Below are 56,885 nucleotides of genomic sequence, written 5' to 3' on the forward strand. Positions count from 1 at the left end.
ACCGCAAGGTGGCGATCGTCGGCGGGCCGACTTGGCTGTGGACCAGCCAGCAGCGGCTTGCCGGATATCGCGAGGCTCTCGCCGGGGCCGGGATCGACCCCGACACCGTGCCGGTTCTGAGCGGCGATTACACCGAGGATTCCGGTTACGCGGCAACGAAGGAGCTGTTCGAGCGCTACGGCCCCGGCGCGCTGACCGGCATCATCTACGCCAACGATCTGATGGCGATCGGCGGGGCCAAGTTTCTCAAGGAGAAGGGCGTCGCCATCCCGCAAGACGTTTCCATCGTCGGTTTCGACGACATCATCTCGGCGAAGTATTTTTCGCCGCCGCTCACCACCGTGGCGCAGCCGGGATTCGAAATGGGGCAGGCGGCCGCGGAGATCCTGCTGCACAAGGTCGGGCTTTTGGACGAGCCGGAGGTGACGGTGTTCCCGACCGAGGTGAAAGTGCGCCAGTCGGTGGCTCAGCTGAAATAACCACAGAGCGAAGCAATATATGGCCGGGGCTGCGATCCCGGTGAAACGTTTCGGATTTAAAGGCAGTTATGACCAAGCTTCACGTTTTCGATATGGACGGCACGATCCTCGAAGGGTCGGCCTGCGTACATCTTTCCGACCATCTCGGCCGGTTGGAAGAGATCAGCGTGATCGAGGAGGGGTGGGGTCGCGGCGAGGTCGGCCATATCGAGTTTTACCAGCTGTGCCAGCCGCTCTGGGTCGATCTGTGCGCCGAGGATATCGCCACGGTGTTCGAGAAATCGCCCTGGCGGAAAAATGTCGAACGGGTGTTCAAGGACATCGCGGAGCGGGGCGAATTCAGCGCCGTGGTGACGCTGTCGCCGCTGTTCTTCGCCGAGATGCTGCTGCAATGGGGGGTGACCTCCGCTCATGGCGCGCCGATCGGGCCGGGCGAGGAGGTGGATCCGGAGCTGGTGCTGACGCCGGACCATAAGGTGCCGATCGTCCGCCGGCTGATGGAGGAGCATGGGGTGGATGAGTTCTCCTGCGTCGCCTATGGCGATTCCTCCTCGGACATTCCGCTGTTTGAAACGTTTTCCAACACAGTGGCCGTCAACGGCTCGGACACGCTCAAGGGCCTGGCGACCAAGCATTACGAGGGCGACGATATCTGGGAGGCCTATCAGCTCGGGCGCAGCCTAATCGGCGGCTAGGCATTTTGCGCCGCGCCCGGACTGCCTTCCGTTCCCCTAAGAGTTTCGAGGACTGAAATGACTGTATTGCATGAGCGTCTCGCCGTTTCCGGAGACCGGATCGACCGGAAGATCGATGTGCTCGGCGTCCATCCGATCGGCGAGTGCCAGGTCAAGCTCTATGGCGCGCTCCATGGCGCACCTGGCGCTGAGGCGATTTCTGCGGAAGAGGCGCGCGATGCGGCCGCGCGTGCGCTGCAGGCTGAGATGTCCGACTGTGCAATCGGGTTCGCGGTGATGCGCAAGGAGGCTGACGGGATCGATGTTTTCGCCGGCGGCTGGAGCGGCGGCGAGGCGTCCTTGATGCAGCGCGCGGTCCGTCTCGGCGAGGCGGTATTGCCGATTAACGCCACGCCGCTGGCGGTCTCCGCCGTGGTAGCGCATGAAATCGAAGCCTTTTTGGCGGCGCTGGAGACCCATGGCGACCGGAGCGATGTGGAGGCGACCTATCTTGCCGATTGGTATGGCGGCGACGGGCCTGTGGTGCCGGAAGCGACGATGCGCACCACGCTGGCGCGTTTCGCGCAAAGCTGGGCGCGCGGCGATATCGACGGGCTGATGGAGGCAATGAGCGCTGCTCCCTCCTACCGGACCTCGGGCGGGGCGCAATTCGATGGGCCGGATGCGGTGCGCGAAGGACTGGCCAAGATCTGCAAGCCGGCGCCGGAAGGCACGCCGCCCCCGAAGCTTCCCGAGGAGATCTACTTCTTCGGCAATAAGAGCCTGTCTTACTGGTCGTTGCCGCTGCCGGGCGCCGATGGCGAGACGGCGGAGGTGCTTGGCCTCGATGTCATCACCTATGACGATGCGGGACGCATCGCGGTGAAGGATGCCTATCGCAAGCTGCGATAGGGGCTAGGTGGCAATACGCTTCGGGCCCGGCCCGGAGCGTCGAGTGAACCGTTTCTCTTTCTGCTGCGGTTCGCAAACATTTCGGTGACATGTTTGGTTGCTAGCCATGAGATAGAGCGTGGTTTGGTTTAAAAATGAAACGATTCGAATTTGATCGATCTTCATATTTTGGCGCTGCCGGCGGCGGGCTGAGCGACGCCGAGGCGTTGAACCTCGCCGAGACGGACGACCTGCCTGCGCTGATGGCGGCCGCGGCGGCCATTCGCGACCGGTCGCAGCCCGAGCTGATCACCTATTCGCCGAAAGTGTTCATTCCGCTGACTCAGCTCTGCCGGGATGTCTGCCATTACTGCACCTTCGCGAAAGTGCCGCGGGACGGGCGCCCGGCCTATATGAGCCCGGACGAGGTGTTGAAGGTCGCGCGGCAAGGCGCGCGCGCCGGATGCCGCGAGGCGCTGTTCACTCTCGGCGAGAAACCGGAGACGCGCTATCGCGCCGCGCGCGAGGCGCTGGATGCGCTCGGCTTCGCGACCACTATCGATTATCTGCATCATGTCGCCGCGTTGGTGCTGAAAGAGACCGGGCTGCTGCCGCATCTCAATCCCGGCACGCTGCAGGAAGACGAGATGGCTTTGCTGCGGCCGGTCTCCGCCTCTATGGGGCTGATGCTGGAGAGCACCTCGAAGCGGCTTTGCGCCCGGGGCGGTCCACATTTCGGCAGTCCGGACAAGGATCCGCAGCGCAGGCTTGAGACCTTGCGCCTGGCAGGCGAGGCGGGGGTGCCGTTCACCACCGGCATTTTGATCGGTATTGGCGAGACAAGGCGGGAGCGGATCGAGTCGCTGCTGGCGATCCGTGAAAGCCACGAGCGCTACGGGCATATCCAAGAGGTGATCGTGCAGAACTTTCTGCCGAAGCCGGATACGCGCATGGCCGCCCATCCGCCGGCGGACCGGGACGATCATCTTTGGACCATCGCGGTGGCTCGCCTGATCCTCGGGGCCGACATCCATCTTCAAGCCCCGCCCAATCTCTCGCCCGAGCATGGGGCGGAGCTGATCCGCGCCGGCATCGACGATTGGGGCGGCGTCTCGCCGGTGACGGCGGATTTCGTGAACCCGGAGGCGCCCTGGCCGCAGATTGAGACCCTTGCCGCGCTGAGCGCGAGTGAGGGTAAGACCCTCGTCCCGCGGCTTGCGGCCTATCCGGATTATGTGGACGCGCCGAGCCGCTGGTTTGCCCCTGCCGTGGCGACGGCGGTGCTGCGCCTGCGCGATGGCCAAGGCTATGCCCGCGACAGCGAATGGTATCCGGGGCTGGATATGCCGGTACCGCAGGTGCGCAAGGGATCGCCGGCCACGGTGCCCGACGATATCGCAGGCATTCTTTCCGATGCGGAGGCGGGCGCGTCTTTGTCCGAAGCGGAGATCGAACGGCTATTCTCGGCCCGCGATGCCGCTTTCCATCTGGTCTGCGAGACCGCGGACCGCATGCGGCAGGAGGCGAATGGCGAGCGCGTCCACTACGTCGTCACGCGCAATATCAACTACACCAATGTCTGCACCTATGGCTGCCGCTTCTGCGCCTTCTCCAAGGGCAAGACCTATGAGGATCTGCGGGGCAAGCCCTACGATCTCGATATGGCGGAGTTCGGCCGCCGGGTCGCGGAGGCCTGGGAGCGCGGCGCCACCGAGGTCTGTCTGCAAGGCGGCATTCATCCCGACTACACCGGCGAGACCTATCTCACGATCCTGCGGACCGCGAAGGCCGCCGCGCCGGGCATCCATGTGCATGCCTTCTCCCCGCTGGAGGTTTGGCAGGGCGCGCGCACGCTTAAGCTTTCGCTTGCCGATTATCTCGGCGCGCTGAAGGACGAAGGCCTCGCCTCGCTGCCGGGGACGGCGGCGGAGATCCTCGATGACGAGGTGCGCAACCAGCTCTGCCCCGACAAGATCACAACGGGCGAATGGTTCGCGGTGATGGAGGCGGCGCACAGTCTCGGGCTGAAGAGCACCGCCACCATCATGTACGGCCATATCGAGCGGCCGGTGCATTGGGCGCGCCATCTGGTGCGGCTCTGCGAGCATCAGAGGCGCTTCGGCGGGTTCACCGAGTTCGTGCCGCTGCCCTTCGTCGCCCATGAGGCGCCGATCTTCATGAAGGGGCTGTCGCGGCGCGGACCGACTTGGCGCGAAGCGGTACTGATGCATGCGGTCGGCCGCATCGCGTTGCATCCCTTCATTGCCCACGTCCAGACCTCGTGGGTGAAGATGGCGCCGGCCGGCACCCGCGCCTGCCTCAATGCGGGCGCCGACGATATGGGCGGCACGCTGATGAACGAAAGCATCACCCGCGCCGCCGGCGCCACGCACGGGCAAGAGTTCTCGCCGCAACAGATGAACGCGCTGATCCGCGAGGCCGGGCGCATTCCCGGTCAGCGGACGACGCTCTATGGCGATGTGGCCGATGAGCGGATCGAGGCGTCGTTCGCGGCGCCCGAGCTTCTGGAGATGGTCAACACACCGCTGCGCCGCCGCGAACGCTCTTTCCGCGTTTGAGACGGCCAGCACTCACTCACTTCGACTTCACAAGGGACTTAAGCTTATGGCTCACGAAAAACAGTTCTATATCGGCGGCACATGGGTGGAGCCGGAAGGCACCGGCACCATCGATGTGATCGATCCGTCCAACGAGCAGGTGCTGACGCAGATCGCCGCCGGCGGTGCGGCCGATGTCGACAAGGCGGTTGCCGCGGCGAAGACGGCGTTTCCCGCCTTCTCGCAGACCACGGTGAAAGAGCGGCGCGACCTGCTCGCCGCGATCCTGGAGGAATACAAGAAGCGCTACAGCGATATCGCAGCGGTGCTTTCCAGCGAGATGGGTGCGCCGAAGGAGCTGGCGCAAACCGCGCAGACCTGGATCGGCCAGGCGCATTTCGAAGAGATCCTGCGGGTGCTCGACAGCTTCGCGTTCGAGTATCAGAAGGGCAATATGCGCGTCGCCAAGGAGCCGATCGGCGTGGTCGGCATGATCACCCCGTGGAACTGGCCGCTCAATCAGGTGGCCTGCAAGGTGGCGCCGGCGCTCGCCGCGGGCTGCACCATGGTGCTGAAGCCGAGCGAGGTCGCGCCTCTGACGGCGCTGATCATGGCCGAGATCATGGATGCGGCCGGCGTTCCGGCGGGCGTGTTCAATCTGGTCAATGGCGACGGCGTCTCCGTCGGTGCGCCGCTCTCGGCCCATCCGGGCGTCGATATGGTCTCGTTCACCGGCTCGACCCGGGCCGGCATTCTGGTGGCCAAGGCCGCCGCCGATACGGTGAAGCGCGTGCATCAGGAGCTTGGCGGCAAGACGCCGAACGTGCTGCTGGAGGATGCCGACTTCGCCGCCGCGGTGCCCCATGGCGTTGCCACCTGCTTCGGCAATAGCGGCCAGACCTGCAACGCGCCGACCCGCATGCTGGTGCCGCGCAGCCGCCAGGCCGAGGTCATCGAGCTGGCCAAGGAGGCCGCGAGCGGCTTCGTCACCGGCGATCCGCAAAGCGAGAATTCCAATCTCGGTCCGATCGCCTATGGGGCGCAGTATGACAAGGTGCAGAACCTGATCGCGGCGGGCGTCGAAGAGGGTGCCACGGTGGTGACGGGCGGTCCGGGCCGTCCCGACGGGCTGGATAAGGGCTATTATGTGCGGCCGACGGTGTTCGCCGATGTGACGCCGGAGATGCGCATCGCTAAGGAAGAGATCTTCGGCCCGGTGCTGTCGATCATGCCGTATGACAGCGAAGAGCAGGCGGTCGAGATGGCCAACGATACCGAGTACGGGCTCGCCGCCTATGTCTCCTCCGAGGATCGCGATAAGGCGGAGCGCGTCGCCCGCCAGCTGCGTGCCGGCACGGTCTTTATCAATTGTCCCGATTTCGATATCGCCGCGCCGTTCGGCGGCTACAAGCAGTCGGGCAATGGCCGCGAATGGGGCGATTTCGGTCTCGAGGAGTTTCTGGAGATCAAAGGCATGGTCGGCTACCGCGCGTAGCCGGGACAAAAGATCGGAGGGGGCCGCGTTCGCCCCCTCCGCTTCGCAAGGAAAGCGCTTCCATGATCACGGTGCTGGGCTCGGTCAATCTGGATCTGGTCGCCACGGCGGACCGGCTTCCGGTGCTCGGCGAGACGGTGACCGGGTCTTCCTTCCTCACGGCCCCGGGCGGCAAGGGTGCCAATCAGGCGCTCGCCGCCCGCCGGGCCGGCGCATCCGTGCGCATGGCCGCGGCTGTGGGTAGGGACGATTTCGCCGCCTCGGCGACGGCGCTGCTGCGCGAGGCGGGCGTCGATATGTCGGCGGTGAGAAGCGTGCCTGCGCCGACCGGCACGGCGCTGATCCTGGTCGACGCCAAGGGCGAGAACATGATCACCGTGATCCCCGGCGCCAATGCCAAGCTTTCGCCGGCGGATGCGGAAAGAACCGTCGCCGCCATGGCGCCGGGCGATCTTCTGATGCTGCAGCTGGAGACGCCGCTCCCGACGGTGGAGGCGGCGCTCGCCGCGGCGCGGCGCAAAGGCGTCACCAGCATCCTCAACGTGGCGCCTTACGTCGCTGACGCCGCGGCCCTCGCGCGCCAGGCCGATATCGTGATTGCGAATCGTCTGGAGTGCTGCGGACTGCTCGGCCGCGAGGACGACGAGGCGTTTGCCCTGGAGGAGGCGCTGCTGGCGCTTCACGGCGAGGTTGGGGTGAGCATCATCGCAACGCTCGGTGCCGACGGCGCTCTGGCGATCAATGAACAAGAAGCGATCCGCGCCGCGAGCCTGGCGGTATCGCCGCTCGATACGGTTGGGGCGGGAGATACGTTTTGCGGCTATTTCGCCGCCGGAATCGACCGCGGGCAGAGCTTTTCCGAAGCGCTTTCGAGGGCGGCATTTGCCGGCGCTCTCGCCTGCCTGAAGCCCGGCGCGCAGACGGCGATTCCGACGGCGGAAGAGGTCGAAAGCCACGCGACGCAGGCGGCGCATTCGTTCTGAAGCCGTGGCATTTGACAAGCCGCCGCGACGCGTAGACAGTCGCACCTATTCCTAGGGGGGTCCCGAGACCGGGGGCTGAGATAGGGCGCGCTGTTCCTGACCCTTAGACCTGATCCGGCTCATACCGGCGGAGGGACAGGAAGCATGGCACGACACATTCAGCACCATATTTGGCGGTCGCCGCCCATTCTGATTCCCACTCTGAGTCGGATCTCATCTTTCTCAGAGGAGGTTCGATATGAATGGGATTGCCGATCCAAACACATTCGATCCGGCGGCACCGGAAACGGTGACCACCGGGCCGGTAACCGGCTCGCGTAAGCTTTACGTCGAGGTTGGCGGAGAGGCGCGCATTCGCGTGCCGGTGCGGGAGATTCCGCTTTCCGACGCCAATGAGCCGCCGGTGCGGGTGTACGATTCCTCCGGCCCCTACACGGAAGAGGGCTGGACGGTCGATCTTGCAAACGGGCTCAAGGGCCAGCGGGAAGACTGGCTCGCAAAACGCAATTTCCCCAGCGTCGCGCCGCGGGAGGTGAAGCCGGAGGATAACGGCTTTGCCGGGGCCAAGCTGGCGGCGGCCTGTCCGGCGGAGCGCGTCGTGCGCCGGGCCGAGCCGGGGCAGATGGCGACGCAATACGAATTCGCCCGGGCCGGCATCGTCACCGAAGAGATGATCTTCGCCGCGCATCGGGAAAATCTCTGTCGTCAGCAGATGCTCGAAGGCGCGGAAGCAGCGCTGGCGCAAGGCGAGAATTACGGCGCGGCGATGCCGCCCTTCATCACGCCGGAATTCGTGCGCGACGAGATCGCGCGCGGCCGCGCCATCATCCCGGCGAATATCAATCACCCGGAGCTGGAGCCGATGATCATCGGCCGGAATTTTTTGGTGAAGATCAACGCCAATATCGGCAACTCCGCCGTCACCTCATCGGTCGCCGAGGAGGTGGAGAAGATGGTGTGGGCGATCCGCTGGGGCGCCGACACGGTGATGGACCTGTCCACGGGGCGGAACATCCACAACATCCGCTCCTGGATGATGCGCAACGCGCCGGTGCCGATCGGCACGGTGCCGATCTATCAGGCGCTGGAGAAGGTGGGCGGCGATCCGCTGGAGCTCGATTGGGAGGTGTTCAAGGATACGCTGATCGAGCAGGCCGAGCAGGGGGTGGATTATTTCACCATCCATGCCGGGGTGCGGCTCGCCTATGTGCCGCTGACCGCCAAGCGCGTGACCGGCATCGTCAGCCGGGGCGGCTCGATCATGGCGCGCTGGTGCCTCGCCGGGCATCGGGAGTCGTTCATCTACGAGCATTTCGACGAGATCTGCGACATCTGCCGCGCCTATGACGTCTCCTTCTCGCTGGGCGACGGGTTGCGGCCGGGCTCTATTGCGGATGCCAACGACGCGGCGCAATTCGCGGAGCTGGAGACCATGGGCGAGCTCACCAAGGTGGCTTGGGAGAAGGGCTGCCAGGTGATGGTCGAAGGGCCGGGCCATGTGCCGATGCACAAGATCAAGGAGGATATGGACAAGCAGCTGGTCGACTGCCACGAGGCGCCGTTCTACACGCTTGGGCCGCTCACCACCGATGTCGCGCCGGGCTACGACCACATCACCTCCGGCATCGGCGCGGCGATGATCGGCTGGTACGGCACCTCGATGCTCTGCTACGTGACGCCGAAGGAACATCTCGGCCTGCCCAACCGGGACGATGTGAAGACCGGAGTGATCACCTATAAGATCGCCGCTCATGCCGCCGATCTCGCCAAGGGACATCCGGCGGCGCAGCTGCGGGACGATGCGATCAGCCGGGCGCGGTTCGACTTCCGCTGGGAGGATCAGTTCAACCTGTCGCTGGATCCCGATACGGCGCGCAGCTTCCACGACGAGACCTTGCCGAAGGACGCCCATAAGGTGGCGCATTTCTGCTCCATGTGCGGGCCGAAATTCTGCTCGATGAAGATCACCCAGGATCTTCGGGCCGAGGCTTTGGCCATGGAGGAGGCTGGGGTCTCCTTCCTTACCGACGAAGAGCGCGAGGCCGGCATGCAGGCGAAGTCGGAAGAGTTTCTCGCCGAGGGCGGCAAGCTCTATGTGGACGCTGCCGAGTAAGCGGTTCGGAGCTTCGAGATTAAGTCGGGGCGGTGGGCTTGGCTCACCGCCTCTTTTTATCGCGCCGGCTTCTTATTGCGTCGGCTTCGTGCCGCTACGACGCTGCGGCGGCAGGCTTGGCCAGGGCCAGGTCGAGAGGAAGGTCCGATCCGTCCCGGCTGGCGCACCAGGTTTCGAGATCTTCCGGCGTATCGAGATCGAGGCCGAGGCCGGGGCGCGCGACGATCTCGACGCCGCGCTCGGTCTCTCCCAGCATTGCGAGATGCTTTTGGAAGCTGTCGGTACCGAATTGGAATCGTGGCGTTTCCGGCCCGTGCCAGAGAAGCGCGTTGGTGCCGTCGCGTTCGCGGTCCGGGGCAATTACGTTGCGGGTTTTTCCGGCCTCGATGAGCGCTTCGAGATCGGGCTTTGCCAGACGCGGCAAGTCGGCGGGCAGGTAAAGGATCGACGATGCGCCATCGCGGAAGGCTTGCGCCGCCGCCTCGGTGAGGGCAATGCTCAGCCCGTCACCTGGGGCTTCGGTTTCGGGTAGGGCGGTGGCGCCGGCACCATGCGCGATCTCGGCGATTTCCGGAGAGCGCGTCACCACGCGGACCTGAGCGGTTGCGGGGAATCCGGTGGCCATGGTCAGGGTGCGGCGGAACAGAGCCTCGGCCAGGGCCTTGCGCTGCGGCGTGGAGAGAACCGGCGACAGCCGGGTCTTGGCCACATCGAAGGGCTTGGCAGGAATGAGGGTGACCAGGCTCATCGAAACAGGTCCATCTCTCTAGGGCGCAAAAGATCCTCGGCTTTGCCTTCGCCTGCGGGAGCGGAAAATCCGCGGATCAGCGCGGCGGGGCGGCCTTCGGCAGCTTGGCCCATAACCAGCGAGGCGGCGGCGGCCAGCTCGTCGGCAATGCCCACCGTGGTGGCTTGCAAGGTCCGGCCGAACATATCCGGCTGTCCGCAAAGATCGGCATGAGCGACAAGACCGCTGGCGCCGATCGCGGTGCCGACGGTGCCGTTCCGCCAGGCGCGGCCGATACTATCATTGATGATCACAGCGACGGCGTGGCCGCATGCCGCGGTAAGGCTCGCGGCGAGGCGTGCGGCGCTGGCATCGGGCTCCTCGGGCAGCAGCAGGACCGATTCCTCCGCGTCCGGCGCGCCGACATTGGAAGCATCGATTCCGGCATTGGCCAGCACCAGGCCGCGCCGGTCTTCGACGACGATCAGGCCGGGACGGAGGCGCACCACCTCGCGGGATTCCCGCAGGATCAGCTCGACCACGCGCGGGTCCTTCTCGGTCTCGGCGGCGAGATGGCGGGCGCGCTCGCTTGGCTCGACGTCGCTCAACTTCACGGTGCGGCCCTCGGCCTTGGAGACGATCTTCTGGGCCAGGACGAGAATATCTCCGGCGCGAGGCGCGATCTCCATGCCGTGAAGCGCCGCCATCAGGATGGCAGTCAGATCGTCTCCGGCTTCGATGCGGCCGATACCGTCGAGCGCGGCGATCTCCAGGCGGCTGGTGGGCTGTTTGGTCATTTGTTTTTCGCCTTACCGGATGCGGGTGAAAAATATGTGGTGATGCGAAAGGCGCGGGCCGCGTCTCGCCGGTGCAGATCGCGCTGACGCCTTGCGATATGTGGGGGCGTTTGAACCGGCGCTCTGGCGCAAGGGCAAGATGCCTTATCGCCCCGCCCGGCTCAATCGACCCCATTCGGCTACACATTCTCAGGCCAATTATGAAACGATTCAATATTCTTCGAATTCTGGATCTGTTCGGTTGGCGGAGCCCGGATTTCCGCGACACGGCGACCGGGTATGCCGGCAAGATGCCCGTGTTCATTTTAAAGGCTGTCTCAAATATTGTTCATTTCATTCAGGGCATTGATGAGTACATCCCTGGATCTTGGTCGCCAAGATCGGGAAACAGTGTGATATGTGGAGCGCCGATAGGCGTTCTGCCGCCATGAATACAGAGGAAAGCTGCATTTTTGGCCGGATGTCTGTCCAGAGGGCGTGAAAATTCGGCAGAAAAAATGGGCAGAGCGCGATTTGTGCCGTGGCGCGCCGCTTTCGGCACTTGTTATTGATATTCAATGCGTTGATCGAAATCCGCGTGCTTGCGCCTGTCACATCAATGCACGGGGCTGCCGGACTTCTCCCCAAACAACTTCATTCATGAGCAGAGACGCCAAGAAATTGGGCAGCGTTGCTGCCAAAACGCTTTGACAAGTGAAACGTTTCAGTCAAGCCTTTTGGTCAAGGCCGAAAGGCTGCGTGCCGCGAAACCGGCATGCGTCGGCGGTCACGGTGCGGCGTGGGTTGCGCCGTTCTGCAGGAGAAGAAGACGTTGGCGGCAGCTGGCGTGAACGGATCGGAGTTTAAGGGAATGTCGACACCATCTTGGTTTCACAACGTCATTCTGAACACGGATAATTATAAGCACTGCCATTACGCGATTTATCCGGAAGGGACGGAATACGTCTCCAGCTATATCGAATCGCGGGGTGGAGCGTTCCCGGCGACGCTGTTCGTCGGTCTTCAGGCGTATCTTCGGGAGTACCTGATGACGCCTGTGAGCTTGGAGCATATCGACGAGGCGGAGGCGCATTGCCGGGAGATCGGGATGCCGTTCAACCGGGAGAACTGGATGGGGGTGCTGAACGATCACGGCGGCTATCTGCCGGTGGAGATCGAGGCGGTGCCGGAGGGCACGGTGGTGCCGACGGGCAATGTGCTGGTTCAGCTGATCAACACCGATCCCAAATATTGGTGGGCGACGAGCTTCTTCGAGACAGCGCTGCTTCGGGCGGTGTGGTACCCGACGACGATCGGCACGATCAGCTGGATGTCGAAGGAGATCATCAAGCAGGCCTTCGCGCAGACCTCAGACCATCCTGAGATCGTCCGCCATATCCTGCACGATTACGGCGCCCGCGGGGTGAGCTCGCAAGAATCCGCCGCGCTGGGCGGTCTGGCGCATCTGGTGAACTTCAACCAGTCGGACACGGTGCCGGGGGTGGTGGCCTCCAAGCGCTACTACAATCACGTGACGCCGGCGCTGTCGGGTCCGAACTCCGAGCATGCCTCGTTCACGGCCTGGGGGCCTGAGAACGAGGCGGCGGTGATGCGGCACATGATCGACATGTACCGGGACTACGGCGTGGTGATCTTGCTGACCGACTCTTACGACCACGAGAACGCGGTGAAGAACATCATCGGCAAGGAGCTGAAGGAGACCATCGAGGCTGGTCCCGGGCTGATCGGGGTGCGGCCCGACTCTGGCGATCCGGTTCAGGTCACCGCCGAGACCACCGAATGGCTGATGGAGGCGTTCGGCTACAGCGTCAACTCCAAGGGCTACAAGGTGCTGCCGGACTTCATCCGCACGGTGCAGGGGGACGGGGTGACCATGTACAGCCTGCGGGACATCTATATCGAGATGGAGCGGCGGGGCCTTGCGGCGGACAATGCGGTGTTCGGCATGGGCAGCGGTCTGCTGCAGCAATGCAATCGCGACACGCTGAACTTCGGGCAGAAGGCCAATGCGGCGAAGGTGAACGGCAGCTGGGTCGACATCTTCAAGAAGCCGACGGGGGCGGCGTTCAAGGCCTCCAAGCGCGGCCGCCTGGCGCTGAAGGCGGAGAACGGCAGCTACGTCACCGTGCCGAAGGACTCCATCGCGCCGGAGGAGAACCTGCTGCAGCCGGTGTTCCGCAACGGCAAGCTGCTCAAGAAATGGGACTTCTCCGAGCTGATCGAGCGCTCCGAGCAGCCCGTCCCGGAAAGCTACTATGCCGAGATCGTCCAACCCATGATCGAGGCCTTCCAGACACAAACCGCTCAATCCGCTTGAGGGGACGCGGGAGATTTGGTCTAGGGCTGTCCCACTGGCTCTAGGCCCTCTCGGGGCGGGCGCCAACCTGCGGTATGCCTCTGCCCTTGCGAGACGCTGGATTTCAAGCTCTGCTTCCCACCAGCGTCTCGCTGCTTTTCGGTCTTCCCCGGCGGAGGGAAGAGTTGCCAAAGAAAAAGCGCCGGCCGAAAGGCCGGCGCCTTTTCTTTTTGCGTTTGAGGTGGGATGTGGCGGGCGCGAATTGCCCCGCCGATTTTGGCCTGGCCTCGCGCGGGTCCTAGCAGAAGGCTTGGATGCCGGTGATGGCGCGGCCGAGGATCAGCCCGTGGATATCGCTGGTCCCCTCATAGGTGTTCACGGTTTCCAGATTGGCGGCGTGGCGCATGACGTGGAACTCGGCGGAGATGCCGTTGCCGCCATGCATGTCGCGGGCGGTGCGGGCAATATCCAGCGCCTTGGCGCAATTGTTGCGCTTCAGCATCGAGATATTCTCCGGCGGCAGGGTGCCTTCGTCGAACATGCGCCCGGCGCGCAGACACGCCTGAAGCCCGAGCGAGATTTCCGTCGACATTCCGGCGAGCTTCATCTGGATCAGCTGATTGGCGGCAAGCGGCCGGCCGAATTGCTGGCGGTCGAGGGTGTAGCCGCGGGAGGCCGCAAAGCAGGCTTCCGCCGCGCCGAGCACGCCCCAGGAAATGCCGTAGCGGGCGCGGTTGAGGCAGCCGAACGGACCTTTCAGGCCGGAGGCCTCGGGCAGCAGATTTTCTTCCGGGACCTCGACCTCGTCGAGCACGATCTCGCCGGTGATGGAAGCGCGGAGCGAGAGCTTCTCGCCGATCTTCGGCGTCTCGAAGCCTTTCATGCCGCGCTCCACGATGAAGCCGCGAATGGCGCCGTCATGGGCTTCGGACTTGGCCCAGACGATGGCGATATCGGCGATCGGCGAATTGGTGATCCACATCTTGGAGCCGGTGAGCTTGTAGCCGCCTTGCGTTTTGGTGGCACGGGTGCGCATGCCGGCGGGGTCGGATCCGGCATCGGGCTCGGTCAGGCCGAAGCAGCCGATCATCTCGCCGGTGGCGAGCTTGGGCAGATATTTCTGACGCTGCGCCTCGGTGCCGTAAGCGTGGATCGGATACATCACCAGGGAGGACTGCACGCTCATCGCCGAGCGGTAGCCGGAATCGACGCGCTCGATCTCGCGGGCGGCAAGGCCGTAAGCGACATAGCCGAGCCCGGCGCCGCCATAGGTTTCGGGGATGGTGCAGCCGAGCAGGCCGAGCTCGCCCATCTCGGACATGATCTCGCGGTCGAAGCGCTCCTCCAGATAGGCCGAGGTCACGCGGGGCAGCAGCTTCTCCTGGGCGTAGCGATAGGCGGTCTCCCGCACCAGGCGCTCGTCCTCGGTGAGCTGGCTTTCGATGTCGAACGGATCTTGCCAATCGAAACGCGGCCGCATGGATTTGACCTTTTCAGTCCCTTCTTCGGAAGAGATCGTCTGGGAGGTTTTCATTATCGCTCCGGTGGTTGAAAGCACTATTGTGGACGCAAAGCGCGGGCCGCTGAAACCGTATTTTTCCGGGGCCGGGTTTGCGCCGTCTCGATGAGATTGCGCTAGCAGGGGCGGCTTCGAATGCGGCCGCTTTGCCACTGCTCTTGCGTTTGCGACACCCTAGCGCGATCGGTGCATTGGGCAAGATTTTTCGCTGGTTTCGCGACCAAAATATCGCAGAAATCGGCGATCTAATCTGAACGCGCCAAGTTCATTTTTCGCCCATGCCGCGCCGCGGTTGGCGCTGACTTGTTCAGTTTTATCCCTGCGCCGGTGTTCATTTCAGACGGTGGCGGCCCGGGCGGGTTTTTGCACGCCGAACCGCAAAATTTCTCCTGGATGGTTTTGAGTCCTATGTCCTATTACTGGCCTCCCGCCACCTGGCCGGATATGTGCCGGGACCTCGTCTTCATTGCGAGGATTGCGGGATGGTTCTTGAAGCGCATGGATCGCGCCGGACGAAATCGCGATCTGCGCAAGCCCTCTTATGGAGAGATGAATGACGCGCCCGCTCGAAGGTCTGAAGGTTCTGGAACTTGCCCGCATTCTGGCGGGGCCTTGGACCGGGCAGCTTCTCGCCGATCTCGGGGCGGACGTGGTCAAGGTGGAAAGTCCGGACGGTGACGACACACGCGGCTGGGGGCCGCCTTTCGTCGAGGCCGCCGATGGGGGCGATCTTTCCGCCGCCTATTTCCATGCCACCAATCGGGGCAAGCGGTCGGTGACCATCGACTTCCGCACGCCGGAAGGCCAGGAGCAGGTGCGCCAGCTGGCGGCCAAGGCCGATATTCTGATCGAGAATTTCAAGCTCGGCGGCTTGCAGAAATACGGGCTCGATGCGCAGAGCCTGCGGGCGCTCAATCCGCGGCTGATCTATTGCTCCATTACCGGCTTCGGTCAGACCGGGCCTTATGCGCACCGGGCGGGCTACGATTATCTGATCCAGGGCATGGGCGGGCTGATGAGCCTGACGGGTACGCCCGACGGCGAGCCGATGAAGGTCGGGGTGGCTTTCGTCGACATCTTCACCGGGCTCTATGCAGCGGTCGGCGTTCTTGCCGCCTTGCGCCGGCGCGACGAGACAGGCGAGGGGGCGACCGTCGATATGTCGCTGCTCGATTGCCAGGTCTCGGTGCTGGCCAACCAGGCGCTGAACTATCTGGTCTCGGGCGATGTGCCGGGGCGGCTCGGCAATGCCCATCCCAATATCGTGCCCTATCAGGTGTTTTCGGTGGCCGACGGCTATCTGATCGTGGCGGTGGGCAATGATGCCCAGTTCCGGCGCTTCTGCGGCGTGATCGGCGCGCCCGAGCTTGCCGAGGATGCAGCCTTTGCCACCAACGCGGCGCGGGTGGAAAATCGCGACCGGCTGGTTCCGTTGCTTGCGCCTTTGGTAAATCGCTTCAATAAGACTGACCTCCTTGCCAAGCTGGAGGCGGAGAAGGTCCCGGCCGGACCGATCAACGATTTGGAAGAGGTGTTCGCCGATCCGCAGGTGATCGCCCGCGGGCTGCGGCTGGATCTCGCCGAGCCCGACGCTGCGGGAGGGAGCATTCCGAGCGTTCGCTCGCCGATCGTCATCGATGGCAAGCCGATGGCGGCGGAGCGGGCGTCGCCGCAGCTCGGCGCCGACACCGAAGCCCTGAAAAAGAACCAAATCTGGTAATCGTCTAGGCGGGGCGGATCGCGCAAGCGGCCCGCCCCTTTGCTTTGTTGCTCAGCTTCCGGCTATCGCCCGCGATAGCGCGCTACAGCCCGTTGCGGCGGGCCATGCCCATGGCGCGGCGCTGGCTGTCGACCCAGCCGCGGGTGATGCGGTCGGTGACGATGGCGATCAGCGCCAGGCCGAGACCGGCCACCATGCCCTTACCGAAATCAGCTTGCGCCAGCGCCTCGTAGACCAGCTGTTCCAGGCCGGTGGTGCCGATCAGCGCGGTGATGCTCAACATGGCGAGACCGAGCAAGACGGTCTGGTTGAACCCCAGCATGATGTCGGGCAGGGCAAGCGGCAGCTCGACTTGCAGCAGCTGTTGCATACGCGAGCAGCCAAGCGCCGCGGCCGCCTCGCGCGCCGTCGGCGAGACATTGCGGATGCCGTGCTCGGTATAGCGGATGGCCGGCACGATAGCGTAGATGGCGATGGCGAGCATGCCGGAGAAATCGCCGACCAGGAAAACCATGATGATGGGGATCAGGAAGACGAAGAGCGGGATGGTCTGAATGGTGTCGTTGATCGGGCGCAGCACCGCCGAGACGCGGTCGTTGATCGCCGCCCAGACGCCCAGCGCCGTGCCGAGCAGGAAGGCGACCAGCACCGCGCCGCTCGCCAGATAGAAGGACAGCATGGTGGCGCCCCAGATGCCGGTGACGAGCACGAAGGCGCAAGCCCCCAGCACGATGGAGGCGACGCGCCAACCGCCGGTCTGCCAGCCGATCACTGCGATGGTGGCGACGAAAGCGGGCCAAGGCAGCTCCGTGGCGCCGAAGAAATAGTACAGACCGAGCAGAGTGACGCCGAGCGCCAGCTGCCAGCCGGCGAAGTAGCGGGCCGCAGCGACAGCTGCGGCGACGAGAGCGAAATAGCCGGCGAAGAAGAGCGGGCCGGGCTCGAACCCCCAGGTGAACGGGTTGACGGTCTCCTTCAGGCCAATCTTCAGCGGCAGCAGCAGTCCGTAGAGGAAGAAGGCCTTGATCGCGTCGGTATAGGCGTAGGTCTGGCTGGTGAACCAGGCCACCGCATCGTCGAGATACTCAGCCGGATGGAAGGTCAGGCTTTTCGGGTAGTCGCCGAGGGCAGGCACGGCGAGGCTCAGCAGATAGGCGCCGACCAGAAGGGCGATGCCGATGGAGAGATGCGGGTAGCGCAACGGAAGCGGCGCCTCGGAGGCGTGATGCGGCGTGCGCACCCGCTTGGCGATGCCGGCGCTGAAGCGGTCCATAATCACCGCGGTAAACACCACGACCAGCCCTGCGAGCACGCAATTGCCGAACTCGGCCTTGCGCATCTCGCTCAGCACCAGCCAGCCGATATCGTTGAAGCCGCCGATCACGGCCGCGATCACCACCATGGAAAGCGCCATCATGATGGTCTGGTTGATGCCGAGCATGATGCTGGGAAGGGCGGAGGGGAGCTCGATCGACCACATCATCTGCAGCGGCGAGCAGCCGGCCATCTGTCCGGATTCGACCAGGCTATTCGGCACCTTTTCGAGGCCGCAATAGACATTCCGCACCATCGGCGGAGTGGCGTAGATGACCGTCGCCACCAGACCCGGCACCGGGCCGAAGCCGAACAGGATCAGCACCGGGATCAGATAGGCGAACATCGGCACGGTCTGCATCAGGTCTAGGCTGACGGTGATCGGATGGGTCAGAGCGCGGACCTTGAAGGCGGCGATGCCGAGGGCGAGGCCGAGCAGGATCGACAGCGGCGTTGCCACGAAGACCAACGCCCAGGTGCTCATGGTCGGCACCCAATAGCCGGTCACGAGGATGTAGAGCAGTGCCAGGGCGCTGGGGATGACGAAACGCCAGCCGCCGGCGAAATGGCCGATCACGAGGACCGCCAAAACGGTGACGATCCAAGGGGTGCCGGCGAGGATGGCGTTGATCTGGTTGAGCACGAAGGCGAGCCCGGCGGAGATCGTGCGAAGCACGGGCTGGAACAGCGCGGCGAACCAGTCGAGGAACTGGTTCAGCCAATCGGCGACCGGGAGTAGGGCATGCTCCGGCGCGGTCAGGGTATCGGGCGCGGTATGCTGAATCAGCAGCGTCAAGCCGATGAGGGCAAACAGCCCGGCCCAGATAAGCACGGTTTTGTGGCCGAGCAGCTTGTCCCGAAGATCGGATGAGACGTCCGGGATGTTGGCGTTCGCGACGTCAGCCATCGACACGGTTCTTCTCTTTGCAATAGGCATCGATGATGGCGTCGGTGGAGATGCTGCCAATCACATCGCCCTTGTCGTCGACCACGGGCAGGGTGGCGCTGTGATCGCGCAGCACCTGGTTCCAAAGCGCATCGAGAGGCGTGTCGGCCGAGACCGGGCCGCCATCGTCGCTCGCGGGCGGGGTCTCGTCCATCAGATCGCCAACGCGCAAGGCATCGCCGCGCGAGACCTCGGCGGTGAATTCAGCGACATAATCGGTGGCCGGGTTGAGGATCAGATCGGCCGGGCGGCCAACCTGCACGACCTCGCCATTGCGCATGATGGCGACCCGGTCGGCGATGCGCGCCGCCTCGGCGAAATCGTGGGTGATGAAGACGATGGTCTTGTTGAGCAGGCGCTGCAGGCTGAGCAGCTCTTCCTGCATCTGGCGGCGGATCAGCGGATCGAGAGCGCTGAACGGTTCGTCCAGGAACCAGAGCTCCGGTTCGCCGGCAAGGCTGCGGGCGATGCCGACGCGCTGCTGCTGACCGCCGGAAAGCTCGTGGGGCATGGCGCTCTCGCGTCCGGCCAGTCCGACGAGCTCCAGAACCTCGCGGCCGCGCTTCTCGCGCTCGGCGCGCTTGACGCCCTGAATCTTGAGGCCGAAGGCGACGTTCTCAAGCACGCTCATATGCGGCATGAGGCCGAAATCCTGGAACACCATGCCGATCTTGTGGCGGCGGATCTGCACCAACTCCTTGGGCGAGAGGCTGAGCAAATCCTGGCCGTGAAAATGCACCGATCCCCATTCCGGCTCGATCAGCCGGGACATGCAGCGGAGCAGGGTCGATTTGCCGGAGCCGGAGAGCCCCATGATGACGAGGATTTCGCCCTTATGGACGTCGAGATCGACGCCGGCGATGGCCGGCACATGGCCGTCGGCATGGAGGACTTGCAGCAGACTGTCGGTGAGAGGCGGCGGTTCGATGCCGGCAGGCGGGCGCGGCGGAAAGGCGCGCTGGATCTCGGGGTTGAAGACTTTCCAGATATTGCGCAGGCGAAGCGCAATGTCGGGGTCCGCTGCGTCGGACTTCGCGGCGCGTTTTCCGCGGCTCGATGTTTCGGCTGTTTGCGGCCGGGCAATGACCGCCACTTCAGACTCGTCGGATTTCATTCCCAGACCTCATGATTCCCAGACCTCATGGTTTCCGCCGTCCGGGCGCTTAAGGAACGGCTGGCCGCCGCCCGGCAAAAAGCCAAACGGCGACCAACTCTGCGTCTCAAAATCTTGCGAAGGGCGATTAGCTTGCGTCGGCCTTCGCCACCCACGCCTTCCAGACATCCGGATTGGCGTCCATCCATTCGGCGACGGCCTTGTCCAGATCCTCACCCTCGAAATCGATCTTGAGGAGGAGGTCTTCCTGAAGCTTGTTGTCGATCTTATAGGCTTCCAGGAAGCGGTAGGCGCGGGGCCATTTCTTTTCCGTCCCGGCCCAGCCGAGCTTGCGGACCCAGCCTTGCGGCCAGCCGCAATCATGGGTGGCGTCGGGGTTCGGCCCCCATTTCGGATCGTCGTAGCAGGCCGGCTCGCTCTTCGGCAGCTCGACCCAATCGATATCGTATTTGGCGAAGATCCAATGGGGCGAATAGAACATGATCAACACCGGCTTCTTCCGGGTGATGGCGGATTTCAGCTCCGCGACGGAAGAGCCTTCCGAGCCGCTCGGCTTGGCGACGATGTCGAGACCCAGCGCCTTGATGCGCTCGACGTTATCCGGGGCCCAATCGGTCGGATAGTCGATCAGCCGTGCCTTGGGATAGGTGTCGGCAGTGGCGAACAACTTGGCGCAATCGGGGTTTTTCAGAGCTTTCCAATCGGGAAGCTCAGGGCACTGTTCCTTCACGTAGCTCGGGTAGATCCAGCCTTCCTTGGTGGTAATGCCGGTATCGCCGAGACCAACGGCCTTCTTGGAATCCACCGCCTTGTCGTAGTTGCCCTCAATGGTGTGCTCCCACACTTCGAGGGTCGCGGTGATGTCGCCGTCCATGATGCCCTGCACCTGGGGAATGTAACCGGCGGTCACATACTCGACGTTGTAGCCCATCTTCTTCAGGACCTCGCCAGCGATCTTGGTGGTGATGTGCTGGCCAGTCCATTCGTTCATCGCAAGTTTGATGGTGTCTTTCGACTCGGGCTCCTGCTTGATCTCGGCAGCAGTCCCGGTCGACGTTCCTGCAGCAGCGGCGCCGACAAGCAGCACGCCGGTCAGCAGCAGCATATTCAAGCGCTTCAATATCGGCATCTCATGAAACTCCTGTTTTTCCACTTTTATCACAAAACCGCCTCTGACAGGATGTTATTTTTTCATTTTTCGGTCTGTCAATTCCCCTTTTCGCTTAAATCACCCGTATAATAGGCTTAATTCGCAGAAACGTGCTGCAATTGCCTATGGATTGCGCAAATCCGGCAAATTTATCCGTGGGGTGATCTTTTCCGATTGTTTCTGTGGGCAACGCGGTGCAATACCCGAAGCCGATTGCAACGGTGCCGTTGCAAATGTCACATTCACTACCGCCGTGCTTGTGGGCAGGTCTTCGCCGGTCCGCCGGGTGCAAAGCCGCGCTGGCGGAATAGGCCGCATGGAGATCCAGGGGACACCCTGGTGTCCGGCAGATTTCGGGGCGACCCGGGGTCTTACGGATCGCTGTCATGGTTTGTGCGGCGTGCCGGTGTGGTAAGGGGAGCAGCCGGACAACACGAGACTTTGAAAGCGACGCGAAATTGGCGCCACGAAACCGTAACAAGCCGAAAAACAATACGCCCCCCGTCGAGGGCTCGATGTTCGTCACGACCGGGCGAACGCCGCTGCAGCATGTCACGCGTCTGACCGAGACCGACCGGGCGATCATTGCCCATCTGCAAGAAGATGGACGGCGTCCCTTTGTGGAGATTTCCCGCCAGATCGGCGTCACCGAGAAGACCGTGCGGGCGCGGGTGCAGGAACTGCTGCGCCTCGGGGCCTTTCAAATCACCGCGGTTACCGATCCGGCTGTGCTCGGCTATGAGGCGGCGGCGCTGCTCGGGCTCAAGATCTCCGCCGGCGCGCTGAAATCCGGCATTGCCGACCATCTCGCCGCCATCGACGAGGTGGATTATGTCTGTGTGACTACAGGGCGTTACGGTATTATGGTGGAAGTGATCTGCCGCGATATTTTCGAGCTGCAATCGATCGTCGATACCAAGATCGGCTCGATCTCGGGCATCGCCTCGATTGAGGCGTTCCCGTTCCTGAGCCTCTCCTATCAGCAGCCCGGTTTCAGCACGCACCGGCCGCAAAAGCCGAAAAAGCCCGGCGTGCGGCCGAAGCCGCTTTCCGGCATCGATAAGGGCATCGTGCGGGCGCTCAGCTATGACGGCCGCGCGCCGATCCGTGACATCGCCGAGTCCCTCGGCATCTCTCAGACCCAGGTCCGCAACCGCATCAACGAGATGACCTCCTCCGGTGTGCTGAGCATCATGGCGATCATCAATGCGATGAGCTTCGAATACGGCACCATGGCCTGGCTGGCGATCCGCGGCGGCAACCGCAAGATCACCGACATTGCCAACGATCTGGTGAAAATCCCGGCCGTGTCCTATCTCGTCATCTGCGCCGGGCGGTTCGATATCTTCGCCGAATTCGCCTGTATCTCGACCGAAGAGCTGCAAGCGGTGATCGATAACGATGTGCGCGCGGTAACCGGCATCGAGCAGATCGAGACCTTCCTCTACACCAAGCTGCATTACAAGCGTCTGCTTCCAGCCCGAGATGTCGACGAAGCTTGAGCATGACGGGTGCGGGCGCCAGTTGTCGCAGTTGTGCGATATACGGCGTTTCGGCGATTTCCGGTGTTGACACGCGCAAAATCTGCGAAATAAATTTCTAAAAAGGCTTATATTGGCGAATATGGGTAATGTAGCCACATTCGATATCGGCCGCGCCAGCCCATTTCCCGGCGAGCTTTCGGCGGGAACGCACTATCAGCGTACCGGCTCTGGCGCGCCGTTGCTTCTGATCCACGATCTGACCTTGGACGGTTCGATCTGGTCGCCGGAGCTCGTTGCGCGGCTTAAGTTGGATTTCGACGTCGTGGCGCTCGATCTCTACGGCCACGGTCACAGTACCAAGGCGGCCGGGCTATGCTTCCTGGACAGCTTCCTGGGCCAGATCGACCGGCTGCTCGACCATCTCGGATATGAGAGCTGCACGCTCGTGGGCGATGGCTGCTCCAGCATCCTGGCGCTGCTCTATGCGGCGAAGTCGCCGGAGCGGGTCAACCATTACCTGGCGACCAACTGCCCCTACACCCGTCCGATCTTCGATGTCGATCCGCTGCCGATCACGGCGGCCGAGGCTCTGCGCCGCGACGCGGTGCTGAAGATCTTCAACGAGAGCTGCCGCAACTGGTTTTCGCCGGGCTTCCTGGAGAGCCACCGGCAAGCGGGGGAAGTGGTGCGCAGCATGCTGGAGCGTTGCGATCTCAACGTCTACAGCCAGGCCTTCGGCTTCTTCTCGCAAGGCGCGCTGCTGCAGGCGGTGGCGGATGGACCGATCGCGGCGCATGGCCGCTTCCTGGTCGGGAAGCACGATCCGTGTTCGGATGTGGCGCAAGCCGAACGTCTGGCGCAAGCGGTCGGCGGCACGGTCGAGGTGGTCGAGAGCTACCACCTGAACGCCTTCGAACATGCCGACTTGCTGGCAGAACGCATCCGGGCCTTGCATCAGGGGTAGAGGCGCAAGTCCCTGAAGCAGGCCCGAATGGTTCGTCTGGTAGAAGACGAAGGTCTAGGCGTCGGCGATATCGACGGTGAGGATGTGGACGCCGCCGCTGGCGAAATTCCCGACATCGGCGACTGCCGCCTGTCCGGCTTCCGAACCGAAAGAGGCTTCCAGATCGGCGCCGGTCTCATAGGTGAGCTCGGCGACGAGATAGACCGGCTTCTCGGCATCGCTGGATTGCACCGGGCCGCGGCTATACTGAAACGACTTCAGATGCGGCATGGCCTTGGCCAGCGGCACATGGATCTCGGTGTAGTGCTTGTCGAAAGCTGCCGGATCCTCCGGCATGCCATAGATGACGATCGCGCGCTTCATGTTTGCGCCCCTTCTTGCTGCGGCAATGGATAGATACGGCGACGGTGATAGATCAGCGGCCGGTCGCGCATGCCAAGCCGCAGCTCCTTGACCTTGCCGGTGACGATGATGTGGTCTCCGCCAGGCAGGAGATCGGCGACCTCGCAAGCCACGACGGCGGCGCTAGTGGGCAGTTCCGGCAGGCCGCGGAGCCCAACGATCCAGTCGATACCGTCGAACTTACTGGCCGATTTGCTGGCGAAGGCGCCTGCCACCTGCTCCTGGCCCTCGGCGAGGATGTGAAGCAGGAAGGGGCGGCCGCGCGCCTGCAGCGTCGAGAGCAGGCGTGAGCTGCGGTTAAAGCAGGCGAGCACCATGGGCGGATCCATGGAGAGCGAGGTGACCGAGGAGAGGGTGGTGCCGACGGGCTCGCTTTCACCATTCCAGGCGGTGATCACATTGATCGCCGACGGGATCTCCGCCATCGCGGTGGTGAAACCGGCAATTGTGGAGTCTTGCAGCGCTCTGTCCTCGACACGGCTCATCGTGCGACCTCTGCCATCTCGGTTGCTTCGTTAAGGACGGTCTTTCCGCGCAGCATGACGTAGTCCGGCTCCAGCGTGCGCAGCTCATCCACCGAAACTTTCCGCGGATCGCGCGTAAGGCCGATGACATCGGCCATCTTGCCGGGGGCGAGGCTGCCCTTGATGTCCTCGATTCCCATGGTGGCCGCCGCATCCAGCGTGTGCATGCGCAGCGCCTGCATGATGGTGATGGCCTCGTCGGGATCGATATAGGAGCCGGAATAGGTCTGGCGCTTGAGGCAGCACCAAATGCTGAAGAACGGATTGGTGGCTTCGCGCTCGGAGCCGATCCAGACATCGGAGCTGCCGGAAAGCCGCCAGCCTTCCTCGATCAGGGTGCGGTAGGCGAAGCGCCCGCGTGTTCCGTAATCGCCGAGATAGTCGGAGAAATATTCGCCGAAGGTATAGAGGAACACCGCCTGCGGCACCGGGATGATGCCGGCGCGGGCCCACCAATCCCTTGTATTCTGGGTCGGCAGCAAATTGGCGGCATGTTCGATGCGGGTTCGGGTGGGGCCGGAGGGGGCCCCACCCATCGCCGTCACCTGCTCGCAGATCCATTCCTGTGCACGATCACCATTGGCATGGACCGCGATCTGGAGCCCCGCTTGCTGCGTTTGCTCGAAGGCGCGACGGAAAAAATATTTCGGGAAGGCGACACTGCCGCAATTGCCGTGTTCGCCGATATAGGGCACGCCGATAGCGGCGCTCTTGGCCGAGAAGCCGCCATCGGAAAACAGTTTCAGACCCTGGATGGTGACGCCGTCATTGGCGCCGGTGAGATAGAGATAGTCCTGCCAGTTGCAGGCCTTCTCGATGGTCAGTGTGCCGGGCGCCCAAAGATAGATGCGCATGGCCGTGGGCAGCTCGCCCTCCGCGGCGAGCTCATCCATGCTTTCCAGCCCATCGATGGTCTCGGAAATCTCGCCGATGGTGGTGACGCCGAAGCGGGTGAAATATTTGCGCAGGCCCTCTTTCAGCGCGGTCTTGAGCTGATGGCGCTCCACCCCGGGGAAGGGGAGGAGGGTGTCCATCTCCTTGACCACGCCGGTGGGGTCGCCGTTCTCGTCGCGCTCCACATGGGGGAGGCCGGTGACGCTGTATTTCGGCGCCTGGAAATTGCGGTCGATGCCGGCGATTTCCAGCGCCTTGGAGTTCAGCACGGTGATATGGCCGCCGGCGCGCAAGGCAAGCGGCGAGTCGGTGGAGACGCTATCGAGCTCGGCGCGGGTCGGCAGGCGGTTCTCGGCGAGCTTGCGGTCGAAGAATAGATTGCCCTGGCCGACCACCCATTCGCCCTTGCCGCGCTCGGCGACGTATTTGGAGAACACGTCGAGCACGTCTTCGACTTTGCCGCATTCCGGCGCCCGCACGTCCACCGTGCTGTAGTCGGTGCGGCAGACCACCTCGGCATGGGCGTGGACGTCGACGAAGCCGGGCATCAAGGTGCGGTCGCCGAGATCGATGATCTCGGTCTCCGGTCCAGCGTAGTCGTCGACCTCGCTGCGCCGGATCAACCGAATGATGCGGCCGTCTTTAATAGTCAGGCCTTGCGCCTCGTCGGTGCAGTCGGGCTGCATCGAGATGAGGGCGCCGCCCAGGACGATGGTGTCGGGATATCCGACCGAACCAACCATGATATCGGCCTCTACTCCGCCGCTTCGGCTTTTGCGTTCTGGAAGACCGGGATTACCTTGGTGCCGATCAGCTCGATGGAGCGCATGATGTCCTCATGCGGCACGCCGTCGATACGGAGCAGAACCTCGTCGATACCGCGGGCTTCGAGATCGCGCAGGCGGGCGATGAACTCGTCCGGCGTGCCGATCATCACCGACGGGGTCTCGTTGACCAGGAAGTCGATATTGGTGCGGTTGTCGACCAGCCGCTTCATCTTGTCGTCGAGATACTCGTAAGAGGATTTCTTGCCGAGCGGTGCGTAGAGATCGACGATGAAGTGGAAGTAACCCATGGCAACGTCATGGGCGATGTCGACGGCCTTCTGGTGATCTTCGTCGCAGAAAGCGGTGGCGACGTAGAGGCCCATATTCTCGGTGCGTCGCGGCACGGAGGAGGTGCCTTTGGCCAGGCCCTTCCTATAAGCGTCGATGCATTGCTGCATGTAATCAAAGCCGAAATAGCTTTCGAAGCAGAGCGCGCCGATGCCCATTTCGCCGGCCATGCCGTGGGATTGCTCGGAGGAGGCGGCGACGAAGATCGGCGGATGCGGCTTCTGCACCGAATCCGGCACGATCTTCACTGGCGGGATTTTCCAGAACGGGCCGTCATGCTCCAGCGTCTCTTCGGTGAAGGCCTTGATCAGCACGTCGAAGGAGTCGGCCCATTGCTCGCGGGTGGTCGAAGGATCGACACCGAACGCCGCCAGGGTGGTCAGATTGTTGGAGCGGGCAGTGCCGATCTCGGCGCGGCCGTTCGAGACGATGTCCAAGGTGGCCATGCGCTCGGCGACCAGGACCGGGTGGTTCCACTGCAGAAGCACCGAGCACATGATGCGCAGCTTGATGTTCTTGGTGTGCCGGGCGATGGCGGCGTAGAGAACCTCCGGCGCGGAGACGGTAAAGCGCGGCGGGCTGAAATGCTGCTCGGAGGTGCCCCAGCACGAGAAGCCGAGCTGATCGGCCAGTGCCACCTCTTCGATCATTTCCTCGTAGCGCTGGGCGTAGCTCACGCCCTCCATCACCTCACCCTCTTGGAGCAGACCGATCCGCATTGCGCTCTCCTGAACTTCCGTTTTTGACCGATAAAACCGTATTTGATCACCTTATCTGCACGGATTTTGCAATGTCAATGCCGTAATTCGCCTAAATCTCCAGCATTAAAGACCGGATTTAGCCAAATTGATGCGCAGAAGGGCCGGATTGATGCGCAGAGAGGCCGGAAGTGGGCGGTTTTCAGCGCAGGCAGGCTTCGAAGCCCTGACGGAGGGCGGCCTCGTCGAGATCGCGGCCGATGAACACCATGCGGCTGCGGCGCGGGGCGTCTTGCGGCCATTCCCCGTAGAGATCGCCGTCCAGCATGCGCTGCACGCCTTGGAAGACGAAGGGCCGGGTCTCGCCCTCGAAGTCGAGCACGCCTTTGCTGCGCAGCACCTCTGCCTCGGCCTGGATCACCACGCGGTGAATCCAGAGCTGGAACTCATCGGGGTGAATAGGGCGGTCGGTGACGAGGCTGACGCTGGTAATGCTGTGATCGTGATGGTGATGCGAAGCGGGGGCATCGCTGGCGGTCTCGGAAAGCTGGCGCTCCAGATCGAAGGCGTTGACGGCCAGGATTTGCTCCGGCGCGATCTCGCAGCGCGTGGTGCGGATGATCTTTGCCTCGGGGCTCAGGGTGCGGATCTGCGCCTCGACCTCTTTGAGCCGTTCGGCGGAAACCAGATCGGCTTTGTTCAGAAGAACGATATTGGCGAAGACCAGCTGCTCGCGCAGTTCGTCGGAGCCGCCCTTGGCGAGATCGAAATGCGCCGCATCGGCGACGGTGACGATGGCATCCAGGTGCAGCCAGTCGAAGGCGCCGTCTTCCAGCATAAAGGTCTGGGCGATTGGGGCTGGGGCGGCAAGGCCGGTGGTCTCGATCAGAATACCGTCGAGATGGTCCGCCTGGCGGACCATCTCCTCCAGCGCACCGACCAGATCCTGGCGCACGGTGCAACACAGGCAGCCATTATTCATCTCCAGCACGGTCTCGTCGGAGGAGACGATCAGGTCGCCGTCGATGCCGATCTCGCCAAACTCGTTGACGACGACGCCGTAACGCTTGCCGTGCTGTTCGGTGAGGATGCGGTTGAGCAGCGTGGTCTTGCCGGCGCCGAGATAGCCGGTGAGCACGGTGACGGGGATTGCAGCTTGTGCCGGGTCCAGAGCGTTCGGATCGGCGGCGTTTGGATGCTTGCGAATTTGATCGGGTCTCATGGCCACTTGCGGCGCGAAACGGCAGCGCCGGAGCTTATTTCGGTGAAATACGGCGTTGACATGCAGTTATACTGCCTAATACGGTACTCGAAATAGATTTTAAGGTCAAAAACGACCAAAAATTGCGCAGTTCGTGCGTAAAACAGAAGCACGCATCCTTCGGAGAGATCGCTTGCCATGAATGTCATCGACGCTTCCCTCAAATTCGACCCCAAGGATCTGACCCCGGAGACCCGCGCGTTTCTGGACTCGCCCTTGCGCCTGATCATCGATGGCAAGGAGGTCGAGGCCTCCGACGGGGCCACGCTGCAAAGCTTCGATCCGGCGACGGGCGCGCAGATCGCCAGCGTCTCCCATGCCGGCCAGGCGGATGTAGATGCCGCGGTGGCGTCTGCCGAGGCCGCGCTTTCGGGGCCTTGGGGAAACATGCCGCCGGCGGAGCGCGAGGCGCGCATCCGGCGGTTTGCCGATCTGATCGAAGAGAATATCGAGATGATCGGCCAGGTCGAGAGCCTGGATAGCGGCAAGCCGGCGGAGCAGATCAAGGCAGTGGATATCGCGCTCGGCATCGGCGCGCTGCGCTACAATGCCGGCTGGCCGACCAAGCTGGAGGCGGAGACGCTGCCGGTCAACGCGCCGGATATGCATGTCTATACCCGCCACGAGCCGCTCGGCGTGGTGGCGGCGATCACCCCGTGGAACTTCCCGCTGTGTCAGGCTTGCTTCAAGATCGCGCCCGCGCTGGCAGCGGGCTGTACGGTGATCCTGAAGCCGGCGGAGCAGACACCGCTTTCGGCCATCATTCTCGGACGGCTGGCGCTGGAGGCGGACATCCCGCCCGGCGTCCTCAACGTGCTGCCGGGCCTTGGCACCACCACCGGCCAGGCGCTGGTGGAGCATCCCGGCGTGCACAAGATCGCCTTCACCGGGTCCGAAGCGGTGGGTAAGCACATCGCCGCGACCGCGTCCTCGACCTTGAAGCATGTCTCCTTCGAGCTCGGCGGCAAGAACCCCAACATCATCTTCGCCGACGCCGATATCGAGACCGCGGCGGCCACCGCCGCGATGGCGATCTTCTTCTATGCCGGCCAGGTTTGCTCGGCCGGCTCGCGGCTGATGGTCGAGGCGCCGGTGTTCGACAAGGTGGCGGAGATCGTCACCGAGAGCGCCAAAGGGCTGAAGCTCGGCCATGGGCTGAATGCCGACACCACCATGGGGCCGCTGATCTCGCAGGAGCAATTCGACCGCGTCTCCGGCTATGTGAAGCGGGCCGAGGCCGACGGCGTCACCATCGCCAGCGGCGCGGCCAAGCCAGGCGGTGCGCTGGAGGCCGGCTTCTTCCACGAGCCGACAGTGCTGCTCGACGTCGCCGATCAGCTTCCGGTGGTGTGCGAAGAGATCTTTGGGCCGGTGCTCTGCGTGCAGCGCTTCACCGATGTGGACGAGGTGGTGGCCCGCGCCAACGACACCAGCTTCGGCCTGGCGGCCGGCGTGTGGACCCACGATGTGCGCAAATCGCAAGCCGTGGCGGCCAAGCTTCAGGCCGGCACGGTGTGGGTGAACACCTATAACCAGTTCGATGCGGCGGCGCCTTGGGGTGGCTATAAGCAGTCCGGCTATGGCCGCGACAATGGCCGCGAAGGCATCCTGAAATTCCTGCAGACCAAGACGGTCTGGAGCAATTACGGCTAGGCGCTACAGCACACAAGGTTCCTTGCAGAGGAAGCCGGGGCTGGCCGATCGAGGCCGGTCCCGGCTTCTTTGTTTTTGGGATGTGTTGTGGTGCGCCTCAGTCGGGAAGACGGGGGTCAGGCTTGGTGGAATGCTCGGAGCCTTCGCCCGGTGTTGCGAACATCAAGGTGACGTCCGGCTCAGTGACTTGCGCATGCCATAGACCTTGGGGGATCACCACCACCTCGCCGGCGCGCGCTGCGAACCGCACCGGGCCGTCCTCGGTCAGCAGGGTGATGTTGGTCTTGCCTTCGAGGATGTGAAGCATCTCATCCCCGGCAGGATGGCGCTCCCAGCCGGTCTTGCCGGCGAAGCGGACCAAGCCGAGCATGGCGTCGTTGCAGTAGCCCAGAACTTTGATGGCGTTCCAGGCCTTCTCCTGGTCGACATTCGGGGTCAGCTCCAGCATCGGCAGATCCTCGATCAGAGCCGGTAGGTCGTAGGGGCGCGGTCCAGCGGGGCGCGTTTCGTCGGGGTTCACGGCATCCTCCTCAGTTGGCTTTGTGGCTACGATGTGAGGTCGAGAGTGCGAGTTTGGCGGCGGGCGAGGCTGGCAAGCGCGATCGCCAGCACGGCCAGGGCGATGCCGAAGGCAAAGCCTGCGCCATAGCCGGCCTTGGCGGCGACCATGGTTGCGGCGCTCGCCGCGCCGATTTCGCCGATCACGTTGATGCTCTTGAACAAGGTGACGTCGGTGCCGGTCTGGTTGCCGCGTGCGGAAAACCGCATGGCGATGGTGAAGACGGCGACCGCGGCAAGCCCGAGCCCGGCGCCGCCGAGGGCGGCGGCGATCCCTGCTGTGAGCAGGCTCGGCGTAGCGTAGCCGAGAACGAAGCCGATCCAGATGAGGAGGGCGAGGGTGCCGACGGCCAGCCCGGTCTGGATGCAGCGCCAGATATTGCCGCGCAGCAATGCCCAGGAACCGGCGCCGCAGCCGATGGCGATCATGGCGAGACTGCCGATGGTGGCCACCAGCCCGACCTCGCCGAGGGACCAGCCCTGGTCGACTAGAAACAGCTTGGCGAGGGAGGTCTCGGTGATATGGGCGGCGGCGTAGAGACCGGCCACGGCGAAGATGGGCAGGAAGTGGGGCCGCTTGACGCTTCGCAGCAGCGAGGCGCCGGCGGAGGTCACTTCCTTGCCGGGCGCATCTTCGCGCCAGATCAGAACCGGGATGGCGCAAAGCGCCAGAATGGCGACGAGGCCGGCGATGGTCGGGGTGAAGCCGAGATGCTCCACCACCAGCAGGGTGCCGGCGCCACCAGTGAGGACGCCGGCCATCATGCCGCCGACGGAAAGCGCATTGGCGCCGATCAGCGCCTTGCCCGTCAGGCGCTCGGCGGCGAGACCGTCGGTGGCGATATCCTGGGTGGCGCTGACAAAAGAGGCCGCCAGCAGAGCGGCCATGGCGGCTCCCATGGTGGCGCCGCCGAGAGGGGCGAGCGCCACGGTGCCCATGGCGAGCATCATCAAGATCTGCATGGAGATCAGCCAGGTGCGGCGGCGTCCGAGCGCCGGCAGCCAGCGCGTATCGATCCATGGCGCCCAGAGGAATTTGAAGGCCCAGGGAAGTCCCAGAGCCGGCACCCAGGCGATCAGCTCCAGCGGTGCATCCTGGCTGCGCAGCATGGCGGGAAAGGCCTGGAAGATGAAGCCGAGCGGCACGCCTTGGGCGAAATAGAGCGCGCCGATCAGGACGATCAGCGAGGTCTGGCTGCCGGGCAGGCTGTCCGCCCGCCCGGCGTCGGCGCTCGTGGTTGCTGAGGTTTGCATGACGTCTTGCATGGTGTTTTGGTTGCGCTCCAGCATTTCTAGAAGGTCATCTTGGCGCGCATGCCATAGGTGCGCGGATCGCCGATGGTGCCCATATCGGCGCCCGGACCGGCGAAGCCGAAGGAGTTCACGACGTATTCCTGATCGGTCAGATTGCTGACGAAGAGGGAGGCGTCGAGCCGGCCGACGCGATAGCCGGCGGCAAGGTCGACCAGCGTGTAGGTGCCCTGCTCGGCGGTATTGGTGTCGTCCAGATAGTAGCTGCCGGTGGTGCGGGCCTGGCCGAGGAAATAGAAGCCGGATTCGGTTTCATACTCGGTGCCGTAAGCGGCGGTAAATTCCGGCACATAGCTGATGGTGTTGCCGCTGAAATTGCCGAGCGGCGAGCGGAAATCGTCATATTCGGCGTTGGTGTAGCCGAAATTGGCGAACAGCTTCACCGCGCGGGTGATCTGATAGGCGCTCTCCAGCTCCACGCCGTAGGAGCGCGCGCTCTGGGCGTTGCTGAGCCCGAAGGTCGACGGGGAGAGCTGGGTCAGGTTCTGATAGTCGTGGAACTTGGAGTAGAACACCGAGCCGCCCAGGCCGAGCTTGCCGCCGAGCATCAGCGTCTTCACGCCGAGTTCGAAATTGTCCGATGTCTCGGCATCGTATTCGAAGGCGAAGGGGCTGAAGGTGCTGGTGCGGGCATTGAAGCCGCCGGGTTTGAAGCCGCGGGCGTATTTGGCGAAATAGGAGACATTCGGGTTGGCGCCGTAGAGCAGCGAGACCGACGGCGAGAAGGCGGAATAGTCCTCATCGCCTCTGGTGATGCTCGGCGGCGCAAACTCGTTGGAGCCTTTGCGGCCGGCCCAGTCGTAGCGGAGCCCGGCACCGAGACGGAGCGCGCTGGTCAGCGGCACGGTGACCTCGCCGAAGCCGGAAACGTCGTTGCTGGTGGTCTCGGCGATGGTGGGCGGACCGGCGGGCGTGCCGTCGTTGAACAGGAAGCCGCCCTCGTAATCCATGGTGGTGCGGGCCAGGAACAGGCCGCCCTTCCAGCCGATCTGGTTCGCCGCATTGTTGGAGGCGACGCGGAATTCCTGGCTGTAAGTGTCGATATCCTCGTCGGTGGTGCCGATGAAGTCGGCGTAGGGCGCGCCATACTGGCTGGCATCGGCGCGGTAGCTCCAGGACGAGCCCTGATGGGCCGTCACCGACATGAAGTCGAAGCGGTCGAATTCGGAGCGGACGCGCAAATACTGCATGTCCTGATCGATGTTCTCGTGGCCGGGCCGGTCGAAATCGACCTTGAACGGATCGGGGTTGTTGAGCGGATCGAGGATGTAGGGATCGGCTTGGTCGCGGAACTTCTCGTAGCGCAGACCGAAATCGATGGTGGTGGTGTCGGAGGCGCGCGCCGTCAGCTTGAGGCGGCCGCCGAGGGCGTCCTTGTCGCCATAGGGCTCGCCGGTGGCGACATTGTCGTAGAAGCCGTCGCGGGTGTCCTTGATGATGTCGCCGCTGGCATAGAGCTTGTCCTGCACCAGCGGGGTGGAAAAGCCGGCGGAGAGCTCATAAGCGTCGTAATTGCCGAAGCCAGCCGTGCCGTAGGCAGTGGCGATCCGGCTCGGCTCCGGCGTGCGCACGTCGATCACGCCGCCGGCCCGGCTGAAGCCGTAATCGGAGTTCTGCGGTCCCTTCTTGATGGTGACAGAGTCGAGATTGTTGAACAGGCTGACGCGGCTCAGCGAGGTGAGCGCCGGCACGTCGTCGAAGTAATAGGCGACGCTCGGCAGGATTTCCGGCGCGGATTGGTAATTCGGCTCGCGGATGCCGCGCACGCTGAACTGGGTCATGCGGTTGCCGCCGCCGTCGAAGGCGGTGAAGTTCGGCGAGGTGCCGCTCAAATCGCGTAAGTCGCGGACGTTCTCCTGTTCCAGAAGGGACTGATCCAGAATGGTGAGCGAGCTGGGAAAATCGCGCGTCGCGTTGTAGTCCTCGGCGATCGTGCCGACCGGAGCCGGCTCTTGGAGCGGCTCGGCAACGGCAGGTGCCGCGCGGCTGGCTGAGGCCGGACGGGCCGGCCTCCGGCTGGCTTGCGGGCTGCCATCTTCGACCACGATCGGGTCGAGAACGATGGACTCGTCCTCGGCGCTTTGCGCGTAAGCGGCGCCGGCCGAGAAGGTCAGACTTGCGGACAGAATCAGGCTTGCAGACAGAAGAAATCCCAGCGGCGCACCTGCGCCGCCTCGCGAACCGAAATGCATAACGTCCCCCAAAAGCGTTCGTTTTATTGGTGCCCAATCGAGCATTTCGGTTCGAAGCGCGGCAATGGCGGGGAGATTCGGGTTCCCGACTGAATTGTTTGGGAAACGGTCAAAAGCCTGCGGTAAGGGGCTGGAATCTTGAATCTTTCCAAAGACCGGAGCAGGGCTGCGGTGGAATACGCCACCGCTAGAGCGGCGTCTTGCGGGCCGCCGTCAGGGCGCTCGGCGGGATGCCGAAACGGCGCCGGAACTCGGTGGAGAAATGCGAGGGCTGGTAGCCGCAGGCATAAGCCGCCTGGGCGACGGTGACGTCGCCGTTCTCCAGCAGAAGATGGGCCTGCTCGAGCCGCTGGGTCTTGACGAAAGCGTAGACCGAGGCGCCGAACAGCGCCTTGAAGCCGATGCCCAATTTCCGCGCGTTCAGGCCGACGATGCGGGCGAGCTCGGGGACGGCCGGCGGGTTCTCCAAATTTTCGAGCAGAATGGCGCGGGCATCGTAAAGCCGCTTGATGTCATGGGACCGTCCCAGTCCGGCGTCGCTCGTCTGCGGCTGATCGGCGGCGGCTTGCAGCACCACGGAGACGAGTTCCATGGCCTTGCCGGTCAGGTAGAGCTTGCGGGCGGTGCCGGTGAGCGGGCAGCCGAGCATCTGCCAGGACAGCGCATGGCCGATCGCGTTGGGCAGGCGGCCGGCCAAGCTTCGCGGCGCCGGTGCGGTCATGGCCAGACCTTCGGGGCCGACGGTCTCCTCGACCGCATCGGGCAGGATGCGCACGAAGGCGGCGGAGAGCGGCCCGGTGCGGAGCGGCACGTGTTCGTTCTGACGGGGCTCCTCGATCCAGAAACTGCAGAGCGCGGTCTCGGCGCTGCCGAACCATTCGCGCCTGTCCTCGCCGCCGCTAAGCGTTGCCAAAGCGCCTTGGGCGAGGGCGCCGCACCACAGGCCCGCCGGGACCGTCGTAGTCCAGCTCTCGCCCTGGCTGTGGGTTTCGTCCGAAAGGGCGATCTCCAGGCCTGCGGATTGAATGAATTCGCTCAAGAAAGAGCTGTCCCTTGCAATTGTCGCATTGGATAGAAGGGGACAGCGTATCGTGGCGCGCCGTCTGCCGACATTGAAATGTCCTCAGCAAGATAGATGAACGGACGTCAAAGGCGCGGTGCCGTTCGCATTGCCGCGCCCTCCGGTGCGCTTTCATTGGCGCCGACAGCGCAGCGTCATAGTCTCCTCTTATCGTTTGCGGTGCCGGCTGCGCGGGATGCGGCCGAAATTGAATCTGAGGAGGTTTCGATGCGTGCGGTATGGACTTTGATTGGCGCGGCGGTGCTGACGGCCGCAATGGGCGCCACGTTGGGCGCAAGCGCTGCGCAGGCCGAGCCGACCGAGATCACGGTCCGGGTGCTGGGCAAGGATTCCAAATTCATCGGCTCCAGCCTCGGCGGCATGCGGGTGGTGTTGCGCGATGCGCAGACCGGCGAGGTGCTGGCCAGCGGCTTCACCAGCGGGGGCACCGGCAACACCGAGCTTCTGATGCATCAGGATCGCGGGCGCCGGGCGGTGCTGTCCGACGATAGCGCGGCCAAGTTCAGCGCGACCCTGGACCTCGATATGCCGACGCTGATCGAGGCGGAGGCGTTCGGTCCGGCCGGCCAGCCGCAAAGCGCCGCCCGGGCCAGCGCGACGCAATGGGTGATCCCGGGTCATCCGCTGACCGGCGGCGATGGCTGGGTGCTGGAAGTGCCGGGCTTCATCGTCGACGTGCTCGCCCCGCCGGCCCATGTGAAGCTCTCGCCGGAGGTCGAATCGGTCGAGGTGAAGGCCAATGTGATGATGATGTGCGGCTGCCCGATTACCCCTGGCGGGCTGTGGGACGCCGATGCCTATGAGGTGAAAGCAATCGTCAAACATGACGGCAAGGTCGTCGATACCGTGGCGCTCGACTATGCGGGCGAGGCCAGCCAGTTCGCCACAACCTTGCCGATCAAGGCACCGGGCACCTACGAGCTGACGGTCTATGCCTTTGATCCTGCAAACGGAAATACCGGTCTCGATCGCACCACTTTTATCGCCACGGAAGGCTGAGAATCGCCCCCTGAGGCGTTTCGTAGCGGTCACGCATTTGTCGCAGTGGCGCGCCTAAAAGCTCGGCGTAGTCTCGCTTTGTGGTTGAGCTGAGATCGAAAACATGTGGGTGCCTTGCCATCGTCGCGCTTTATGCGGCGGTGGCGTTTCTGCTGCCGTTTTCGCACAAGGTCGCCGATTTCCACGCTGCCGCGCAGCTTGCAGGTCCGGTTCTCGCGGATGGCAGCTTCCCGGCGATGTGCGGTCGCAAGGCCAGTTCTCCCGCACCTCACTATCCTGCCGACGAGAAGAGCTGCCCCAAGTTCTGCGACTCCTGCCGCCACGCGGCTGGGCATGGGCAGCAATGGCTGCTCGGCGTTGCGCCGGATGCGGGGCCGATCGCCTCGGTGCAGCTGGCCTACCTGCCCCATGTGGAGCAGGGCAACGGCCACCACTTCCCCTATGATGGCCAGTCGCGGGCGCCGCCGCGCGTCTGACCGGCGTTCGCCTTTCCTGAAATCCATCTGTCTCTAGCGCTGCCGGGCAGCGTGGCCGGTCTTCCCTCCGGCCAGCACCGGGGCTGTCGAGCCGCCTTGTCTTCGGGGCTGCAGACGCCGGCACAACGACGCGTGATTTCGGGGCTTTGGGGACGTCAATAACGGCGGTGCGTCAACGCTAACGCGCTGATCGCAGATTAGATTTTCAATTCAAGGATTCATCGACATGCTCGGCATGTATCCGACTTTTTATGTGCCCTATATCGGCTCTGCCTGGGTGATGGGCATTATCGGCGTGATCCACGTGGTCGCGTCGCATACCTCGGTGGGGGCGTCGTTCCTGTTCGCCGCGTTGGAGACCAAGGCTTATCGCGATGACGAGCCGCAGATCATGGTCTTCATCAAGCGCTATGGCGTCTTCCTGCTGGTGTTTTCCTATATCATCGGCTCGATCACAGGTCCCGGCATCTGGTACGCCATTACGGTTGCCAGCCCGCGTGGCGTCAGCGGCCTGATCCATAACTTCGTGTGGGTGTGGGCGGCCGAATGGGTATTCTTCACCGTCGAGGTGATCGGCGTCTATGCGCTGGTCTATCTGATCGGCAAGGTCGACAAGCTCACCCATCTGAAGCTCACCTGGTCCTTCGCGCTGGCCTCCTGGGCGACGATGCTGCTCATCGTCGGCATCCTGTCCTTCATGATGTGGCCCGGCAGCGAGAACTGGTACCAGACCGGGTCGACCAACGACGCCTTCTACAACATCAACTTCTTCGCCCATCTCGGGGTGCGGACCGGGTCGATGTTCGTGATGGCGGCTGTCGTGGGATTCCTGGTCGCGGCCGGGATCAAGGACCCCGACTTGAAGCGCAGCGTGGTCCGCATCATCGCGCCGATCGGACTGCTCGGCGGCTTCTTCTCGGTGATGATGTTCTTCTATTACCTGCGGACGCTGCCGGATAATGCGACCGTCCTGCTCAACTCGTATCTCGTGCCGCAATACGGCAAGGCGATGATCTTCGTCTTCCTGGCGACGACGGCCTATCTGCTGTTCGTTTGGTGGAAGCCTCAGTGGCTGAAGCTTGGCATCGCAGTGCCGATGTTCCTGGTGATCTCGGTTCTTGGTGTCTGGCCGGAAGAGCGGATGCGCGAGACCATGCGCAAGCCGTATGTCGCCGGGCAGTACATCTATTCCAATCAGGTGTTGGCCCGCGACGTGCCGGGCAAGGGGATCGAGGGCGAGGTCGACAAGATCGCCGAGAAGGGGCTGCTGCAACTGCATCCCTTCATCCCCGAGCAGCTCCGTACCATTACCCCGGAGAACAAGCTGCAAGTCGGTGAAGTGCTGGCCAAGGTCGCTTGCGCGAACTGCCACGCCTTGGAGCCGGGTGCGCCGTTGCGCAACATTCCGGACAAGTTCCATGGCGCTACGGACGAAGATCTGATCGCGGCCTTTATCGGCGGTCCGCTCAAGCACGGTGCCATCCCGTATATGCCGCGCATCGATCTGCCTCAGCCGGAGGTGGATGCCATCGCCGCCTATATCGCCTCGGTCAATCAGAACCGGCCCAAGGCGGCGGGCGATGAAGAGGCGGGCACCCCCACAGCTCTTCTCGAAAAGAAGGACAACTAGTCATGGATATCGGAACCGTTATGAACACGATGCGGGATCCGGCTGGGATTCCCGCTCCGGTGGAGCTTTTCCGCATCCTGATGATCGCCACCTGGGTATTCCATATCGCCTTTGTGGTTCTCGCGCTGGGTGCGGCGAGCCTCGCGATCTACGCGTTTTGGCGGCGTGAGCAGAGCCCATACTGGACCGGGATTTCCATCGCGATGACCAAGGTCGCGAAGGTCAGCGTCTCGCTTCTGATCGTGCTGGGCGTTGCGCCGCTACTGTTCACGCAGGTGATCTACGATCCGCAGTGGTACGCCTCCAACGTGCTTTCGGCGCGATGGGCGATCGCCTTCATTTTCACGCTGATCGTCGCCTATTGCCTGTGGTTCGCCTTCTATTACGGCAATAAGGAAGTGGCGAAGCGCCATATCGGCTTTTATGCCGTGATCGCGCTCCTCTTGTTCCTGCTGGACGGGCTGATCATGCACGTTCTGTCCTATCAGGCGATCCTGCCGGGACAATGGATGGGCTGGTACGCACCGAATGGCGAGCTCGATATGAGCGGCGCGCATCTGCATGCGATGCAATGGCCGCGCTATCTGTTCATCATCTCGCTCTCGGCGCCGGCCGTCGGCTTCTATCTGATCGCTTACGACGATTATCTGAAACGGCGTCGGGATCAGAATCCGGATTATCTCGCCTTCGCGCGCAGGCTCGGGCAGCGCATTGCCCAATACGGGCTCATCGTGTCGCTGGCGCTGTTCGTCTGGTGGCAGTTCGACAACCCGGCGAGCACCGGGCTGGTCTGGCTACCCGGCGGCTGGGCCGTGGCTGCGGCGCTGGCGGTTCTTCTGTTCGAAGTGACCTACTTCCGGGACCGGCTACACGGCTATCTGTTCCTGGCCGGGGGGATGGTCATGCTGCTTCTTCTGGCCATTTGGCGAGAGGTCATTCGCGTCGCCTATCTCGCGCCGTTCGGTTATTCGGTCGTCGACGAGAAGGTCAATGCCGATTGGCCCTCGCTAGCTCTGTTCTTCCTCACGGTTGCCGGTATCGGGGGGCTGGTAGGCGGCTTCTACCTCACCTTGCTCTATCGCGCCGGCCGCGTTGAAGGGGTCTACCAGGCCGACCGCACCATGTCGGCGATGGGGACCGGGGCGATCGTCATCTTAGGCATCTGGACCGGCGTGTTCTTCCTCTACGGGATCGCGATCTGGGCCAGCAACGCGCTGACTTATTAATCTGGGAGATACCGATGCTAAGAAACACACGACTGGTTGGCGGGTTGCTGCTCTTGGCGGTGACAGCTTATGCACCTGGGTTGGCCCATGCGCAGATGGCGGATTCCGGTGCGGGTAAGAAGCGGGCTGCCGTCTGCTTCGCCTGCCATAGCGAGAACGGGATTTCGATAATTCCGGGCACGCCGAATCTGGCCGGTCAGGATCAGACTTATTTGGCAAATGCGTTGACCGCCTATCGCGGTGCGCAGCTTCGCCAGGACCCGACCATGACCGCTATGGCCAAGCCGTTGTCCGATCAGGACATCGCCAATATCGCGGCTTATTTCAGCAGCTTGCCGCGCGACGGCAAATAGACGATGTGAGCTGCCGGCAAGCTGGAGTGTTCCGGCTTGCCGGCGGTTTCGACCCACAAACTATCCGGCATCGCCGCGCCGGGATTTCGAAAGCGGTGGCTTCGCGCGGTCTCTTGCGTCACTCTTGACGGACACCATCCGTCGAGCAGAGGGCGCGCCCCGTGGGAAACGGCTTCTTTCTGATCCTGACCATCGCCGCTATCTGCGGCAGTGCGCTCGTCGCCGGTATCTTCTTCGCCTTCTCCACCTTCGTGATGGCGGCGCTATCGCGTCTGCCGGCGCCGCAAGGCATCGCCGCGATGCAGGCGATCAATGTAACGGTGCTGAACCCCTGGTTCTTCGGCGTCTTCTTCGGCACGGCGGTGCTGGCGCTGGTGCTTCTGATCTACGCATTGTTCAATTGGAGCATGGCGGGGGCCGGGTTCCTGCTCGCCGGGGCCTTGCTCTATCTGGTGGGCACCATCCTGGTGACCGTCGTCTTCAACGTGCCGCTGAACGAGAGGCTGGCGGCGCGGGCGCCGGAGAGCGGAGACGGCGCCGAGCTCTGGACGCATTATCTTTCGCGCTGGACGGCCTGGAACCATGTGCGCACGCTCGCGCCGCTTCTCGCCGCGATCTGCTTCCTGATGGCCGCGCTCTAGGCGCCGGGAGTCACGTTGGGCTGCGGCTTCGGTCCGAACCAGCGGATCACCGGCTTCAAGGTCAGCCCCTGCACCATGGGATTCGTTAATGGCAGGAGAATAAAGAAGTTCGCGTATTGGTAACACGCTTCTCGTTTTTGCACTTGACTGTGAATTTATCCCCGATATTCTCCTCGTCCGTTTCGCACGTGCCGAGGCTGTGTGGCGATCTTGAATTCCTCAAAAAGTGAGGAAATTCAAAGTGATCGTCCGGCGGGTTACACCGCCACTTCTGGAGTTCTCCAGGAAGCGCAGCAGCAACGACGCTACGACCATAGAATCGGCTCTCCTTTTGTTTCCAGGTTGGGCAGTCGATTGGCCTCCCAATCCCCCCCGAGAGGTCGCCACGGGTCGTAGGATTTTGCGAAATGAAGTGGCGGGTTCTCCAACCTTTGGAGACCAAATGAAAACTGACAACTGCCTCGATGATCCCCCCGAATCTGGATCGGAATCGCAACCTGATCCTGATCCTGACCCTGAGCCGGCTAAATCTCGCACTCCGGGATGGTATTGGCGCACGGCGAAAGGCCGTCGAGAGATGAGCAGTCTCGACGGATGTGGTGCGCTCGAATGGAAGGAAGGTCAGACCGAAGAGGATTAGAAAGCCCTAAGGTGCGCTGACTGAGCGACGATCAGAACGTTTGGAGTATGCGCTGGTCAATCCTGCAATTGCGGCGCGGGCGTATTAGCTCGCGCCGCTTTTGGTTTTGCGCATCGGGGCTCTCTCTATGTCCATCCAATGGATCACCCTGCTTAGGGTCAGCCCCTGCACGACGATGGTGAACAGCGCTACGAGATAGGTGGCGGCGAGGATCGCCGGCTTCTCCGTGACATTGGGGATGGACAGCGCCAGCGCCACCGAGATGCCGCCGCGCACGCCGCCCCAGGTGAGGATCGGCACCGTGCCGCGGGTGAAGCTGGTCCAGCGGCTCAGCACGAGCACCGAGAGCGCAACGGCGCTGAAGCGCCCGAACAGCACGACCGGCAATGCCGCGGCGGCGAGCGGCGCGAAGGCCATGTCGAATTGCAGCACCAGCACTTCCAGGCCGATGAGCAGAAACAGCACGGAGTTCAGGATCTCGTCGATCAGGTTCCAGAAATCGAAGAGATGCTCGCGCGTGGTCTCGCTCATGGCGCGGGCCGCGCCGCGATTGCCGATGAAGACGCCGGCGACCACCACGGCGATGGGGCCGCTGATATGGAGATGGATCGCCAGCGCATAGGTGGCGGTGACGAGGGCCAGCGAGATCAGCACCTCGATCGGGTAGTCGTCGACCCGGCGCATGGCGAGATAGGCGATCAAGCCGGTGAAGAGGCCGAGGGCGACACCGCCCAGGGCCTCGGCGAAGAACAGCCGGCCGATCTCGATAAAGTCGATGCCGTTCTCGCCGCCGGTGATGGCGGCGGAGAGCAGGATGGTGAACAGCACCACGCCGACGCCGTCGTTGAACAGGGATTCCCCCGCCATATCCATCTCCAGCGTGCGCGGCACGCCGGCGGTCTTCAGGATCGCCAGCACGGCGATGGGGTCGGTCGGGCTGATCAGCGCGCCGAACACCAGGCACCAGGCGAAGGAGAGGGGATAGCCGAAGATCTGGCCAGCGCCCCAGAAGCCGGCCGCGATGACCACGGTGGAGATCAGCACGCCGAGGGTCGCCATCAGCCCGACGCTCCAGGCGCGGTCGCGCAACAGGCCGAGATCGACCTGCAGCGCGCCGGCAAAGAGCAGGAAACCGAGCATGCCGTGCAGCAGGGTCTCGGAGAAATCGATCTCGGCGATCTCGCGCGACAGGTCGATCAATATCTCGCTATCCGGATTGAGCAGCTGCAAGCCGACCAGCACCAGCGAGGCGGCGAGCGCCATCACCAGCAAGCCGACATTGTGGGGCAGGCGGGTGAAGGTGGCAGTGAGCCAGGCGAAGAGCGCTGCGAGGGTCAGCAGCACGGCGACGATTTCGAATAGCGACAAGGCGAAGAGTCTTTTCCGGTTTTGCGTTGCCGGCCCGGAACCGGGCCGCGGCCCTAATGTGCCATGAAGACCGGAACGTTCATATGCTCCAGCACGTAGCGGGTGGCCCCGCCGAGCACCCATTCGCGGAAGCGCGAGCGGCCAAAGGCGCCCATCACCACGAGGTCGGCGCTCTTCTCGTCGGCGATCTTCAGGATCGCTTCGCCGGCGGCGGGTCCGGGGATCTCGCGGCCGTATTTCTCAACCCGCACGTCGTGCCGCTCTAGATATTTCACCACATCGGGCGCCGGCATGCGCAAGTTCTGCGGCAGCGTCTCGGGCGAGGGGCCTTCCACTAGGGTTGCGGTGCCGGCGCTTTGCAGAAGCGGGATGGAGCGCTGCACGGCTTCGGCGGCCTGAGCGCTGCCATTCCAGGTGACGACGGCGTGGCGCTCGGCAATCGGCGCATCCCAATCGTTAGGCACGATCAGGGTCGGCTGATCGGAGAGGGCGAGCTGCACCGCCGGGCCCCAGATCAGATCGCTGCCGGGTGTGCATTGCTCGACGATGGCGATGTCCTTCAGCCGGCAGGCGCGGATCAAGATATCGGCCGGATTGCCTTCGCAGGCGAACCAGCTATGGGAAATGCCGGCCGCTTCGGCTGCGGCGTTGAAGCGCCGCTCGGCCTCATGAGCCCGCTCTTCCTCGCGCGTCATGATCTTGGCGGCCTCGTCCTCGTCGGCATTGACGAACGGGGTGGCGAGGGTGTTGCGGACCATCGCCGTCTCGATAAGGCTGGTTACGCCGGTGAGATGGGCGCCGTAGCGTTTGGCCAGGCCGACACCGGCCTTGAGCTGTTCCTCGCCGTCTTGCGCAGGTATGTGAACGAGAATTTCTTTGTAGGTTTCCATCCCTCAAGCCTCCCTCCAAATTTTTGCCGCCGGGCAGAAAATGCAGACACTTCGACGAGAATACGGCGTCAGTGTGCAGGCTCAAGACGGGCAGGAACATCGCCCCCACGGCTCTCGTTGTTCCGGTCGTTGTAACAGCGAAAGGAGGCGTTCATGCGATTGGTAACCCTCACAAGCTGCGTATTTTTCGCCATGGCGGGAACTGCGGTGGCCGCGGATACCGAGCCGGGCCCGGTGGGCAAGGGCGACGCGCCGACCCCGCATCCGGCGACGTCCGGCCGCCCGTCGGCGGTGCTGGACAGCACGGATTGCCGTGCGACCTGGAAGGAGGCCGTGGGACAGGACAAGTCTCTGCCGGCCGACCGCGCGACCCCTTATGTGCTGAACTTCGCGATGGTCGACAAGGACAACAGCGGCACCATCTCCAAGGCCGAGTTCAGGCATGGCTGTAAGAACGGCTGGATCCAGGCCGAGGCGGAGCGTTTCGAGCGGCCGAGCCATATGAAGGATCAGGCCGGAACGGCCAATCCGGGCTAACCGGAATTTTCTAGGCCATTTCGAGGCGGAGACGGCCTTCCTTCGCCTCGAAGCTGGGCGGACGGCATCATGCGGCGTCGAAGTGCATGACGCCTCCCCCAGTTTCACACCGAAAAAAGCCAGCCTTTTCAATCCATAATGCCGGTTCCAGCTTTGCGGTAACGCTTCGCTAAGCATCATCGCATTTTCCCAAACGAGCTCGCATCGATCCTGAGTCGTTCATTAACCCATGCGCGTGCATATTCCAGTCCATACAATGATAAGAAGAGTGCAGTCGTCCATTATGCAACGAATAGACGAGTGTGGGGACCATGAGGAAAGCAATCGGAAGGGCAGCGGTGCCGGGGCAGACGCAGCCGAGTTCGGCACCCGGAGCGGATGAGAACGATCCGAACGCCGCGAAAGGGACCGAGGGGCAAGACGGCGCGCAAGGCGAAAGTGCGCAAGGCGAGCCCGCGGGCGAGGCCGAGCAGCATGGCGATATCGCCAGCCTGCTGGAACATCTGACCAAGGAAGTGCGCGCCTGGGATGACAATCTCTGGGCCGATGCACCGGTAGATGAGGAGAGCGGGGGCGAAGACCGGCACACGCCTTATGAAGATGAGAGGCTGGAGCCGGAGCCAGTTTCGGAGCGGGCGATATCGCTCTTCGCGCCTGCGCCGGACGATGGAAAACGCGACGCGAAATTCTGCGTGGATGGGGACGCGGCCAAGGACGCAAAGCCGCAAGGGTTCACACGGCATATTACCAAATGGCGGGTGATCAAATCCGCCGTGGCGCTGGCTGCGCTGATTGCGCTTGGCTGGGAGCCGCTGGAGCGTCTGGTGCAGGTCACCAGCGCCGAGGCGACGGTCAATGCGCGGCTGATCACCTTGCGCTCGCCGATTGACGGCAAGCTGGTGCTGTCGCACGGACCGATGCAGGTGGGCTCGGAGGTCACCGCCGACGAGCTGCTCGCCAAGGTCGAGAACCCGCGGGCCGACCGCAGCCGGCTGAACGATCTTCGCCGCAACCTCGCCGATCTGAAGTTCGATGTCGCGAGTCTTGCGACCCGCATCGAACAGTTGGAGAGCCATCGCGACGAGCTGAAGGTGCAGCGCGATGCCTTCCAGGATGGGCGCGTCAAGCAGCTTGAAGCCGAAGCGGAGGAGTACAGCTCCGATATCATTTCGGCGGAAGCGGCGCATAAGGAGGCGTCTATCGCCCTGCAACGCGCCAAGAAGCTGCGCGAGCGCGGCTATCAGACCGAGGCGGTGCTCGACGAAGCGGTGCGCGACGAGCAGATGGCTTCCTCCAAGGTCAATTCGCTGAAGCACAAGCTGACCGGCACGAAGGTCGAGCTGGAGGCCGCCAAGAAAGGGCTCTTCGTCGGCGACAGCTATAACGATATCCCGCGCACTGCGCAGCGGGTCGACGAGATTACGGCCGAGCTGGTCGGGCTGAAGGCCGATCTCAGCGCCAAGCGCGGGCGCATGCAAATGCTGCGAAGCGAGCTCGCCCTCGAGCAGAAGCATTACGATGATATGGCCTCGGCCGATATCGCGGTGCCGGTGGGTGGGCGCGTCTGGGAGGTGCTGACCGCCAATCACGAAGTGGTCAGCCACGGACAGCCGCTGTTCAAGGTGCTGGATTGTGCCGGTGCGCTGGTGACGGCGTCGGTGAGCGAAGCCACCTATAACGAGCTGAAGCTCGGCCAGGATACGAGCTTCTATCTGCGCGGCGGTTCGGCGGCACTGCCCGGCCGGGTGGTGGCGCTGAACGGCTTGGCGGATGTGTCGTCCAACCTTGCGCTGGGGCAGGGCATCTTCAAGAGCGAGCCCTATCACGTGGCCGTGGCGGTGCCGGGGCTCGCCGATCAGCCGGATTGTTACTTCGGCCGCACCGGCAAGGTAACCTTCGACACCGCTTCGCCTGGCCAGGTGATGGCAGCGACCCAGCCATGACTTTCGCATCGGGGACGACGTATTGGGAGGCGCTGGTTCCGGGCCTCCTGATCGTCCTGCTTGCCGTCACGGTGTTGCCTTGGGTCAACCGGCGGAACGATCTGGCGCGGACTGTGGCGATCGCGGTCTGCCTGTTCTTCACCTGGCGCTACATGATCTGGCGGGTGACCGACACTTTGCCGGCAATGGGGCTGACGGCGGACTTCATCACCGGGGTGATCTTCACCGCGGTGGAGTTTGCGGCGGTGTTCGGCGGCTCGCTGTCGCTGATCTTCCTGACGCGGACGCTGAACCGCAGCAAAGAAGTCGAGGCCAATCTGCCGTGGCTCAAGGCGCAATCGGAGCAGCCGCTCGTCGATGTGCTGATCTGCACCGCGAACGAGGACCTTCCCATTCTGGAGCGCACCATTATCGGCGCGCTTTCAATCGATTATTCCAATTACCGTCTATGGGTTTGCGACGATGGGCGGCGCCCCTGGCTGCAGGCGCTATGCGAGGAGTTCGGCTGCGGCTACATCATCCGACCCGACAATACCGACGCAAAAGCGGGCAATATCAACAACGCGCTGAAGCATCTGGGAACGCTCGAGGAGACGCCGGATTTCGTCTGCATTCTGGATGCGGATTTCGTGCCGAAGCGGGATCTGCTGACCCGCACCGTCGCGCTGACCAAGGTGAGCGATGTCGGCGTGGTGCAGACGCCGCAGCATTTCTACAATCCCGATCCGATCCAGACCAATCTGTCGCTGACCCGGGTGTGGCCCGACGAGCAGCGCTATTTCTTCGATGTGGTGCTGCCGTCGAAAGATGCCTGGGGCGGGGCGTTCTGCTGCGGCACCTCCTCGCTGATCCGCTATGCGCCGTTGGCGAAGATCGGCGGCATGCCGACGGATTCGGTGACGGAAGATTATCTGCTCTCCTTGCGCTTACGGGAGATCGGGTTCCGCACCGTCTATCTCAATGAGATCCTGTCGCTGGGCCTCGCGCCGGAGGGGCTGAAGGATTATATCGGCCAGCGCAGCCGCTGGGCGCTCGGCTTCATTCAGATCTGCCGCAGCAGCAGCGGGCCGCTCCGCCTCAACAATGGACTCCCCTTCGTCGACCGGGTGATGCTTGTGGAGACCTGGCTGCATTGGTCTGCGAGCTATTTATGCCGCTTGCTCGGGCTGATCGTGCCGGCGCTGTATCTGCTTCTCAACGTGCAGGCAATCTTCGCCAATGTCGCCGATGCGGTGTCTTACGTGTTCCCGCATTTCGCTGCGCAGATCGCGGTGACGATCTGGATCTCGCGGGGACGGCTGCTGCCGATACTCTCCGATTTGAGCCAAGTGCTTTGCGCCGATGCCATCGTGAAATCGGTGGCCATCGGCTTGTTCGGCGGCAAGCAGCAGAAATTCAAGGTGACGGCCAAGGGATACGACCGCAGCAGCCGGGTGGTCCAGTGGCCGCTGCTGCGCGCCTTTCTGTTCTACCTTGGCTTCACCTTCGCCGGCATCTTGTGGGCTTTCGTGCTGAATGACAGCCGGTCGCTGGCTGATGCCGCCGGCATGGCGCTGTTCTGGAGCTGGTACAACATCCTGATTCTGGTCTTGGCCTGTCTGGTGACGGTGGAAGCCTCGCAGCGGCGCAGGGGCGAGCGCTTCAAGGCGGATGGGATGGCCCAGGTGATCGTCGGGGATCGGGGCTTCGACTATCCGGCACACGATATCTCGGTGAGCGGTATGCGGCTGAATGGGCCGATGCCGGCACCTGTCGGCACCAAGGTGAAGATTCGCTACGAGGATCTGGCGCTGGAGGCGCATATCGCCGTCGATTACGACAACGCCTTCGCCGTGCAGTTCGCCACCTCGCCGGGGGCGCGGATTGCGCTGATCCGGCATATCTATTGCGGCCGGTTTCACCTGCATGTCCGGGATATTCGCCCGGCTGCCGTTGCCGGCGCGCTCGCCTCGCGGCTGCTGCGCTGAGGTCTGCTCGCTCCTCCGCGCGAGGCTCTTCATTGACGGTGTCTCGCCTTGCCAAGTTTTCCTTGCGGTCGTGCTTGGAGTTTCTGTCTGCCGCGGCGGCTACCTTCTGATAGGATGGTTTAAGGGGCGGCGACAGACAGCCCCGCAAAAGCGAGGAAACGCAATGATCAGAAGCTTTGTGATTTCGGCCGCCATGGTCGCGGCGATGCTGGGCAGCACGGCGGCACTCGCCGCCACCGAAGGCGAATACGACAATCTCTGCGCTATGGGTTTGGTGCTCAACCAAGAAGTCCATACCGATTGCTCGGTGAACGAGACCATCAACGGCAAGACCTATTGCTTCGGCAATGAGAAAGCCCGCGACATCTTCATGAAGAACGCGGACAAGAATCTGGAGCGGGCCGAGGCGGCCTATTCCAAGATGAAGCAGTAGGGCTCACTCCCGATATCCGCTGTTCGGAAAACAAAAAGGGGCGCTTCCATCGGGAGGCGCCCCTTTTTTATGCCAGTTTCCGCGTAGGCGGCTTAGGTGCCGCTCGGCTCCGAATGGGCCTCGAACACCGTCTCGTCGGTGTCGGTCATCTTCACGGTGAGGACGTTCTCCTCGCCACGGCCGAAAGTGAAGCGGAAGTTCGGATTGGTGGAGATCGCCGATCCGGCCCGCATGTTGAAGACCAGCTCGCCGTCGCGTTTCACATCGGCGTTGTAGATGAAGCGGGCAGCGATGAAGTCGCCGGTGTTCGGGTTGATCTGCAAGCCGCTGAAATTCGGATGTTTCAGCATCACCATGCCCTCCCAGATCGGGGTGGAGGGAAGCGCCGGCTCGAAGGTCTTGACGATCATCTTGCCGAGCCCGTCGGTGAGGGTGGTCGGGTCCTTGGCGTTCATCGCGGCGCAGCCGCCGGCGGCGGCGATGAACTTGGTGGTCATGTGAAGCTTGCCGTCCTCCGTCTCCACCACTGCCCGGATATGGGAGAAGGTGTCGATGCGGGCGCGGGTGGTGAAGCGGCGTTCGCCGCCGGTGCCGGCGGCCGGGCCGAAGGTCAGCTTGGCGAGAACCGGCATCGGATTCTTGTCGATGACGATGGTCAGAGACTTGATCGGCTCCTTCACCTCCGGCGGCACGCGCACGGTGATCGGCACTAGGGCGGCGTCCTGCACCACCTGGGGCGTATCGAGAATGACGACGCCGTCCTCCTCGATCACGTCGCGATTGTCGAAGACGGTGCGCTTGAGGCCGGGCCAATCGTCGATATCGGCCTTGGCCGGCGCGGGCAGGGCGGCGATGGCGGCAAGCGCGAAGGCACCGCACAAGAGCGCGCTCGCCCCGCGCTTCAGACCGGCGAGACTTACGCTAGGGCTGCTTGTTTTTGCATGCAGCATGATGAGGGTCCTCCCTTAGGTCTCTACTTTTAAGTGTAACACAGCTCGCTTTGCTCTTTATTCCCATTCGAGCTCGGCATAGGCGGCACTGACATTCCTTGCGTTGTAGTCGTCGAACAGCTTCCAAGCATGCTCCTGGCGGTATCCTGCGATCTTGGTCGCCTCGCCTAAGGGCAGGTTATCTTTGATCAATTTACGGACGTCGTCGGCGACGGTCTGGAGATATAGCTGCTCAGGCTTGAGTGCGCCGGGAAGCTGCATGGCATGAGGGCCGTGGCCGGGGACGACGCGGGCGGCTTTGCGTTTTTCGAAATCGTCGAGCAGGGCAAGCCATCCGGTGATGGAGCCGTCCAGGGTTGGGATGTGCACCGAGAAGAGAAGGTCGCCGAGGAACAGCGTATCGGTGCCGGTATCGGTGACGATCAGGTCGTTATTGGTGTGTGCGGTGGCTTGCGGCTCCAGGATCAGCGCGCGGCCGCCGAGATCGAGCTCAGTCTTCTTCTCCACGCCAAGATCGGGAAGGATCACCTCGCTGCCTTGAAAGGCCGGACCGATCATCCGCTCATTGGCGGTGAGATAGGCATCGGTGCGGACTTGCAGCGCGTTCTTCAGATTGTGATGGCCGACGAAGGTCGGGGCGTCCTGCTTGAAGGCGACATTGCCGAACACATGGTCGGGATGCATGTGGGTGTTGATCACGTAGCGGATCGGTTTCGACGTCACATCCGCGATGGATTTGCGCAAGGCTTCGCCGCAGATCGCGCTGCAGGAGGTATCGATCACCGCCACCGCCTCGTCGCCGACCACGAAGGCGCAATTGGCCATGTCGCCCATATTCTCCGGCGACTGCATGGCGTATTGCCCCTGATGCACGAAGACGCCGGGGGCGATCTCCTGCACCGCCATGTCGGGCTTGGCCTCTGGTTCGTCCTTGGCGAAGGCCGGGACGGAGCGGAGCAGCGGCAGAAAGGCAAGGGCGCCGAGCCCGCGCAGGAAGCTCTGCCGGGTGATCGGCCGCTGTTGTTGCGCGTGCGCGTCAAGCGGCGCATCCGGGACGGCGAGATTTGCGCGCGCCAAGCAAGACGGGCATTGGATCTTGCCGCAGCTATCCTCCCGCATCGGCATTTCCTCCATAAATAGGCTCTGATGGCCTGGGCCGGTCTTGCTGCCAGCCTCTCAAATCAGCATGGCACGGGGCGGGGAGGTTTGTCTACCTACCAGATGGTAGGGTGTGCGGCCTGAATGCTTCCTTGGGCAGTGCCGGATGCCCGTGCCGGCGCGCTTCTCTGTTTCCGATTGCCTACTGCCCGACGGGCGAGATCACCGGGTGAGACTGCATCTTGCATTCCCAGGCGCCCACGGCCGGATATTCGGCAAGGTCGGGGCGCTGTTCCAGGAACTGCATGGCGGCGATATAGCCGGCATGGCCGCGGCAGGCGGCGGCGGTCATGGTGCCGGTGATCCATTGCATGGGCAGGGGCACATCGATGCAGCCCAGCTCCTCATACATCGCCTGGCGTTCCTCGTGGGTGAGGGGTACTTCGTCGTCGTAGATCTTGCCCTGGTTGGTGGGCTCCAGCGGAATTTCGGCGGCGTGGCAGGCCTTGACGATCATGGAGAGATAGCGCGGATCGTCGGGCGACGGCGCGTTGGGGTCGGGCTTGCCGGCGCGCTGGCCGTCCGCCGGGGCGGCGCTGCAGACGCCGGCTATGGCGAAAACCATAACGATCGCCGCCAATAGGCTGCGTAGCATGACAATCCTCCAAATCCTTGCCCAGCTGAGCGCGGCATCAAGACCGCCCAAACCGGCACGATCTATGCTAGGCTAAATTTGCGCAGATCGAAAATGGTTCTAAACAGCGATCACGCTGTTTTGTATTGCCGATGCTTCGAGCAAAAGCCGTTAAACACCAAAGAGTTGAGGTGTTTTCTTTCGGTCTGTGGCTTAACCGATAAAGGAATTGGGATGACTAGCCATAAGTTCAAGGTTGGCGAGAAAGTTCAATTGGCTCGCGATCCGTTCAACCGCAACCCGGGTGTTTACGAGGTGCTGGCGCTGCTGCCGCAGGAGCATCAGGGATGGCAATACCGGATCCAGGATCCGACCAGCAAGCAGCAGCGCGTGGTGATCGAAAGCCGCCTCAGCGAGGTGGAGCCCCGCTAGGCTGCGAGGCCGGCACGGAATGCCGGCCGCTCATCTGCAAGTGAGGCAGGCTGGTTTTACGACCGCCGAACGCGCTTCTTCGGAGCCTCCTCAGACGCCGCCGTTTCGGCGGCCTCCTTGGCAAGACGCAACGCGCGCAGCCGCGCGGTTTTCTCCTGGAGCGCATCGCGCTCCTGCTCCTGCTCGGTTTTGACCTCCGCTTCCCGCCGCCTGGTGCGGGCAAGCTGGAGCTCGGCACGCCGTCTGGCAGCAGAGATTTGATCGTTCAATGGTCTTCCTCGCTGGCTTATCAGGCCCTGATTTCGGCCTGCCGGGCGCCGTTGTTCGAGCTGCCATGTGAACCACCATGGGACCCGCGACGTGCGCCGGAACGCGGCTTGCCGAATGCTGCAGGCTTCGACCGTCTACGACGGTTGCGTTTTGGGGCGGCGGGCTTCCCGTTGCCGCCATTGCGGTTGCCGGGTTTGCTGCGCCCTTCATCCTCCAGCGCCTCGGCCGATCCGGATGCAACCGGAACCTGACGGCGGATGAGTCGCTCGATCGCCCGCAACTGTGCGCGCTCACTATGATCGCAGAATGACACGGCAGCGCCGTCTGCGCCGGCGCGTGCGGTGCGGCCGATCCGGTGCACATAGCTTTCCGGCTCGTTGGGCAGCTCGTAATTGATCACATGGGAGACGGCCGAGATATCGATGCCGCGGGCGGCGATGTCGGTGGCGACGAGAACCCGGACCCGGCCGAATTTGAAGTCTTCCAGCGAGCGGATGCGGGCGTTCTGGGATTTGTTGCCGTGCAGGGCCTCCGCCGTCACATCGCCTTGGCGCAGATGCTTGCAGACCCGATCGGCACTGCGCTTGGTGCGGGTGAAGACGATGACCCGGTCCATGGCGTCGTCGCTCAGCAGCTCGCTGAGGAGCTGGCTCTTGCCGCGGCTGGAGATGAAATGCACATGCTGGTCGATCCGCTCGACGGCGACGGTCTTGGGCGCCACGTCGACGCGCTCGGGCCGGTCCAGAAGCTCTTGGGCGAGCTTGGCGATGGCCGGCGGCATGGTGGCGGAGAACAGCAGCGTCTGGCGGTCCTTGCCGCAGGCGGCGGCGATCTTCCGCACATCGCGGACGAAGCCCATGTCGAGCATGAGGTCGGCTTCGTCGAGCACCAGAATCTCGACGCTGTCCAGACGCAGATGATTCTGCTGATGGAGATCGAGCAGGCGGCCCGGCGTGGCGATGAGAATATCGACGCCGCGGGCCAAGGCCTTCACCTGAGGTCCTTGCTTGACGCCGCCGAAGATGGCGGTGGATTTGAGATGCAGATAGCGGCCATAGGCGCGGACGCGCTCATGGATCTGACGGGCAAGCTCGCGGGTCGGGGCGAGGATCAGAGCTTGCGGCGCCTTGGGCGCGCGCTTGCCCTGATAGCCGGCCAGCTTCTGCAGGATCGGCAGGGTGAAGGCCAAGGTCTTGCCGGTGCCGGTCTGGGCGATGCCGAGCAGATCGTGCCCCTCCAGCAGACGGGGAACCGCCTGAGCCTGAATCGGCGTGGGAGCGGTGTGGTTTTCCGCCTGCAATGCACGGCGGATCGGTTCGGCCAGGCCGAACTCGTCGAATGATTGAATCACGTTATGTCCTTGTGCGCCGAAGAGGCGGGTCCTTTGTCAAAGGGTCCGGGCCTACGGCTTTAACGCCAACACCTTCGCGCACGAGGGGCAGACGAATAAAATTTGCGGAAATTGTCTCGGGATGAAGCGCCGTTAACCGGCTATCCGCTTCGCGCGATCGCGAGCAATTAATGACGGGAAGATGGGCGCTTAGCGCGACTCTGTCAAGTTGAGACGTCTTGCGGCGTTAATGCCGGGGGGCGGGGAGTGTTGCACCCGGCCGCCGGATCACCTATGTGGCTCTCGCCGCGCCGAGTCTACGAGTCTAAAGGTCGGGGTGGACGCGATGCACGCCACGCTATCCGCCAGGCGGCGTGGCGTTCCACCCATCCCCCTAAAGTATCGCGTCCCCGCTAACCATCTAGGGTGCCATGCAGCCCGCCATCTCCGTTTCCGATCTCAGCAAAACCTACGGCTCCGGGTTCCAGGCGCTGAAACATGTCGATCTGGAAATCCAGTGCGGCGAGATTTTCGCGCTGCTGGGGCCGAACGGCGCCGGCAAGACCACCTTAATCAGCATCATCTGCGGACTGGTCAATCCGAGCTCGGGCCATGTCGCGGCGCTCGGCCACGACGTGATCACCGATTACCGCGCCGCGCGCCAGCTGATCGGCCTGGTGCCGCAAGAGCTGACCACCGAGGCCTTCGAGACGGTGTGGGATACGGTCACCTTCAGCCGCGGCCTGTTCGGGCTGGACAAGAACCGGGCCCATATCGAGCGCGTACTGCGCGATCTTTCGCTCTGGGACAAGCGCAATACCAAGATCATGGAGCTCTCCGGCGGTATGAAGCGCCGGGTGCTGATCGCCAAGGCGCTTAGCCACGAGCCGCAGATCCTGTTCCTCGACGAGCCGACGGCCGGCGTCGACGTGGAGCTGCGCAAGGCGATGTGGGAGGTGGTCCGCTCGCTCCGGGAGAAGGGCGTCACCATCATCCTCACCACCCATTACATCGAAGAGGCCGAGGAGATGGCCGACCGCATCGGGGTGATCAACAAGGGCGAGATCATCGTGGTGGAGGAGAAGGTCAAACTGATGCGCCAGTTCGGCCAGAAGCGGCTGGAGCTCTATCTGCAGGAGCCTTTGGATGAGGTGCCGGCGGCGCTCTCCAATTACCATCTGGAGCTTGCTGAGGACGGCAACACGCTGGTCTATCACTACGACATTCACAGCAAGCGGACCGGGATCACCGCGCTGCTGCAGGCGCTCGGCGAGGCCGGAGTCCGGTTCAAGGATCTGGATACCAAGCAAAGCTCGCTGGAAGAGATTTTCGTGAGCTTGGTGCAGGAACCGCAATGAGTGCCGCAATGAGTTTCGAATCGATCAAGGCGATCTATATCTTCGAGATGCGGCGTGCCGGGCGCACCTTGCTGCAGAGCATCATCTCGCCGGTGATCTCCACGGCGCTCTATTTCATCGTGTTCGGGGCGGCGATCGGCGGACGCATCGCCGAGGTCGACGGCATCAGCTACGGCGCCTTTATCGTGCCGGGTCTGGTGATGCTGTCGCTGCTGACCCAAAGCGTCAGCAACGCCTCGTTCGGCATCTTCTTCCCGCGCTTCGCCAAGACGATCTATGAAATCCTCTCCGCGCCGGTCTCCGCGGCCGAGATCGTGTTCGGCTATGTTGGCGCGGCGGCGAGCAAGTCGGTGATCTTGGGGCTGATCATTTTAGGCACGGCGGCGCTGTTCGTGCCGCTGCAGATCGACCATCCCTTCGTGATGATCCTGTTCCTGGTGCTGACGGCGGTGACGTTCAGCCTGCTCGGCTTCATCATCGGCATCTGGGCGGACGGGTTCGAGAAGCTGCAATTGGTGCCGCTTCTGATCATCACGCCGCTGACCTTCCTCGGCGGCACGTTCTATTCCATCGATATGCTGCCGCCGCTCTGGCAGAAGATCACGCTGCTGAACCCGGTGGTCTACCTGGTGAGCGGTTTCCGCTGGAGCTTCTACAGCGCATCCGATGTGAGCGTGTGGGTGAGCCTCGGCATGACGGCGGTGTTCATGCTCGTCTGCCTGGTCATCATCCATTGGATCTTCAAGACGGGCTACCGCATGAAGAGCTAGGCACGGACGATGTCTGGCTTATCCGGCTTTAGGAAGAGCTCGGGAGACCGGCGCGGCTGGTGCTGCGCTGAGGCCGGTTCTGAAGACCGGACAGCAGCTCGAAATCCTGTCCGCCGCCATGCGGGGTGGCGGCCACGAGCTCGTCCAGCGTGTGCTCGTCGAGAACGCTGATGAAGGCTTCCAGGGCTTCGCCCAAGAGACGGTTGATCAGCGCGGCGGGCTTGATGGCGCAGTCCTGCACGCCACCGCCGGCGCATTCGGCCTCGACATAGGTGGTCTCGGTCGCGCGGACGACATCGCCGATATGGATTTCGTCGGCCGGCTTGGCCAGCTGCAGCCCGCCGAGGCGGCCGCGCGTGGAGGTCAAAAAGCCGGCGCGCACCAGGATCGGAACGATCTTGGCGACGTTATATTCGGTGATTCCGTAGGTCTGCGCGATATCGCTGGTGCGGACGGATTTTCCCTTATTGCGTGCGCAATGGGTCAGAATCCGGATCGCGTAGCTTGTTTGCTTGGTCAGTCGCATATGATTTGCCTCACGGCCTTATAGCAAATTTCAGCGGGCGGAACAGCAAAAGTCGCAAGAGAGATAGCCAGGAATACGGCGAAACTTGCCATCAATTTCGGGGATGCCAAGCCCAAATCACGGTAAACCGCCTTATTCCGCCATGTGGGGATGGGAGGCCGGTTCGCCAAGGGGCCTGCATAACCTACGGTTGTTTCAATTCCAAGACGGGTAGGGTGCCATGGATGAGAGGCAGATGCCAACGCCGCATATATCGATCAGGTACTGCCAGCTTTGCGGCTGGCTTTTGCGGGCGAGCTGGACGGCGCAGGAGCTGCTGACCAGCTTTGCCGACGAGGTCGGCGCGGTGACGCTGATCCCGGACCGGACGGGCGGGGTGTTCGATATCCACGCCGACGGCGTGCTGGTCTATTCTCGTAGCAAGGAGGGGCGGTTTCCGGAGATGAAGGAGCTGAAGCAGCTGATCCGCGACCAGATCGCTCCGGAGCGGGATCTCGGCCATTCCGACCGGCCCTGATCTCCGTGCCGCTGATTTCCTTGCCCCTGATTTCCGTAGCCCTGGCCTCCGGGCGTTTGGCTGCTTATACCGGCGGGGAAGCCGGGCGCCGATTCCCCGGCCCGTCCGATTTTCTTGTGCTCTATAGGATCTTCCATGGCGAAACCCGTCACCGTCGAAATTCCCCATAATCTCGGGCGCGAGGAGGCGCGGCAGCGGTTGCAAAACGGCTTTGCCCAAGTGCGCAATTCCTACGGCGAGAGCTTCTCGGTGTTGCGGGACGATTGGAGCGGGGATCACCTGGATTTCGAGGCGAACCTGCTCGGCCAGAGCGCGAACGGTACGGTGGATGTGGCCGACGATCATGTCCGGCTCCAGGTGGCGCTGCCCTGGGTGCTGGCGCTGTTCGCCGAGAAGGCGAAGGACCTGATCCGCCAGGAAGGGCAGCTGATGCTGGAGAAGCCAGCGCCGACGGAGACGTAAGCTTCCGTAGCTTCCACCTCTCAGTCGATGGCGATGATTTCCACCTCGCCGGGACCGGCGGTGACCAGATCGCCGACGGATTTCCCCATCAGCCCCTGGGCCAGAGGCGACACGTAAGACAAGGTGCCCTTCGAGGGATCGGCCTCGTCCTCGCCGACGATGGTGAAGACCTGCTGGCGGCCATCCTCCCGCTCGATGGTGACCTTGCAGCCGAAACGCACCACGTCCTTCTCAGCCGGCGGCTCGGTTACCTGCGCGGCGGCGCGGCGTGCTTTCCAGTAACGGAGATCGCGATTGATCTTGGCAAGCAGGGGACGGTCGTCCGCGTCAAGAGCTGTGGCATGGGCCTCATGCAACGTCTCCAGCTCTTGCTCGATTAACTCAAGTCCTCTTGGCGTTACCAGGTTGTTCGAAGAAACGGGCTTATCGGGGAGATCGTCATAAACGTCTCCGCCTTCGTCTTCCTTGGTGAATGCTTTGCTCATTTTCGCAGTATAGCACAGGCTTATCGTGAATTTTCGC

The 56,885-nt window shown here is 63.2% G+C and carries 51 protein-coding genes and 1 riboswitch (1 of these 52 running past the window's edge); of the genes, 27 read left to right on the plus strand and 24 right to left on the minus strand.

Annotated features, from left to right (window positions below; all coding sequences use genetic code 11):
• From HT051_RS05430 to thiC, 7 genes are all read left to right on the plus strand, one after another.
• A protein-coding gene (locus HT051_RS05430) for a LacI family DNA-binding transcriptional regulator (protein ID WP_174541092.1) crosses the window boundary here: on the plus strand, window positions 1–479 show its end. The gene continues 613 nt to the left of window position 1, outside the view; the window shows 479 of its 1,092 coding nt (coding positions 614–1,092); the start codon falls outside the window, past its left edge; its stop codon occupies window positions 477–479.
• A 68-nt stretch (window positions 480–547) separates the two neighbouring features.
• The gene (locus HT051_RS05435; protein ID WP_174541093.1) at window positions 548–1,174 is read left to right on the plus strand and encodes an HAD family phosphatase; all 627 of its coding nucleotides are present in this window, start codon (window positions 548–550) and stop codon (window positions 1,172–1,174) included.
• Window positions 1,175–1,231: 57 nt separating this feature from the next.
• Window positions 1,232–2,065 carry a nuclear transport factor 2 family protein gene (locus tag HT051_RS05440; RefSeq protein WP_174541094.1) on the plus strand — a complete coding sequence of 278 codons (834 nt, stop codon included), beginning with the start codon at window positions 1,232–1,234 and terminating at the stop codon, window positions 2,063–2,065.
• 134 nt (window positions 2,066–2,199) lie between these two features.
• On the plus strand, window positions 2,200–4,623 hold the full coding sequence (gene cofH / locus HT051_RS05445; RefSeq protein WP_174541095.1) for a 5-amino-6-(D-ribitylamino)uracil--L-tyrosine 4-hydroxyphenyl transferase CofH: 2,424 nt from the start codon (window positions 2,200–2,202) through the stop codon (window positions 4,621–4,623).
• 46 nt (window positions 4,624–4,669) lie between these two features.
• Entirely contained in the window at window positions 4,670–6,097 is a 1,428-nt protein-coding gene (locus HT051_RS05450) for an aldehyde dehydrogenase family protein (RefSeq protein ID WP_174541096.1), read from the plus strand.
• 62 nt (window positions 6,098–6,159) lie between these two features.
• On the plus strand, window positions 6,160–7,080 hold the full coding sequence (locus HT051_RS05455; RefSeq protein WP_174541097.1) for a ribokinase: 921 nt from the start codon (window positions 6,160–6,162) through the stop codon (window positions 7,078–7,080).
• 43 nt (window positions 7,081–7,123) lie between these two features.
• Window positions 7,124–7,234, plus strand: a riboswitch (TPP riboswitch).
• Between the two features lie 84 nt (window positions 7,235–7,318).
• A complete protein-coding gene (gene thiC / locus HT051_RS05460; RefSeq protein WP_174541098.1) occupies window positions 7,319–9,193 on the plus strand; it encodes a phosphomethylpyrimidine synthase ThiC in 1,875 nt (624 codons plus the stop codon).
• Between the two features lie 94 nt (window positions 9,194–9,287).
• Here the strand turns inward: thiC and cofC are convergent, their stop codons facing one another.
• Together cofC and cofE are read right to left on the minus strand one after the other, a co-directional pair.
• Window positions 9,288–9,941, minus strand: coding sequence for a 2-phospho-L-lactate guanylyltransferase (gene cofC, locus HT051_RS05465; protein WP_174541099.1), 654 nt, complete (start codon window positions 9,939–9,941; stop codon window positions 9,288–9,290).
• Window positions 9,938–10,717: a coenzyme F420-0:L-glutamate ligase gene (cofE, locus tag HT051_RS05470; RefSeq protein WP_174541100.1), complete on the minus strand. Its 780-nt coding sequence runs from the start codon at window positions 10,715–10,717 to the stop codon at window positions 9,938–9,940. Before cofE ends, cofC begins: the two co-directional genes overlap by 4 nt.
• Window positions 10,718–11,567: 850 nt before the next feature.
• Between cofE and HT051_RS05475 the strand changes: the two genes are divergently transcribed.
• Window positions 11,568–13,034, plus strand: coding sequence for a nicotinate phosphoribosyltransferase (locus HT051_RS05475; protein WP_174541101.1), 1,467 nt, complete (start codon window positions 11,568–11,570; stop codon window positions 13,032–13,034).
• Window positions 13,035–13,311: 277 nt separating this feature from the next.
• On the opposite strand, the gene HT051_RS05480 is transcribed toward HT051_RS05475, so the two are convergent.
• The gene (locus tag HT051_RS05480) at window positions 13,312–14,493 is read right to left on the minus strand and encodes an acyl-CoA dehydrogenase (RefSeq protein WP_174541102.1); all 1,182 of its coding nucleotides are present in this window, start codon (window positions 14,491–14,493) and stop codon (window positions 13,312–13,314) included.
• Between the two features lie 592 nt (window positions 14,494–15,085).
• Here HT051_RS05480 and HT051_RS05485 point away from each other — a divergent pair.
• The gene (locus HT051_RS05485; protein WP_174541103.1) at window positions 15,086–16,252 is read left to right on the plus strand and encodes a CaiB/BaiF CoA-transferase family protein; all 1,167 of its coding nucleotides are present in this window, start codon (window positions 15,086–15,088) and stop codon (window positions 16,250–16,252) included.
• Between the two features lie 82 nt (window positions 16,253–16,334).
• Here HT051_RS05485 and HT051_RS05490 read toward each other — a convergent pair whose 3' ends face one another.
• The 3 genes from HT051_RS05490 to HT051_RS05500 all read right to left on the minus strand — a co-directional run bounded on the left by HT051_RS05490 (window position 16,335) and on the right by HT051_RS05500 (window position 20,746).
• Window positions 16,335–18,473, minus strand: a complete 2,139-nt coding sequence (locus HT051_RS05490) for a proline/glycine betaine ABC transporter permease (RefSeq protein ID WP_174541104.1) — start codon at window positions 18,471–18,473, stop codon at window positions 16,335–16,337.
• On the minus strand, window positions 18,466–19,626 hold the full coding sequence (locus HT051_RS05495; RefSeq protein WP_174541105.1) for a glycine betaine/L-proline ABC transporter ATP-binding protein: 1,161 nt from the start codon (window positions 19,624–19,626) through the stop codon (window positions 18,466–18,468). Before HT051_RS05495 ends, HT051_RS05490 begins: the two co-directional genes overlap by 8 nt.
• Before the next feature lie 127 nt (window positions 19,627–19,753).
• Window positions 19,754–20,746, minus strand: coding sequence for an ABC transporter substrate-binding protein (locus tag HT051_RS05500; RefSeq protein ID WP_174541106.1), 993 nt, complete (start codon window positions 20,744–20,746; stop codon window positions 19,754–19,756).
• Window positions 20,747–21,291: 545 nt separating this feature from the next.
• Between HT051_RS05500 and HT051_RS05505 the strand changes: the two genes are divergently transcribed.
• Window positions 21,292–22,278 (plus strand): Lrp/AsnC family transcriptional regulator, encoded by a 987-nt coding sequence (locus HT051_RS05505; RefSeq protein WP_174541107.1) that lies wholly within the window; start codon window positions 21,292–21,294, stop codon window positions 22,276–22,278.
• A 121-nt stretch (window positions 22,279–22,399) separates the two neighbouring features.
• Window positions 22,400–23,224, plus strand: coding sequence for an alpha/beta fold hydrolase (locus HT051_RS05510; RefSeq protein ID WP_174541108.1), 825 nt, complete (start codon window positions 22,400–22,402; stop codon window positions 23,222–23,224).
• A 54-nt stretch (window positions 23,225–23,278) separates the two neighbouring features.
• On the opposite strand, the gene HT051_RS05515 is transcribed toward HT051_RS05510, so the two are convergent.
• The 5 genes from HT051_RS05515 to HT051_RS05535 all read right to left on the minus strand — a co-directional run bounded on the left by HT051_RS05515 (window position 23,279) and on the right by HT051_RS05535 (window position 28,079).
• On the minus strand, window positions 23,279–23,587 hold the full coding sequence (locus HT051_RS05515; RefSeq protein WP_174541109.1) for an EthD family reductase: 309 nt from the start codon (window positions 23,585–23,587) through the stop codon (window positions 23,279–23,281).
• Entirely contained in the window at window positions 23,584–24,111 is a 528-nt protein-coding gene (locus tag HT051_RS05520) for a flavin reductase family protein (RefSeq protein WP_174541110.1), read from the minus strand. The genes HT051_RS05515 and HT051_RS05520 overlap by 4 nt, the downstream gene beginning before the upstream one ends.
• Window positions 24,108–25,787: an amidohydrolase gene (locus HT051_RS05525; protein WP_174541111.1), complete on the minus strand. Its 1,680-nt coding sequence runs from the start codon at window positions 25,785–25,787 to the stop codon at window positions 24,108–24,110. Before HT051_RS05525 ends, HT051_RS05520 begins: the two co-directional genes overlap by 4 nt.
• An 11-nt stretch (window positions 25,788–25,798) precedes the next feature.
• Window positions 25,799–26,878 carry an LLM class flavin-dependent oxidoreductase gene (locus HT051_RS05530; RefSeq protein ID WP_174541112.1) on the minus strand — a complete coding sequence of 360 codons (1,080 nt, stop codon included), beginning with the start codon at window positions 26,876–26,878 and terminating at the stop codon, window positions 25,799–25,801.
• Between the two features lie 181 nt (window positions 26,879–27,059).
• Window positions 27,060–28,079: a GTP-binding protein gene (locus HT051_RS05535; RefSeq protein ID WP_174541113.1), complete on the minus strand. Its 1,020-nt coding sequence runs from the start codon at window positions 28,077–28,079 to the stop codon at window positions 27,060–27,062.
• Window positions 28,080–28,256: 177 nt separating this feature from the next.
• Between HT051_RS05535 and HT051_RS05540 the strand changes: the two genes are divergently transcribed.
• Window positions 28,257–29,771, plus strand: a complete 1,515-nt coding sequence (locus tag HT051_RS05540; RefSeq protein WP_174541114.1) for an aldehyde dehydrogenase — start codon at window positions 28,257–28,259, stop codon at window positions 29,769–29,771.
• Window positions 29,772–29,868: 97 nt separating this feature from the next.
• Here HT051_RS05540 and HT051_RS05545 read toward each other — a convergent pair whose 3' ends face one another.
• From HT051_RS05545 to HT051_RS05560, 4 genes are all read right to left on the minus strand, one after another.
• Window positions 29,869–30,291 carry a cupin domain-containing protein gene (locus HT051_RS05545; RefSeq protein WP_174541115.1) on the minus strand — a complete coding sequence of 141 codons (423 nt, stop codon included), beginning with the start codon at window positions 30,289–30,291 and terminating at the stop codon, window positions 29,869–29,871.
• Window positions 30,292–30,317: 26 nt separating this feature from the next.
• On the minus strand, window positions 30,318–31,583 hold the full coding sequence (locus HT051_RS05550; RefSeq protein ID WP_174541116.1) for an MFS transporter: 1,266 nt from the start codon (window positions 31,581–31,583) through the stop codon (window positions 30,318–30,320).
• A gap of 38 nt (window positions 31,584–31,621) precedes the next feature.
• Window positions 31,622–33,832 (minus strand): TonB-dependent receptor, encoded by a 2,211-nt coding sequence (locus tag HT051_RS05555; RefSeq protein WP_174541117.1) that lies wholly within the window; start codon window positions 33,830–33,832, stop codon window positions 31,622–31,624.
• Between the two features lie 187 nt (window positions 33,833–34,019).
• Complete coding sequence (locus HT051_RS05560) at window positions 34,020–34,871, minus strand: helix-turn-helix domain-containing protein (protein ID WP_174541118.1); 852 nt, start codon at window positions 34,869–34,871, stop codon at window positions 34,020–34,022.
• A gap of 249 nt (window positions 34,872–35,120) precedes the next feature.
• Between HT051_RS05560 and HT051_RS05565 the strand changes: the two genes are divergently transcribed.
• The 6 genes from HT051_RS05565 (at window position 35,121) to HT051_RS05590 (ending at window position 40,238) form a co-directional block, all read left to right on the plus strand.
• Window positions 35,121–35,912 (plus strand): hypothetical protein, encoded by a 792-nt coding sequence (locus tag HT051_RS05565; RefSeq protein ID WP_208454391.1) that lies wholly within the window; start codon window positions 35,121–35,123, stop codon window positions 35,910–35,912.
• Between the two features lie 80 nt (window positions 35,913–35,992).
• Window positions 35,993–36,388: a hypothetical protein gene (locus HT051_RS05570; protein ID WP_174541119.1), complete on the plus strand. Its 396-nt coding sequence runs from the start codon at window positions 35,993–35,995 to the stop codon at window positions 36,386–36,388.
• Between the two features lie 235 nt (window positions 36,389–36,623).
• Window positions 36,624–38,018 carry a cytochrome c gene (locus HT051_RS05575; protein ID WP_246810187.1) on the plus strand — a complete coding sequence of 465 codons (1,395 nt, stop codon included), beginning with the start codon at window positions 36,624–36,626 and terminating at the stop codon, window positions 38,016–38,018.
• 2 nt (window positions 38,019–38,020) lie between these two features.
• Complete coding sequence (locus tag HT051_RS05580; protein ID WP_174541120.1) at window positions 38,021–39,244, plus strand: hypothetical protein; 1,224 nt, start codon at window positions 38,021–38,023, stop codon at window positions 39,242–39,244.
• Between the two features lie 59 nt (window positions 39,245–39,303).
• Window positions 39,304–39,597, plus strand: coding sequence for a c-type cytochrome (locus HT051_RS05585; protein WP_246810231.1), 294 nt, complete (start codon window positions 39,304–39,306; stop codon window positions 39,595–39,597).
• A gap of 161 nt (window positions 39,598–39,758) precedes the next feature.
• Window positions 39,759–40,238: a DUF1772 domain-containing protein gene (locus HT051_RS05590; protein ID WP_174541122.1), complete on the plus strand. Its 480-nt coding sequence runs from the start codon at window positions 39,759–39,761 to the stop codon at window positions 40,236–40,238.
• A gap of 724 nt (window positions 40,239–40,962) precedes the next feature.
• Here the strand turns inward: HT051_RS05590 and HT051_RS05595 are convergent.
• Window positions 40,963–42,246 carry a sodium:proton antiporter gene (locus tag HT051_RS05595; protein WP_174541123.1) on the minus strand — a complete coding sequence of 428 codons (1,284 nt, stop codon included), beginning with the start codon at window positions 42,244–42,246 and terminating at the stop codon, window positions 40,963–40,965.
• 53 nt (window positions 42,247–42,299) lie between these two features.
• A complete protein-coding gene (locus HT051_RS05600; protein WP_174541124.1) occupies window positions 42,300–43,136 on the minus strand; it encodes a universal stress protein in 837 nt (278 codons plus the stop codon).
• Between the two features lie 153 nt (window positions 43,137–43,289).
• On the opposite strand from HT051_RS05600, the gene HT051_RS05605 reads away from it, so the two are divergent.
• The 4 genes from HT051_RS05605 to HT051_RS05620 all read left to right on the plus strand — a co-directional run bounded on the left by HT051_RS05605 (window position 43,290) and on the right by HT051_RS05620 (window position 48,016).
• Window positions 43,290–43,673 (plus strand): EF-hand domain-containing protein, encoded by a 384-nt coding sequence (locus HT051_RS05605; RefSeq protein ID WP_174541125.1) that lies wholly within the window; start codon window positions 43,290–43,292, stop codon window positions 43,671–43,673.
• Window positions 43,674–44,011: 338 nt separating this feature from the next.
• On the plus strand, window positions 44,012–45,616 hold the full coding sequence (locus HT051_RS05610) for an HlyD family secretion protein (protein ID WP_174541126.1): 1,605 nt from the start codon (window positions 44,012–44,014) through the stop codon (window positions 45,614–45,616).
• Window positions 45,613–47,583: a glycosyltransferase family 2 protein gene (locus HT051_RS05615; protein ID WP_174541127.1), complete on the plus strand. Its 1,971-nt coding sequence runs from the start codon at window positions 45,613–45,615 to the stop codon at window positions 47,581–47,583. Before HT051_RS05610 ends, HT051_RS05615 begins: the two co-directional genes overlap by 4 nt.
• Before the next feature lie 163 nt (window positions 47,584–47,746).
• Window positions 47,747–48,016: a hypothetical protein gene (locus HT051_RS05620; RefSeq protein WP_174541128.1), complete on the plus strand. Its 270-nt coding sequence runs from the start codon at window positions 47,747–47,749 to the stop codon at window positions 48,014–48,016.
• 92 nt (window positions 48,017–48,108) lie between these two features.
• On the opposite strand, the gene HT051_RS05625 is transcribed toward HT051_RS05620, so the two are convergent.
• The 3 genes from HT051_RS05625 to HT051_RS05635 all read right to left on the minus strand — a co-directional run bounded on the left by HT051_RS05625 (window position 48,109) and on the right by HT051_RS05635 (window position 50,719).
• On the minus strand, window positions 48,109–48,966 hold the full coding sequence (locus HT051_RS05625; protein ID WP_174541129.1) for a quinoprotein dehydrogenase-associated SoxYZ-like carrier: 858 nt from the start codon (window positions 48,964–48,966) through the stop codon (window positions 48,109–48,111).
• Window positions 48,967–49,023: 57 nt separating this feature from the next.
• On the minus strand, window positions 49,024–50,085 hold the full coding sequence (locus HT051_RS05630) for a quinoprotein relay system zinc metallohydrolase 2 (RefSeq protein ID WP_174541130.1): 1,062 nt from the start codon (window positions 50,083–50,085) through the stop codon (window positions 49,024–49,026).
• Window positions 50,086–50,266: 181 nt separating this feature from the next.
• Window positions 50,267–50,719 carry a hypothetical protein gene (locus HT051_RS05635; RefSeq protein ID WP_174541131.1) on the minus strand — a complete coding sequence of 151 codons (453 nt, stop codon included), beginning with the start codon at window positions 50,717–50,719 and terminating at the stop codon, window positions 50,267–50,269.
• 213 nt (window positions 50,720–50,932) lie between these two features.
• On the opposite strand from HT051_RS05635, the gene HT051_RS05640 reads away from it, so the two are divergent.
• The gene (locus HT051_RS05640; RefSeq protein ID WP_174541132.1) at window positions 50,933–51,130 is read left to right on the plus strand and encodes a hypothetical protein; all 198 of its coding nucleotides are present in this window, start codon (window positions 50,933–50,935) and stop codon (window positions 51,128–51,130) included.
• A 56-nt stretch (window positions 51,131–51,186) separates the two neighbouring features.
• On the opposite strand, the gene HT051_RS05645 is transcribed toward HT051_RS05640, so the two are convergent.
• Both HT051_RS05645 and HT051_RS05650 read right to left on the minus strand, forming a co-directional pair.
• Window positions 51,187–51,399: a hypothetical protein gene (locus HT051_RS05645; protein ID WP_174541133.1), complete on the minus strand. Its 213-nt coding sequence runs from the start codon at window positions 51,397–51,399 to the stop codon at window positions 51,187–51,189.
• 20 nt (window positions 51,400–51,419) lie between these two features.
• Entirely contained in the window at window positions 51,420–52,751 is a 1,332-nt protein-coding gene (locus HT051_RS05650) for a DEAD/DEAH box helicase (protein ID WP_246810188.1), read from the minus strand.
• A gap of 410 nt (window positions 52,752–53,161) precedes the next feature.
• Between HT051_RS05650 and HT051_RS05655 the strand changes: the two genes are divergently transcribed.
• Both HT051_RS05655 and HT051_RS05660 read left to right on the plus strand, forming a co-directional pair.
• The gene (locus HT051_RS05655) at window positions 53,162–54,088 is read left to right on the plus strand and encodes an ABC transporter ATP-binding protein (protein WP_174541134.1); all 927 of its coding nucleotides are present in this window, start codon (window positions 53,162–53,164) and stop codon (window positions 54,086–54,088) included.
• A gap of 8 nt (window positions 54,089–54,096) precedes the next feature.
• Window positions 54,097–54,858: an ABC transporter permease gene (locus tag HT051_RS05660; RefSeq protein ID WP_174541135.1), complete on the plus strand. Its 762-nt coding sequence runs from the start codon at window positions 54,097–54,099 to the stop codon at window positions 54,856–54,858.
• A 28-nt stretch (window positions 54,859–54,886) separates the two neighbouring features.
• Here HT051_RS05660 and HT051_RS05665 read toward each other — a convergent pair whose 3' ends face one another.
• Complete coding sequence (locus HT051_RS05665; RefSeq protein WP_174541136.1) at window positions 54,887–55,384, minus strand: Rrf2 family transcriptional regulator; 498 nt, start codon at window positions 55,382–55,384, stop codon at window positions 54,887–54,889.
• Window positions 55,385–55,604: 220 nt separating this feature from the next.
• Between HT051_RS05665 and HT051_RS05670 the strand changes: the two genes are divergently transcribed.
• Together HT051_RS05670 and HT051_RS05675 are read left to right on the plus strand one after the other, a co-directional pair.
• Complete coding sequence (locus HT051_RS05670; RefSeq protein ID WP_208454393.1) at window positions 55,605–55,901, plus strand: SelT/SelW/SelH family protein; 297 nt, start codon at window positions 55,605–55,607, stop codon at window positions 55,899–55,901.
• Window positions 55,902–56,036: 135 nt separating this feature from the next.
• Window positions 56,037–56,363 carry a polyhydroxyalkanoic acid system family protein gene (locus HT051_RS05675; RefSeq protein WP_174541137.1) on the plus strand — a complete coding sequence of 109 codons (327 nt, stop codon included), beginning with the start codon at window positions 56,037–56,039 and terminating at the stop codon, window positions 56,361–56,363.
• 20 nt (window positions 56,364–56,383) lie between these two features.
• Here the strand turns inward: HT051_RS05675 and greA are convergent, their stop codons facing one another.
• A complete protein-coding gene (greA, locus tag HT051_RS05680; protein WP_174541138.1) occupies window positions 56,384–56,848 on the minus strand; it encodes a transcription elongation factor GreA in 465 nt (154 codons plus the stop codon).
• Window positions 56,849–56,885 lie beyond the last annotated feature (37 nt).

Origin of the sequence: Methyloligella sp. GL2, from assembly GCF_013341275.1 — a bacterium.
GTDB lineage: Bacteria > Pseudomonadota > Alphaproteobacteria > Rhizobiales > Methyloligellaceae > Methyloligella.

Excerpts from the sequence above, each read along its gene's own strand:
- thiC (WP_174541098.1), top strand. The coding sequence starts at position 7,319 with ATGAATGGGATTGCCGATCCAAACACATTCGATCCGGCGGCACCGGAA.
- HT051_RS05530 (WP_174541112.1), bottom strand. The coding sequence starts at position 26,878 with ATGCGGATCGGTCTGCTCCAAGAGGGTGAGGTGATGGAGGGCGTGAGC.
- HT051_RS05515 (WP_174541109.1), bottom strand. The coding sequence starts at position 23,587 with ATGAAGCGCGCGATCGTCATCTATGGCATGCCGGAGGATCCGGCAGCT.
- HT051_RS05665 (WP_174541136.1), bottom strand. The coding sequence starts at position 55,384 with ATGCGACTGACCAAGCAAACAAGCTACGCGATCCGGATTCTGACCCAT.
- HT051_RS05495 (WP_174541105.1), bottom strand. The coding sequence starts at position 19,626 with ATGAAATCCGACGAGTCTGAAGTGGCGGTCATTGCCCGGCCGCAAACA.
- HT051_RS05455 (WP_174541097.1), top strand. The coding sequence starts at position 6,160 with ATGATCACGGTGCTGGGCTCGGTCAATCTGGATCTGGTCGCCACGGCG.
- HT051_RS05550 (WP_174541116.1), bottom strand. The coding sequence starts at position 31,583 with ATGCAAACCTCAGCAACCACGAGCGCCGACGCCGGGCGGGCGGACAGC.
- HT051_RS05525 (WP_174541111.1), bottom strand. The coding sequence starts at position 25,787 with ATGGTTGGTTCGGTCGGATATCCCGACACCATCGTCCTGGGCGGCGCC.
- cofC (WP_174541099.1), bottom strand. The coding sequence starts at position 9,941 with ATGAGCCTGGTCACCCTCATTCCTGCCAAGCCCTTCGATGTGGCCAAG.
- HT051_RS05440 (WP_174541094.1), top strand. The coding sequence starts at position 1,232 with ATGACTGTATTGCATGAGCGTCTCGCCGTTTCCGGAGACCGGATCGAC.
- HT051_RS05605 (WP_174541125.1), top strand. The coding sequence starts at position 43,290 with ATGCGATTGGTAACCCTCACAAGCTGCGTATTTTTCGCCATGGCGGGA.
- HT051_RS05635 (WP_174541131.1), bottom strand. The coding sequence starts at position 50,719 with ATGCTACGCAGCCTATTGGCGGCGATCGTTATGGTTTTCGCCATAGCC.
- HT051_RS05600 (WP_174541124.1), bottom strand. The coding sequence starts at position 43,136 with ATGGAAACCTACAAAGAAATTCTCGTTCACATACCTGCGCAAGACGGC.
- HT051_RS05505 (WP_174541107.1), top strand. The coding sequence starts at position 21,292 with ATGTTCGTCACGACCGGGCGAACGCCGCTGCAGCATGTCACGCGTCTG.
- greA (WP_174541138.1), bottom strand. The coding sequence starts at position 56,848 with ATGAGCAAAGCATTCACCAAGGAAGACGAAGGCGGAGACGTTTATGAC.
- cofE (WP_174541100.1), bottom strand. The coding sequence starts at position 10,717 with ATGACCAAACAGCCCACCAGCCGCCTGGAGATCGCCGCGCTCGACGGT.
- HT051_RS05640 (WP_174541132.1), top strand. The coding sequence starts at position 50,933 with ATGACTAGCCATAAGTTCAAGGTTGGCGAGAAAGTTCAATTGGCTCGC.
- HT051_RS05490 (WP_174541104.1), bottom strand. The coding sequence starts at position 18,473 with ATGGCTGACGTCGCGAACGCCAACATCCCGGACGTCTCATCCGATCTT.
- HT051_RS05555 (WP_174541117.1), bottom strand. The coding sequence starts at position 33,832 with ATGCATTTCGGTTCGCGAGGCGGCGCAGGTGCGCCGCTGGGATTTCTT.
- HT051_RS05670 (WP_208454393.1), top strand. The coding sequence starts at position 55,605 with ATGGATGAGAGGCAGATGCCAACGCCGCATATATCGATCAGGTACTGC.
- HT051_RS05450 (WP_174541096.1), top strand. The coding sequence starts at position 4,670 with ATGGCTCACGAAAAACAGTTCTATATCGGCGGCACATGGGTGGAGCCG.
- HT051_RS05485 (WP_174541103.1), top strand. The coding sequence starts at position 15,086 with ATGACGCGCCCGCTCGAAGGTCTGAAGGTTCTGGAACTTGCCCGCATT.
- HT051_RS05655 (WP_174541134.1), top strand. The coding sequence starts at position 53,162 with ATGCAGCCCGCCATCTCCGTTTCCGATCTCAGCAAAACCTACGGCTCC.
- HT051_RS05480 (WP_174541102.1), bottom strand. The coding sequence starts at position 14,493 with ATGCGGCCGCGTTTCGATTGGCAAGATCCGTTCGACATCGAAAGCCAG.
- HT051_RS05435 (WP_174541093.1), top strand. The coding sequence starts at position 548 with ATGACCAAGCTTCACGTTTTCGATATGGACGGCACGATCCTCGAAGGG.
- HT051_RS05615 (WP_174541127.1), top strand. The coding sequence starts at position 45,613 with ATGACTTTCGCATCGGGGACGACGTATTGGGAGGCGCTGGTTCCGGGC.
- HT051_RS05630 (WP_174541130.1), bottom strand. The coding sequence starts at position 50,085 with ATGCGGGAGGATAGCTGCGGCAAGATCCAATGCCCGTCTTGCTTGGCG.
- HT051_RS05540 (WP_174541114.1), top strand. The coding sequence starts at position 28,257 with ATGAATGTCATCGACGCTTCCCTCAAATTCGACCCCAAGGATCTGACC.
- HT051_RS05565 (WP_208454391.1), top strand. The coding sequence starts at position 35,121 with ATGCGTGCGGTATGGACTTTGATTGGCGCGGCGGTGCTGACGGCCGCA.
- HT051_RS05475 (WP_174541101.1), top strand. The coding sequence starts at position 11,568 with ATGTCGACACCATCTTGGTTTCACAACGTCATTCTGAACACGGATAAT.
- cofH (WP_174541095.1), top strand. The coding sequence starts at position 2,200 with ATGAAACGATTCGAATTTGATCGATCTTCATATTTTGGCGCTGCCGGC.
- HT051_RS05625 (WP_174541129.1), bottom strand. The coding sequence starts at position 48,966 with ATGCTGCATGCAAAAACAAGCAGCCCTAGCGTAAGTCTCGCCGGTCTG.
- HT051_RS05660 (WP_174541135.1), top strand. The coding sequence starts at position 54,097 with ATGAGTTTCGAATCGATCAAGGCGATCTATATCTTCGAGATGCGGCGT.
- HT051_RS05620 (WP_174541128.1), top strand. The coding sequence starts at position 47,747 with ATGATCAGAAGCTTTGTGATTTCGGCCGCCATGGTCGCGGCGATGCTG.
- HT051_RS05510 (WP_174541108.1), top strand. The coding sequence starts at position 22,400 with ATGGGTAATGTAGCCACATTCGATATCGGCCGCGCCAGCCCATTTCCC.
- HT051_RS05675 (WP_174541137.1), top strand. The coding sequence starts at position 56,037 with ATGGCGAAACCCGTCACCGTCGAAATTCCCCATAATCTCGGGCGCGAG.
- HT051_RS05520 (WP_174541110.1), bottom strand. The coding sequence starts at position 24,111 with ATGAGCCGTGTCGAGGACAGAGCGCTGCAAGACTCCACAATTGCCGGT.
- HT051_RS05535 (WP_174541113.1), bottom strand. The coding sequence starts at position 28,079 with ATGAGACCCGATCAAATTCGCAAGCATCCAAACGCCGCCGATCCGAAC.
- HT051_RS05580 (WP_174541120.1), top strand. The coding sequence starts at position 38,021 with ATGGATATCGGAACCGTTATGAACACGATGCGGGATCCGGCTGGGATT.
- HT051_RS05575 (WP_246810187.1), top strand. The coding sequence starts at position 36,624 with ATGTATCCGACTTTTTATGTGCCCTATATCGGCTCTGCCTGGGTGATG.